At 73.4% G+C, this 56,758-nt stretch carries 49 protein-coding genes and 1 pseudogene (1 of these 50 cut by a window edge); 26 read left to right on the forward strand and 24 right to left on the reverse strand.

Translation table 11 applies throughout. The features are described 5' to 3' along the window. Positions 1–62 precede the first annotated feature (62 nt). Together WA788_RS30395 and WA788_RS30400 are read right to left on the reverse strand one after the other, a co-directional pair. Positions 63–1,646, reverse strand: coding sequence for an HtaA domain-containing protein (locus tag WA788_RS30395; protein WP_335982785.1), 1,584 nt, complete (start codon positions 1,644–1,646; stop codon positions 63–65). A gap of 110 nt (positions 1,647–1,756) precedes the next feature. Continuing rightward, on the reverse strand, positions 1,757–3,316 hold the full coding sequence (locus WA788_RS30400) for an HtaA domain-containing protein (protein WP_335982789.1): 1,560 nt from the start codon (positions 3,314–3,316) through the stop codon (positions 1,757–1,759). A 172-nt stretch (positions 3,317–3,488) separates the two neighbouring features. Between WA788_RS30400 and WA788_RS30405 the strand changes: the two genes are divergently transcribed. From WA788_RS30405 to WA788_RS30415, 3 genes are read left to right on the forward strand one after another with little or no spacing between them, the layout of a single operon-like run. Next, on the forward strand, positions 3,489–4,499 hold the full coding sequence (locus tag WA788_RS30405) for a heme/hemin ABC transporter substrate-binding protein (RefSeq protein ID WP_335982792.1): 1,011 nt from the start codon (positions 3,489–3,491) through the stop codon (positions 4,497–4,499). Further along, the gene (locus tag WA788_RS30410) at positions 4,496–5,617 is read left to right on the forward strand and encodes a FecCD family ABC transporter permease (protein ID WP_443034121.1); all 1,122 of its coding nucleotides are present in this window, start codon (positions 4,496–4,498) and stop codon (positions 5,615–5,617) included. The genes WA788_RS30405 and WA788_RS30410 overlap by 4 nt, the downstream gene beginning before the upstream one ends. Next, positions 5,614–6,513, forward strand: a complete 900-nt coding sequence (locus WA788_RS30415) for a heme ABC transporter ATP-binding protein (RefSeq protein ID WP_443034122.1) — start codon at positions 5,614–5,616, stop codon at positions 6,511–6,513. Before WA788_RS30410 ends, WA788_RS30415 begins: the two co-directional genes overlap by 4 nt. Here the strand turns inward: WA788_RS30415 and ddaH are convergent. Continuing rightward, positions 6,455–7,264, reverse strand: coding sequence for a dimethylargininase (gene ddaH, locus WA788_RS30420; RefSeq protein WP_335982916.1), 810 nt, complete (start codon positions 7,262–7,264; stop codon positions 6,455–6,457). The genes WA788_RS30415 and ddaH overlap by 59 nt on opposite strands. Before the next feature lie 293 nt (positions 7,265–7,557). Here ddaH and WA788_RS30425 point away from each other — a divergent pair, with 293 nt between their 5' ends. Together WA788_RS30425 and WA788_RS30430 are read left to right on the forward strand one after the other, a co-directional pair. Next, positions 7,558–9,150, forward strand: a complete 1,593-nt coding sequence (locus WA788_RS30425) for a phytoene desaturase family protein (protein WP_335982795.1) — start codon at positions 7,558–7,560, stop codon at positions 9,148–9,150. Further along, entirely contained in the window at positions 9,147–10,274 is a 1,128-nt protein-coding gene (locus tag WA788_RS30430; protein WP_335982798.1) for a magnesium and cobalt transport protein CorA, read from the forward strand. Before WA788_RS30425 ends, WA788_RS30430 begins: the two co-directional genes overlap by 4 nt. Here the strand turns inward: WA788_RS30430 and WA788_RS30435 are convergent. Then, positions 10,271–11,347 (reverse strand): small ribosomal subunit Rsm22 family protein, encoded by a 1,077-nt coding sequence (locus tag WA788_RS30435; protein WP_443034123.1) that lies wholly within the window; start codon positions 11,345–11,347, stop codon positions 10,271–10,273. The genes WA788_RS30430 and WA788_RS30435 overlap by 4 nt on opposite strands. Positions 11,348–11,646: 299 nt before the next feature. Here WA788_RS30435 and WA788_RS30440 point away from each other — a divergent pair, with 299 nt between their 5' ends. Next, positions 11,647–13,263: an exopolysaccharide biosynthesis polyprenyl glycosylphosphotransferase gene (locus tag WA788_RS30440; protein ID WP_443034124.1), complete on the forward strand. Its 1,617-nt coding sequence runs from the start codon at positions 11,647–11,649 to the stop codon at positions 13,261–13,263. Between the two features lie 8 nt (positions 13,264–13,271). On the opposite strand, the gene WA788_RS30445 is transcribed toward WA788_RS30440, so the two are convergent. Beyond that, positions 13,272–14,234, reverse strand: coding sequence for a GDP-L-fucose synthase family protein (locus WA788_RS30445; protein WP_335982804.1), 963 nt, complete (start codon positions 14,232–14,234; stop codon positions 13,272–13,274). A 135-nt stretch (positions 14,235–14,369) separates the two neighbouring features. On the opposite strand from WA788_RS30445, the gene gmd reads away from it, so the two are divergent. The 5 genes from gmd to WA788_RS30470 all read left to right on the forward strand — a co-directional run bounded on the left by gmd (position 14,370) and on the right by WA788_RS30470 (position 20,352). After that, complete coding sequence (gene gmd, locus WA788_RS30450) at positions 14,370–15,383, forward strand: GDP-mannose 4,6-dehydratase (RefSeq protein ID WP_335982920.1); 1,014 nt, start codon at positions 14,370–14,372, stop codon at positions 15,381–15,383. 129 nt (positions 15,384–15,512) lie between these two features. Then, positions 15,513–17,732, forward strand: a complete 2,220-nt coding sequence (locus WA788_RS30455; protein ID WP_335982806.1) for a LamG-like jellyroll fold domain-containing protein — start codon at positions 15,513–15,515, stop codon at positions 17,730–17,732. Continuing rightward, positions 17,729–18,529: a hypothetical protein gene (locus WA788_RS30460; RefSeq protein WP_335982809.1), complete on the forward strand. Its 801-nt coding sequence runs from the start codon at positions 17,729–17,731 to the stop codon at positions 18,527–18,529. The genes WA788_RS30455 and WA788_RS30460 overlap by 4 nt, the downstream gene beginning before the upstream one ends. Further along, positions 18,526–19,350, forward strand: coding sequence for a glycosyltransferase family 2 protein (locus WA788_RS30465; RefSeq protein ID WP_335982812.1), 825 nt, complete (start codon positions 18,526–18,528; stop codon positions 19,348–19,350). Before WA788_RS30460 ends, WA788_RS30465 begins: the two co-directional genes overlap by 4 nt. Before the next feature lie 120 nt (positions 19,351–19,470). Continuing rightward, entirely contained in the window at positions 19,471–20,352 is an 882-nt protein-coding gene (locus WA788_RS30470) for an NmrA family NAD(P)-binding protein (RefSeq protein ID WP_335982814.1), read from the forward strand. Between the two features lie 89 nt (positions 20,353–20,441). Here the strand turns inward: WA788_RS30470 and WA788_RS30475 are convergent, their stop codons facing one another. From WA788_RS30475 to WA788_RS30500, 6 genes are all read right to left on the reverse strand, one after another. Beyond that, positions 20,442–22,496 (reverse strand): LamG-like jellyroll fold domain-containing protein, encoded by a 2,055-nt coding sequence (locus tag WA788_RS30475; RefSeq protein ID WP_335982816.1) that lies wholly within the window; start codon positions 22,494–22,496, stop codon positions 20,442–20,444. 150 nt (positions 22,497–22,646) lie between these two features. Further along, complete coding sequence (locus WA788_RS30480; RefSeq protein ID WP_335982819.1) at positions 22,647–23,204, reverse strand: cysteine hydrolase family protein; 558 nt, start codon at positions 23,202–23,204, stop codon at positions 22,647–22,649. 165 nt (positions 23,205–23,369) lie between these two features. Next, entirely contained in the window at positions 23,370–24,722 is a 1,353-nt protein-coding gene (locus WA788_RS30485; RefSeq protein ID WP_335982922.1) for an MFS transporter, read from the reverse strand. Between the two features lie 109 nt (positions 24,723–24,831). Then, positions 24,832–25,278, reverse strand: coding sequence for a MarR family winged helix-turn-helix transcriptional regulator (locus WA788_RS30490; RefSeq protein WP_335982821.1), 447 nt, complete (start codon positions 25,276–25,278; stop codon positions 24,832–24,834). Positions 25,279–25,652: 374 nt separating this feature from the next. Continuing rightward, positions 25,653–26,063: a type II toxin-antitoxin system VapC family toxin gene (locus WA788_RS30495; protein ID WP_335982824.1), complete on the reverse strand. Its 411-nt coding sequence runs from the start codon at positions 26,061–26,063 to the stop codon at positions 25,653–25,655. Further along, a complete protein-coding gene (locus WA788_RS30500; protein ID WP_334476569.1) occupies positions 26,060–26,335 on the reverse strand; it encodes a hypothetical protein in 276 nt (91 codons plus the stop codon). Before WA788_RS30500 ends, WA788_RS30495 begins: the two co-directional genes overlap by 4 nt. A gap of 803 nt (positions 26,336–27,138) precedes the next feature. On the opposite strand from WA788_RS30500, the gene WA788_RS30505 reads away from it, so the two are divergent. The 5 genes from WA788_RS30505 to WA788_RS30525 all read left to right on the forward strand — a co-directional run bounded on the left by WA788_RS30505 (position 27,139) and on the right by WA788_RS30525 (position 33,865). Then, positions 27,139–27,747 carry a DinB family protein gene (locus tag WA788_RS30505; protein ID WP_335982829.1) on the forward strand — a complete coding sequence of 203 codons (609 nt, stop codon included), beginning with the start codon at positions 27,139–27,141 and terminating at the stop codon, positions 27,745–27,747. Positions 27,748–27,937: 190 nt separating this feature from the next. Continuing rightward, a complete protein-coding gene (locus WA788_RS30510) occupies positions 27,938–30,691 on the forward strand; it encodes a glycoside hydrolase family 97 catalytic domain-containing protein (protein WP_335982831.1) in 2,754 nt (917 codons plus the stop codon). A 298-nt stretch (positions 30,692–30,989) separates the two neighbouring features. Beyond that, complete coding sequence (locus WA788_RS30515; RefSeq protein ID WP_335982835.1) at positions 30,990–32,642, forward strand: cellulase family glycosylhydrolase; 1,653 nt, start codon at positions 30,990–30,992, stop codon at positions 32,640–32,642. A 195-nt stretch (positions 32,643–32,837) separates the two neighbouring features. Beyond that, positions 32,838–33,386 (forward strand): hypothetical protein, encoded by a 549-nt coding sequence (locus WA788_RS30520; RefSeq protein ID WP_335982838.1) that lies wholly within the window; start codon positions 32,838–32,840, stop codon positions 33,384–33,386. A gap of 116 nt (positions 33,387–33,502) precedes the next feature. Further along, the gene (locus WA788_RS30525; protein WP_335982840.1) at positions 33,503–33,865 is read left to right on the forward strand and encodes a hypothetical protein; all 363 of its coding nucleotides are present in this window, start codon (positions 33,503–33,505) and stop codon (positions 33,863–33,865) included. A 55-nt stretch (positions 33,866–33,920) separates the two neighbouring features. Here WA788_RS30525 and WA788_RS30530 read toward each other — a convergent pair whose 3' ends face one another. Continuing rightward, a complete protein-coding gene (locus WA788_RS30530) occupies positions 33,921–34,688 on the reverse strand; it encodes a DUF899 family protein (protein ID WP_335982843.1) in 768 nt (255 codons plus the stop codon). Positions 34,689–34,956: 268 nt separating this feature from the next. Here WA788_RS30530 and WA788_RS30535 point away from each other — a divergent pair, with 268 nt between their 5' ends. Continuing rightward, a complete protein-coding gene (locus tag WA788_RS30535; RefSeq protein WP_335982845.1) occupies positions 34,957–35,646 on the forward strand; it encodes a hypothetical protein in 690 nt (229 codons plus the stop codon). On the opposite strand, the gene WA788_RS30540 is transcribed toward WA788_RS30535, so the two are convergent. Continuing rightward, positions 35,595–36,770 (reverse strand): glycosyltransferase, encoded by a 1,176-nt coding sequence (locus WA788_RS30540; protein ID WP_335982847.1) that lies wholly within the window; start codon positions 36,768–36,770, stop codon positions 35,595–35,597. The two genes, WA788_RS30535 and WA788_RS30540, sit on opposite strands and share 52 nt — an antisense overlap. A 259-nt stretch (positions 36,771–37,029) precedes the next feature. Between WA788_RS30540 and WA788_RS30545 the strand changes: the two genes are divergently transcribed. Beyond that, positions 37,030–38,334 (forward strand): alpha/beta hydrolase, encoded by a 1,305-nt coding sequence (locus WA788_RS30545; RefSeq protein ID WP_335982851.1) that lies wholly within the window; start codon positions 37,030–37,032, stop codon positions 38,332–38,334. A gap of 32 nt (positions 38,335–38,366) precedes the next feature. Here the strand turns inward: WA788_RS30545 and WA788_RS30550 are convergent, their stop codons facing one another. Next, positions 38,367–39,851 (reverse strand): arabinofuranosidase catalytic domain-containing protein, encoded by a 1,485-nt coding sequence (locus tag WA788_RS30550; RefSeq protein ID WP_335982853.1) that lies wholly within the window; start codon positions 39,849–39,851, stop codon positions 38,367–38,369. A 381-nt stretch (positions 39,852–40,232) separates the two neighbouring features. Here WA788_RS30550 and WA788_RS30555 point away from each other — a divergent pair, with 381 nt between their 5' ends. After that, positions 40,233–40,715: a VOC family protein gene (locus tag WA788_RS30555; RefSeq protein WP_335982855.1), complete on the forward strand. Its 483-nt coding sequence runs from the start codon at positions 40,233–40,235 to the stop codon at positions 40,713–40,715. Positions 40,716–40,804: 89 nt separating this feature from the next. Then, positions 40,805–42,418 (forward strand): hypothetical protein, encoded by a 1,614-nt coding sequence (locus WA788_RS30560; RefSeq protein ID WP_335982857.1) that lies wholly within the window; start codon positions 40,805–40,807, stop codon positions 42,416–42,418. A gap of 203 nt (positions 42,419–42,621) precedes the next feature. Here the strand turns inward: WA788_RS30560 and WA788_RS30565 are convergent, their stop codons facing one another. Beyond that, on the reverse strand, positions 42,622–43,476 hold the full coding sequence (locus tag WA788_RS30565) for a helix-turn-helix domain-containing protein (RefSeq protein WP_335982859.1): 855 nt from the start codon (positions 43,474–43,476) through the stop codon (positions 42,622–42,624). Further along, a complete protein-coding gene (locus tag WA788_RS30570; protein ID WP_335982861.1) occupies positions 43,473–43,970 on the reverse strand; it encodes an ATP-binding protein in 498 nt (165 codons plus the stop codon). Before WA788_RS30570 ends, WA788_RS30565 begins: the two co-directional genes overlap by 4 nt. A gap of 167 nt (positions 43,971–44,137) precedes the next feature. Between WA788_RS30570 and WA788_RS30575 the strand changes: the two genes are divergently transcribed. From WA788_RS30575 to WA788_RS30590, 4 genes are all read left to right on the forward strand, one after another. Next, complete coding sequence (locus tag WA788_RS30575) at positions 44,138–45,004, forward strand: helix-turn-helix domain-containing protein (protein ID WP_335982863.1); 867 nt, start codon at positions 44,138–44,140, stop codon at positions 45,002–45,004. Positions 45,005–45,020: 16 nt separating this feature from the next. Then, complete coding sequence (locus tag WA788_RS30580; RefSeq protein WP_335982865.1) at positions 45,021–45,215, forward strand: DUF397 domain-containing protein; 195 nt, start codon at positions 45,021–45,023, stop codon at positions 45,213–45,215. A gap of 59 nt (positions 45,216–45,274) precedes the next feature. Continuing rightward, on the forward strand, positions 45,275–45,499 hold the full coding sequence (locus WA788_RS30585) for a DUF397 domain-containing protein (protein ID WP_335982868.1): 225 nt from the start codon (positions 45,275–45,277) through the stop codon (positions 45,497–45,499). A 384-nt stretch (positions 45,500–45,883) separates the two neighbouring features. Next, positions 45,884–46,318, forward strand: a complete 435-nt coding sequence (locus WA788_RS30590; protein ID WP_335982870.1) for an NUDIX domain-containing protein — start codon at positions 45,884–45,886, stop codon at positions 46,316–46,318. 340 nt (positions 46,319–46,658) lie between these two features. Here WA788_RS30590 and WA788_RS30595 read toward each other — a convergent pair whose 3' ends face one another. The 3 genes and pseudogenes from WA788_RS30595 to WA788_RS30605 form a co-directional block, all read right to left on the reverse strand. Further along, positions 46,659–47,885, reverse strand: coding sequence for a hypothetical protein (locus WA788_RS30595; RefSeq protein ID WP_335982923.1), 1,227 nt, complete (start codon positions 47,883–47,885; stop codon positions 46,659–46,661). Between the two features lie 302 nt (positions 47,886–48,187). After that, the gene (locus WA788_RS30600) at positions 48,188–49,858 is read right to left on the reverse strand and encodes a tyrosine-protein kinase domain-containing protein (RefSeq protein ID WP_335982873.1); all 1,671 of its coding nucleotides are present in this window, start codon (positions 49,856–49,858) and stop codon (positions 48,188–48,190) included. Between the two features lie 364 nt (positions 49,859–50,222). Next, a pseudogene (locus WA788_RS30605) lies at positions 50,223–51,434 on the reverse strand (glycosyltransferase family 4 protein); the annotation flags it as partial. Between the two features lie 225 nt (positions 51,435–51,659). On the opposite strand from WA788_RS30605, the gene WA788_RS30610 reads away from it, so the two are divergent. Beyond that, positions 51,660–52,172 (forward strand): adenylyltransferase/cytidyltransferase family protein, encoded by a 513-nt coding sequence (locus WA788_RS30610; RefSeq protein WP_335982925.1) that lies wholly within the window; start codon positions 51,660–51,662, stop codon positions 52,170–52,172. Here the strand turns inward: WA788_RS30610 and WA788_RS30615 are convergent. Then, positions 52,144–52,881, reverse strand: a complete 738-nt coding sequence (locus WA788_RS30615; protein WP_335982875.1) for a CDP-alcohol phosphatidyltransferase family protein — start codon at positions 52,879–52,881, stop codon at positions 52,144–52,146. The two genes, WA788_RS30610 and WA788_RS30615, sit on opposite strands and share 29 nt — an antisense overlap. 222 nt (positions 52,882–53,103) lie before the next feature. Next, positions 53,104–54,054, reverse strand: a complete 951-nt coding sequence (locus WA788_RS30620; RefSeq protein WP_335982877.1) for an aldo/keto reductase — start codon at positions 54,052–54,054, stop codon at positions 53,104–53,106. Between the two features lie 86 nt (positions 54,055–54,140). Here WA788_RS30620 and WA788_RS30625 point away from each other — a divergent pair, with 86 nt between their 5' ends. Beyond that, entirely contained in the window at positions 54,141–54,764 is a 624-nt protein-coding gene (locus tag WA788_RS30625) for a TetR/AcrR family transcriptional regulator (protein ID WP_335982879.1), read from the forward strand. A gap of 39 nt (positions 54,765–54,803) precedes the next feature. Here WA788_RS30625 and WA788_RS30630 read toward each other — a convergent pair whose 3' ends face one another. The 3 genes in view from WA788_RS30630 to WA788_RS30640 are tightly spaced (at most 16 nt apart) and all read right to left on the reverse strand, a layout consistent with a single transcriptional unit that may run on beyond the window. Then, complete coding sequence (locus tag WA788_RS30630) at positions 54,804–56,006, reverse strand: serine hydrolase domain-containing protein (protein WP_335982881.1); 1,203 nt, start codon at positions 56,004–56,006, stop codon at positions 54,804–54,806. Beyond that, positions 55,972–56,166 carry a hypothetical protein gene (locus WA788_RS30635; protein ID WP_335982883.1) on the reverse strand — a complete coding sequence of 65 codons (195 nt, stop codon included), beginning with the start codon at positions 56,164–56,166 and terminating at the stop codon, positions 55,972–55,974. Before WA788_RS30635 ends, WA788_RS30630 begins: the two co-directional genes overlap by 35 nt. Before the next feature lie 16 nt (positions 56,167–56,182). Then, on the reverse strand, positions 56,183–56,758 hold the 3' portion of the coding sequence (locus WA788_RS30640) for a multidrug effflux MFS transporter (protein ID WP_335982885.1). 774 nt of this gene lie beyond the right edge of the window; only the last 576 of its 1,350 coding nucleotides appear in the window; its start codon lies beyond the right edge, outside the window; the stop codon is at positions 56,183–56,185.

Genomic DNA, 56,758 nt, shown 5'->3' on the forward strand with positions numbered 1-56,758 from the left:
ACACACGCGGCACGGGACGCCGGAGGAGGGTGCCGCGGCGTGAGCCCGGTACCCCGGGGGCGTCAGCCGGTGGTGCGGCGCGGGCGGGGGGAGCGGGCTACGAGGGCCGTGGCGGCGGCGCCGGTGACGACGAGGGCGGCGGCCGCGCCGAGGAGGAGGGGGACGGGGGTGTCGGACCCGGTGGACGCGAGCGTGGCGCCGTCGGTGGTGCCGCCGGTGCCGCCGACCGTGGCGGCACCGTACGACGTGTCCGCCGCGGAGGTGCCGGTGGAGGCAGTCGAGGCGGTGGGGAGCGCGGCGCCCTCCTCGAGGGAGACCGCGACGGTCACCGGGTCGAGCGCGTCGCCGGCCTGGTAGAACCCGCTGAAGACGCCCGCCCCGTCGGCGGTGAGCGAGGCGGCGGCCGAACTGACGGTGACCACCTCCCCGTTGACCGTGGGCGACACCTTGCTGAGGGTGGCCACGTCGAGGTCGTCGTAACTGCTGGACTTCCCCGTGGACATGTCCTTGCTGGTGACGTCGGCCGTCAGGGTGCCGGTGCTGCCGCTGGTGGTCACCTTGAGGTTGCTGAAGGACAGGTCGAGCAGGTAGGTGCCGTCGGTGAGGTGCCCGAGGAAGTGGACGCCGCCGGCGAAGGACACGTTGAGCGCCTTGCCGTCGGCGTCCCAGGTGCCGGTTCCCTTCGGAAAGCGGTAGCCGGCAGCGGTGTTGGCGGCGCCCCCGCTCAACTCGGCCTTGCCGTCGGCGATCGGGCCGGTGACGTAGCTGCGGAAGGACTCCTTCACGCCCCAGTCGAGGTTGCCGTCCACCACGGTGGCGCCGGTGCCCTCGTCGGTGTCGGCGTCGGTGCCGGTGGGAGCCGCGGGCGCGGTGGTCGCCGGGTCCGTCGTGGCGGGAGCCGTCGTGGTCGGCCCGGTGGTCGGCCCGGTCGTGGCCGGCTCGGTGCTGGGTGCCGTCGTGGGTGCCGTCGTCGGCGGGGTGGTGGGCGGGGTGGTCGCCGGGGTCGTCGTGGCCGAGCCCGCCGTCACCGCGAGGTTCGCGGGGTCGAGCGCCGTACCCGCCTGGTACATCCCGTTGAACGCCTGCGCGCCGTCCGCGGTGAGCGCGGTCGCGATCGCGTCGTAGGTGATGCTGCCGTCGGAGCCGTGGCCCGCGGTGGCCGCCGACAGGTCGAGCGCGGCGAAGTCCACGTCCTCGGAGGTGGTGCCCGCCGAGGTGACGTCGGCGGTGAGGGTGCCGGTCGTGCCGGTGGTGGTCAGCTTGATGTCGGCGAGCTTGATGTCGAAGCCGTGCAGTGTGGAGGCGAACTCCACGCTGCCGTCGAACGCGACCGTCACGGAGTGCGTGCTGGTGTCGTACGTGCCGGTGCCGTGGGTGAAGCGGTAGGTGCCGTCGTCGTTGGCGGTCGCGCCGTCGGCGGTGGTGATGGTGCCCGCCGCGATGCCGGTGACGTAGCCGCGGAAGGACTGCTTCACGCCCCAGTCGAAGGTTCCGCCGGTCAGCGGCAGGGTCGGCGGTGGGGCGTCCGCGGCGGCGGCGAGCGCGGGCAGGCCGAGCGCGGCGGCGCCCCCGGCGGTGGCGGCGGCGATGGCGAGGGCGAGCAGGCGGGAGCGGTGCCGTCGGGGCATACGGGTGAGCGCGGACATGACGGAGTGCCTCCTTTGGGGCGCAACGGGTGCGATGCGCAAGGGGTTTACGGGCGAAGGGAGTTGGGGGGCCGGCGGCAGCGGGCGCGGGGTATCCGCTGCCGCCGGCTTCAGTCGGCCTCGGGCCCGGATGTCGGTCCGGGCCCGAGACCGGGCTCAGGGGCGGGTCCGTCGCCGGACCCGGGTACGGTGGCGGCCCGGTCGTCGCCGCGGCGCCCGCGGCCGCGGACCCGGGCGAACGCGGCCGCCGCGAGGACGGCCGCCGCGCCGAGGGACAGCGCGGTGACCGTCCCGGCACCGGCGCCGGTGCCGTCGGAGGCGTTTTCGGGGTGCGGAGCGGCGGCGGGCGCACTGCCGGCGGGCGGTGCGGGCGTCGTCGCGGGTGCGGCGGCGGCCGTGGTCGGGGCGGTGCCGATGTCCGGCAGCGCGGGCAGCTTCGCGCTCGCCGTCAGGGCGGCGGACACGCTGATCGGGTCCATCGATGTGCCCGCGGTGTACAGGCCGTTGAACTTCGCGGCGCCCTGCGCGGTGAGTTCGGTGGGCGCGTCGGCGACCGTGAGCAGGCCGTTCCTGGGTGTGGGCGCGGCGGGCGCGGTGAAGGTGGCGAAGGCGGTCCCGTCGGCGTAGAGGGTGCCCTTGGTGCCGGCGAGGTGGACGCGTACGCCGCTGAGCGCGAGGTCGAGCCCGTACGATCCGTCGGCCGCGCGCAGGCCGAGGAAGCGGACGGTTCCGGTGAACGAGGCGTCCAGGGTGCGGGTCTTCGCGTCGTAGCTGCCCTTGCCGCTGCCGAAGCGGTAGACGGCGCCGCCGTCCTGGGCCCCGCCGGAGACCTCTGTCCGGCCGTGCGCGATGTCGCCGCTGACGTACTCGCGGAAGGTGCGGCGTATGCCCCAGTCGACGGCGCCGCCGGTCAGCGGGCCGGACGTGGTGTTCGGACTCGGGGTTGACGGGGGCGACTTGGCGGGCGAGCCGGTGGTCGCGGCGGCGGGGCGGTGCAGGTCGACGGAGAAGGTGACCGGGTCGAGGGCGGTGCCCGCGGTGTAGTAGCCGGCGAAGGCGCGGGCGCCCTGCGCGGTGAGCGTCGCCGGGACGGTGCCGAGGTCGAGCTGCGTGCCGGTGGCGCCCTTGGTGCTGACTTCGCCCAACGCGAGTGCGGCGAGCGGTACTTGGGCGGCGGTGGTGAACTTCCCGGTGTCCTTGTCCTTGCTGCGCATGTCGGCGTAGAGGGTGCCGGTGCGGCCGGAGATCCGCACGGTGGGGCGGGAGATGGCCAGGTCGAGGACGTAGCTCCCGCTGCTCTGGCGGTGTCCGACGAAGTGCACGCCACCCTGGAAGCCGGCGGTGAGCGCGCCGGTGGCCGGGTCGTACGTGCCCTGCGCGGACGGGAAGCGGAACTGGCTGCTGCCGACGGTGTCGGCGCCCCCGGTCAGGCTCCAACTGCCTTGTGCGATGGGGCCGGTGACGTAGCTCTGGAACGACGCCTTGATGCCCCAGTCCAGCCGGCCGCCCAGCACCGTGCGGGTGGGCGCGTCCTGCGGAGCCGCGTGCGCGGCGGTCACCGGCGCGAGGAGCGCGGCGGCGAGCAGCGCGAGGCAGGTGGCGATGCGCGGCCGGAGCCGTACGCGGCGGCGCACACGGGCCCGGGCCCGGGCAGGGCGGAGCAACGGCATACGGACCTCTCAAGAACCGACCAACTTAGGTAAGGCTAACCTAAGCTAACCTCATGGGCGGCGGGAAGCCCGCCCCCGGAGGTCCGGGACGGTGACGGTGACGGTGACGACGACGAGGAGGCGGCGAGCAGTGCGAAGAGGGCCGGTACACAGCACGGACGGGACGGGGAACGTGGGGTCGCGCGCGACGGGACGGCGGTGGGCCGCCGCACTCGCCCTCGCACTGGCGGTCCTGCTGGCCGGGTGCGGCGGCAGCGCCTCGCCGGGCACGCCCGCCCCGGCCGGGTCCACCGCGTCCGCCGCCGACCTGGTACAGCCGCTGTCCGGCACCCCCGCGCCCCGACTTCCCGCCACCGTAAGGTCGTCCGACGGCCGTACCGTCACCGTGCGCAGCGACGACCGGATCATCCCGCTCACCGGCGGCCTGTCCGAGGTGGTCTTCACCCTCGGGCTGGGCAGCCGTGTGGTGGCCCGCGACATCTCGGCGACCTTCGCTCAGGCGGCCAAGCTCCCCCTGGTCACCCGCGCGCACGACGTGTCCGCGGAGGGCGTGCTCTCGCTGCGTCCGACGGTCGTCCTCGCCGAGTCCACCACCGGCCCGGCCGACGCGATCGCGCAGATCCGGGCGGCGGGCGTACCGCTGGTGGTCCTCCCGGCCGCGACCTCGCTGTCCGACGTCGGCCCGCGGATCGACGCGGTGGCCGCCGCGCTCGGCGTGGCGTCAGCGGGGAAGAAGCTGCGTACCCGCACCGCGCAGCGGATCGCCGCCGTCCGCCGGGAGGTTCCGGCCGAGGCGCGCAGGCCGCGGGTCGCCTTCCTCTACCTGCGCGGCACCGCGTCCGTCTACCTGATCGGCGGGCGCGGCTCCGGCGCCGACTCCCTGATCGCCGCGGCCGGGGGCACCGACGCGGGCGTGGCGTCCGGCCTGACGAAGGACTTCACCCCGATCACCGCCGAGGCCTTGGTGAAGGCCGCGCCCGACGTCATCCTGGTGATGACCGAGGGGCTCCGGTCGGTGGGCGGGGTCGCGGGCCTGGAGAAGGTGCCGGGCGTCGCCCAGACCCCGGCCGGACTGGACCGCCAGGTGGTCGCGATCGACGACGGCACCCTGCTGAACTTCGGACCGCGCACGGATGTGGTGCTGCGTGAACTGGCCCACGGGATAAGGGAGTCGGCGAAGTGACGGCATCCCAGGACACCACGGCCGCCCCCGCGGGCCCCGATTCCGGCGCGCCCGCCGCCAAGCCCGCTGCTTCCGGCGTCCGTTGGCCATGGGGGCGGCGCAACACCCTGCTCGGTACGGGACTTGCCGTCGGCCTGGTGCTGGTGGTGCTGCTGTCGGTCGGCGTGGGGGCCTATCACCTCGGCACCGGTGACGTCATGGCGTCGGTGGCGCACCGGGCCGGGCTCGGCGGCCACCGGCTGGACCGGGTGGGCGAGTCGGTGCTGTGGGACGTGCGGATGCCGCGGGTGGTACTCGCGGTGCTGGTCGGCGCGTCGCTCGGCTGCGCGGGCGCGCTGATGCAGGGCGTGTTCGGCAACCCGCTGGCCGAGCCGGGCGTGATCGGGATCTCCTCGGGCGCCGCGGTCGGCGCCGCCGGGTCGATCGCGCTCGGCCTCGGCTTCGCCGGGAACTGGACGGTCACGGTCTGCGCGTTCGCCGCGGGTCTGCTGACCGTCCTGGTGGTCTACGGGCTGTCCCGCTCCGGCGGCCGTACGGAGGTGGTGACGCTGGTGCTCACCGGCATCGCCGTCAACGCCTTCGCGGGCGCGGCGATCGGGCTGTGCGTGTTCTCCGCGGACAGCGCGCAGCTCACCGAGATCACGTTCTGGCAGCTGGGTTCGCTGGCGCAGGCGACCTGGCCGAAGGTGCTCGCGGTGCTGCCGTGCGCGGTGGCCGGGCTCGCCGTGGCGCCCTGGTACGCGCGCCGGCTGGACCTGCTGGCGCTCGGCGAGCGGCAGGCCCGGCACCTTGGGGTCGACGTGGAGCGGACGCGGCTGGCGCTGATCGCGGTGGTGGCGCTGCTGACCGCCGCCGCGGTGGCGGTCGCGGGCATCGTCTCCTTCGTCGGGCTGGTGGTGCCGCACCTGCTGCGGATGGCGGCGGGCCCCGGCCACCGCTTCCTGCTGCCGGGCAGCGCGCTGGGCGGGGCCCTGGTGCTGGTGGCCGCGGACCTGGCCGCGCGGACCCTGGCGGCGCCGGCCGAGCTTCCGCTCGGGGTGCTGACCGCGCTCGTCGGCAGCCCGTTCTTCTTCTGGCTGCTGCGCAGGACCCGTGGCCGGCAAGGGGGTTGGGCGTGAGCGGGCGTACGCTGCCCGGCCGCCGGGGGCTGCGCGGGCTGTTCACGGCGCGGCCGGCGCCTCCCGCGCCCGCCCGGCCCGGCGACGTGCTCGCCGCCGCCCGCGAGGTGCGGGTGTCGCTGGGCGGTCGGGAGGTGCTGGCGGGGGTGTCGCTGGACGTGCGGGCCGGGGAGGTGCTGGCGCTGGTCGGGCCCAACGGGGCCGGCAAGTCCACGCTGCTGGCCGCGCTCGCCGGTGACCTGCCCGCCGGGGACGGTGAGGTGCGGGTGGACGGCGCGCCCGTGGCGTCCTGGACGGCCGCCCAACTCGCCCTGCGCCGGGCGGTGCTGCCGCAGTCCGCGCCGCTCGCCTTCCCGTTCACCGTCGAGGAGGTGGTGCGGATGGGCCGGGCGCCCTGGGCGGGGCGCGACGACGGCTCCGCGGTCGCCGCCGCCATGGCCGCCACCGAGGTGCGGGCGCTGGCGGCGCGCCCCTGTCCCGCGCTGTCGGGCGGGGAGCGCGCCCGCGTCGGCCTCGCCCGCGTCCTGGCCCAGCAGGCGCCGCTGGTGCTGCTCGACGAGCCGACCGCGGCGCTGGACCTGCGCCACCAGGAGCTGGTGCTGCGGGTCTGCCGCGGTCAGGCCGCCGCCGGGCGGGCCGTCGTCGTGGTCCTGCACGACCTCGGGCTCGCCGCGGCGCACGCCGACCGCGTCGCCGTCCTGGCCGGCGGCCTGATCGCCGCCGACGGCTCCCCCGCCGATGTGCTCACCGCGCCGCTGCTCACCCGGGTCTACCGGCACCCGGTGGAGGTCCTCCCCCACCCGCGCACCGGCCGCCCTCTGATCCACCCGCACCGCACTACGGAACCGGAGGCGCCGGGGGCACCTGCGGGCGCAGCTCCATCGTGCAGCACTTGACGCTGCCGCCTGCCTTGTGGAACTCGGACAGGTCGACGGCGACCGGCGCGAAACCGCGGCGGCGCAGCGGCCCGCGCAGGCCCTTGGCGGCGCGCGGCAGCAGCACGTTGCGGCCGTCGCTGACGGCGTTGAGGCCGAAGGCGGCGGCGTCCTCGGCCGTGGCGAGCAGCGCGTCGGGGAAGAGCCGGGCGAGGACGGCGCGGCTGCCGGGGGTGAAGGCGCCCGGGTAGTACATGATCTCGTCGGCGGCGTCGTCGAGGACGGCGAGCGCGGTGTCGAGGTGGTAGTAGCGGGGGTCGGTGAGTTCGAGGCTGATGACGGGGCGGCGGAAGAACTCCTGCGCCTCGTCGTGCGCGAGGGGGCTGCTGCGGAAGCCCTGCCCGGCCAGCAGCCAGGAGGACGTCACCGCGAAGTCGCCCTCCCCTTCGTTGACGTGCTCCGGCTCGCGGATGTCGGGGTAGCCGTGCGCGCGGAACCAGGCGAGGTGCGCCGGGGCCTCCGCGGTGCGCTCGGGGTTGGCGAACCGCGCGCCCAGCACCCGGCCGTCCACGACGGTGGCACCGTTCGCGGCGAACACCATGTCGGGCAGGCCCGGCAGCGCGTCGAGCACCTCCACGGTGTGGCCGAGCCCGCGGTAGCGCTCCCGCAGGTCCTCCCACTGGAACATCGCGAGCGCGGGGTCCACCGGTTTCCGCGGGTCCATCCAGGGGTTGATGCTGTACGTCACTCGGTAGTGCGCCGGTGGGCACATCAGGTACCGGCGGGGCGTCGCGATGCGCAATGGGGGCTCCTCGGAGGGTGGTTGAGTGCCTGACTTGCACGGCGCCCCCGCACCGGACGGTCGGCCCGGAGCCGGGGACGCGGAATCGTACGGCCCCGTACGGCAGTTCGTCCGCACGGGGTCGTACGCCTGCATTGTGCGCCCGGTTCGCCCTACCGGTCCCTAGCCCGTTCGGGCCCCCGGCCCGCACCCCGCCGGGGAGGGCGCCGTACCCGAGGGGCGGGGTCCCGCCCGGGCGGCCCGGGGCGCCGTACAGTGCGGGGATGGACGTGGGAAACGGGGCGCGGCAGGACGTCGTGATCGTGGGCGGCGGGCACAACGGTCTGGTGGCCGCGGCGTATCTCGCCCGGGCCGGGCGGAGCGTGCTGGTGCTGGAGCGGCTGCCGGGGACCGGGGGCGCCGCGGTGTCGACGCGGGCCTTCCGCGGGGTGGACGCGCGGCTGTCACGCTACTCGTACCTGGTCAGCCTGCTGCCGCGGAAGATCGTGGACGACCTGGGCCTGCGCTTCGCGGTGCGGCGGCGCCGCATCTCGTCGTACACCCCGCACGGGGACACCGGGCTGCTGGTGGACGCGGTGGACGGCGGGCGCACCCGGGAGCAGTTCGCGCGGCTGACCGGCTCGGACCGGGAGTTCGAGGCGTGGCAGCGGTTCTACGCGATGACCGCGCACGTGGCCCGGCAGGTCTTCCCCACCCTCACCGAGCCGCTGCCGACCCGGGCGGAGCTGGAGCGCCGGGTGGGCGACAGCGCCGCCTGGGAGGCGCTGTTCGAGCGGCCGCTCGGGGAGGCGGTGGAGGCGGCGTTCGCCGACGACACGGTGCGCGGCGTGGTCCTCACCGACGCACTGATCGGCACCTTCACCCACGCGCACGACCCGTCGCTGCGGCAGAACCGCTGCTTCCTCTACCACGTGATCGGCGGCGGCACCGGCGACTGGGACGTGCCGGTCGGCGGGATGGGCGCGTTCACCGACGCCCTCGCGGACGCGGCGCGCGCGGCGGGCGCGCGGATCACCACCGGCGCCGAGGTCACCGCGATCACCACCGACGGCACGGTCGCGGAGGTGGCGTACGAGGACGCCGGGAGCGGCCGGACCCGTACGGTCGCCGCCCGCGACGTGCTCGTGAACGCCTCCCCGCACACGCTGGCCGGGCTGCTCGGCGCACCCCCGCCGCCCCGCCCGGAAGGCGCGCAGCTGAAGGTGAACATGCTGCTGCGCCGCCTGCCGCGGCTGCGGGACCGCGCGGTGGACCCGCGCGAGGCGTTCGCGGGCACCTTCCATGTCGCCGAGGGCTACGGGCAGTTGCAGGCGGCGTACGAGCAGGCGGCCACCGGGCGGGTGCCGGACGCGCCCCCGTCGGAGATCTACTGCCACTCGCTGACCGACGCCTCGATCCTCTCCCCCGAGCTGGCCGCGGCCGGTGCGCACACCCTGACGCTCTTCGGGCTGCACGCGCCCGCCCGGCTCTTCGCCGCCGACCCGGAGGGCGCCAAGCGCGAGTTGCTGGCGGCGACGCTGGGCCGGCTCGACGCGGTGCTCGCCGAGCCGCTGGCGGACTGCCTGGCCACCGACGCGGACGGGCGGCCGTGCCTGGAGGCGAAGTCGCCGCTGGACCTGGAACGGGAGGTGGGGCTGCCCGGCGGCCACATCTTCCACCGGGACCTGTCCTGGCCGTACGCGGCCCCGGCCGGCCCCGGCACCGACGGCGATGTGACCCAGAGCACAGACCGTTGGGGTGTCGGCACCGGATGTGCGAACGTCTTCCTCTGCGGCGCGGGCGCGGTCCGCGGCGGCGGGGTCAGCGGTGTCCCCGGGCACAACGCGGCGAGAGCGGTACTGGAGAAGGCACGATGACGGACACCCCCGCGGTGGCGCACCGCACGGACGGCTCCCGGCGCGGTTTCGGGCGGCAGTGGCGGCGCGGCGGCCGCTGGCACGCGCTGGACGGCGCGGAGCGCGAGCTGCCCGAGCAGCGGCGCTGCACCGCCGACGTGGTGGTGGACTGCGCGGTGTACGAGGAGGGCTGCCGGGCCGCGTCGCTGCCGCCGCAGGAGGCGCTGGACGAGGCCCGCAAGCGCGGCGGTTTCGCGTGGATCGGGCTGCACGAGCCGGACGCGGAGCACCTGGAGGAGATCGCGCAGGTCTTCGGGCTGCACCCGCTCGCGGTGGAGGACGCGGTGCACGCCCACCAGCGGCCGAAGCTGGAGCGGTACGGCGACACGCTCTTCCTGGTGCTCAAGACGGTCGTCTTCGTGGAGCACGAGAAGCTCACCGCGACCAGCGAGGTGGTCGACACCGGCGAGGTGATGATCTTCCTCGGCCCGGACTTCGTGGTCGTGGTGCGGCACGGCAGCGCGCCCGGGCTCGCCCGGGTCCGGCGCGCCCTGGAAAGCCGCCCGGAGATCCTGGCGCACGGCCCGACCGCGGTGCTGCACGCCATCACCGACCAGGTCGTGGACGACTACGTCGACGTCGCCGACGCGGTCGAACTCGACGTGGACACCCTGGAATCCGACGTGTTCTCGCCCGAGCACGGCGACGACGCCAGCCGCATCTACCAACTCAAGCGCGAACTCATCGAGTTCAAGCGCGCCGTCTTCCCGCTGGCCCGCCCGCTCGAACGCCTCACCGAGGGCGCCGACGGCCTGGTCAGCGCCGAGATGGGCCGCTACTTCCGGGACGTCTCCGACCACCTCTCCCACGTCCGCGAACAGCTCCTGGCCTTCGGCGAGTTGGTGGACGGCCTGCTCCAGGCCAACCTCAGCCAGCTCGCCGTGCAGCAGAACGTCGACATGCGCCGGATCAGCGCCGGCGCGGCGATCCTCGCCATCCCGACGATGATCGCCGGCTTCTACGGCATGAACTTCCACCACATGCCCGAACTCGCCTGGACCTACGGCTACCCGGTGATGCTCGGCGTCACCGCCGTCCTGTCCGCCCTGTGCTACCGCGCCTTCCACCGCGTCGGCTGGCTCTAGACCGCCCCTTCGCGGTCCGGCCCGCCGCTGTCGGGCACGCCGTCGGGCTGGTCGTCGGGGGGCCAGGGGGCGCCCCAGCGGGCGTCGCGGGCGGCGCGGTAGAGGGGGCCGTGGCGTTTGGTGACGGTGGTGCGGGTGAGGTCGCCCGCGGCGGCGCACAGGTCGAGGAGGACCTGGCCCTTGCGGGTCTGCGGGTGGCGCACCACGCGGTTGGCGGCAGGGGCGGGAGGGGTCCCGGCGCCGTCGGGGCGGACGGCGGCGACGTAGCTGAACTTCTCGTCCTCGTACGGCAGGGTGCCGCCCTTGACCTGGCGGTGCAGCGCGGACCGCGGCACGCGCGCGGCGAAGTGGCACCAGTCGGTGCCCGTGACCGGGCAGGGCCCGCTGTGCGGGCAGGGCGCCAGCACCCTGAACCCGGCGGCGACCAGCCGGCCGCGGGCGGCGATCACCCGCGCGTAGCCCTCGGGCGTGCCGGGTTCCGCGACCAGCACCACCCCGCCCGCGCGGGCGGCGCCGGCAGCCGCGTCGACCAGCGACGCGCGGTCGCCGGGGGTGAGTTCGCCGAGCACGTAGGAGACCGTGACCAGGTCCGCCGCCGGGAGCTCGGGCGCCCCCGACAGCGGCGCCCGGGTCCAGGTGGTGGCCCGCACCGAGGGCGCCGAGGCGTCGGCGGCCAGCGCCCGCCCGAGGTCGAGCGCGGCGGCCGACCAGTCCAGTACGGTGCCGCGCGGCCCGGACTCCCCCGGCCAGGTGTCGGCGACCGCCCACCGCGCGGCGCCCGTCCCCCCGCCGAGGTCGAGGTGCGCCCGCGGGGTCCAGGCCCCCGTACGGGCCCGCAGCTCGGCCAGCGCCGACCGCGCGGCCGCGTACGTCGCGGGCATCCGGTACGCCGCGTACGCCGCCGCGTCGCCCGCGTCCCGCAGCACCGGCGCGGCCGTGGGTGTCGCCCCGCGGTAGTTCTCGATCAGCCGGTCGACCTGCGCGGACGCCTCGGTCGGCGCGGTGGCGGCAAGCCGGCGCGTCAGCGCCGCGGCAAGGTCGTCGGGCAGGTGCACGGTGGGAACGAGAGACACGAAGCCCCACTCTAGGCGGTCCGCGGCCGGCCCCCGCACGTCCCCGCGCCGCCGGCGGCGGCACTCCGGGCTGCGCGCCGGGAGGGGGACGCCCTCTTGCGCGGGCGGCGGGGGTCGGAGACCGTCGAAGCGGCCAAGAGCACACGCAGACAGTCAACTCTGTCATCACATCCACTCGAATACGTGCAATCGACGGCGCAACGGACCCTTGGTGGCTTACCGTTCGCAGGTGTCACGGAGCGCCAGCACTTGGGGAAGTGCTGGGGCTCCTCGTCGGTCGCGATGTGCCAGGGGGGTCCATGCGGCGTACCGAAACAACCCCGGCTACACCCGTACTGCCCGCAATACCCGTGGAAGGCGAGCCACGGCGCCGGTTCCGCCCGCGCTCCGCGCGGCCCGCCCCGCCGGTCCTGCCCGCCTTATCCGGGGCGGCGGAGACACCGCCGTCCCCGTACCGCGCCCGCGCCCTGCCCGGCTGGCACGGCGTGCACCGCGCACACAGCGGCTACGCCGACAAGGCGCTCTGGTACCTGCCGCTGACGCTGACCGCCGACGCGCTGGCCGCCGCCCTCCCGCCGGCCGCGCTGCTGCACCGCGCCGGGCAGCCGCACGCCGCCGCGGCGGGCGCGGCGGCGGCCGCGGCCTGGCTCGCCGTCCGCGCCTGCCGCCGCCGCTACACCGCCGCCGAACTCGGCGAGCGCAGCGGTGTGACCGCCGTCGTCGCCGACTGGCTGGTGCTGCTCGGGGTGCTGGCGGTGCTGCTCCTGGCGGCGGACGAGCAGGTCGGCGCCGCGCAGGCGCTCGCCGGGGTCGCCGCCGCGCCGCTGGTCGCGGTGGCGACCCGGACCGCCGCGCACCGCCACCTGGTCGCCGCCCGGCGCTGCGCGCACGCGGTGCGCCGGGTGCTGGTGGTCGGCGAACCGGCCGCCGCCGACGACGTGGTGGGCCATCTCGCCGCCCGCACCGACCACGCCTACGTGGTGGTCGGGGTGGTGCCGGTCGGCGGCGCGCGCGTGGCGAGCGGGGCGCCGGTCACCACGCGGCTCGGGCCGGTGGCGCCCAGCGGCCCGGCCGAGGACGCGGGCATCGTGCTGGGCGCGGTCCGCGAGCACCGGGCCGAACTCGTCCTGGTGCTGCCGGGCCCGCGGCTGTCCGCCGATCGGCTGCGCCGCCTGTCGTGGGCGCTGCACGACGCGCTGGTGCCGCTGGCGGTGGCGCCCGGCCTGGTGGACGTCGGGGTGGGCCGTATGCAACTGGACGCGCCCGCGGGCCTGGCGCTGCTGCACATCGCGCCGCCGGCCCGCTCCGGTGCGCCGGTCGCGGTGAAGGCGGCGCTGGACCGGGCCGGGGCGGCGCTCGGACTGCTGCTGCTGGCCCCGCTGTTCGCGGTGCTGGCCGCCGCGGTCCGCTGCTCCTCGCGCGGGCCGGTCTTCCACCGGCAGACCAGGCACGGGCGGGCGGGCGCGCCGTTCACCATGTGGAAGTTCCGCACCATGGTGGCCGACGCGGAGTCCCGCCGGGCGGAGTTGGAGCAGGCCGGCGGCAACGAACACGACGGGCTGATGTTCAAGATGCGCCGCGACCCGCGGATCACCGCGGTCGGCCGGGTGCTGCGGCGCTGCTCGCTGGACGAGTTGCCGCAGCTGCTGAACGTGCTGCGCGGCGAGATGTCGCTGGTCGGCCCGCGCCCGCCGCTGCCGGACGAGGTGGCCCGCTACGACGAGGTGGCCCGCCGGCGGCTCGCGGTGCGCCCGGGCATCACCGGGCTGTGGCAGGTCAGCGGGCGCAGCGAGCTGTCGTGGGACGAGACGCTGGCGATCGACCTGCGGTACGTCGACAACTGGTCGCTCGCCGGGGACGTGGACGTGATGGCCCGCACGCTGCGGGCGGTCGTCGACGGGCGCGGTGCGTACTGATGGGCCGGTCAGGAGCCGGACACAGACCGGGCGGCCGCGGGCGCGGTGCGCCAGTGGTCGTAGACCGCGGCGATGCCGTCGCGCAGCGCGATCCGCGGCCGCCAGCCCAGCGCGTGCAGCCGGGTCACGTCCAGCAGTTTGCGCGGGGTGCCGTCGGGCTTGCCGGTGTCCCAGCCGATCGCGCCGCGGTAGCCGACCACGTCCCGTACGGTCTCGGCGAGTTCGCGGATGGTCAGGTCGGTGCCGCAGCCGACGTTGACCGGTTCGTCCGCGTCGTAGTGGCGCAGCAGCAGCGCGCAGGCCGACGCGAGGTCGTCGACGTGCAGGAACTCGCGGCGCGGGGTGCCGCTGCCCCACAGCACCACTTCGGGCAGGCCGCCCTGCGCGGCTTCGTGGAAGCGGCGGATGAGTGCGGGCAGCACGTGCGAGGTGGCGAGGTCGAAGTTGTCGCCGGGCCCGTAGAGGTTGGTGGGCATCGCGGAGACGAAGCCGGCGCCGTACTGCCGCCGGTAGGAGCGCACCTGGACGATGCCGGCGATCTTGGCGAGCGCGTACGCCTCGTTGGTGGGCTCCAACGGGCCGGTGAGCAGGGCCTCTTCGCGGATGGGCTGCTCGGCCAGCCGCGGGTAGATGCAGCTGGAGCCGAGGAAGAGCAGGCGGGCCACGCCCGCCTGGTGGGCGCCGGCGATCACGCTGAGCTGGATGGCGAGGTTGTCCTCCAGGAACTGCACCGGGTGGGTGGCGTTGGCCATGATCCCCCCGACCCGGGCGGCGGCCAGTACCACCGCGTCGGGCCGGGTGCCGTGCAGGTAGGCGGCCGTGGCGGCGGCGTCGCGCAGGTCGAGTTCGGCGCGGGTGCGGGTGAGCACCCGGTGGCCGTCGGCGGTCAGCCGGCGGGCGATCGCGGAGCCGACCAGCCCGCGGTGGCCGGCGACGAATATCCGGGCGCCGGGCGGCAGCAGTTCGCTCATGGCGGCGATTGTGCCAGCCGATCGGGACACCGCGGTGCCGATCCCTTCTTTCCGTCAATTCCCTGACTTCGGCCGACTCGCCCTGGCACCCTGTCCCGGGTGTCCGCCCGACTACTCCACCTCTTGGGGGAACTTGTGGGCAAGACCGCCCTCATCACCGGCGTCACCGGGCAGGACGGCTCGTACCTGGCCGAACTGCTGCTGTCGAAGGGCTACACGGTGCACGGCATCGTGCGGCGCTCCTCGTCGTTCAACACCGAGCGGATCGACCACATCTACCAGGGCCCGCAGGAGGCGCACCGGTCGCTGGTGCTGCACCACGCGGACCTGGCCGACGGGGTGGGGCTGGTGAACCTGCTGCGCGAGGTGCGGCCGGACGAGATCTACAACCTCGGCGCCCAGTCGCATGTGCGGGTCTCCTTCGACGCGCCGATGTACACCGGTGACGTCACCGGGCTCGGCGCGCTGCGGCTGCTGGAGGCGGTACGGGCCAGCGGCAGCGACGCCCGCGTCTACCAGGCTTCCTCCTCCGAGATGTTCGGCGCCACCCCGCCGCCGCAGCACGAGGGCACCCCCTTCCACCCGCGCAGCCCGTACGCCTGCGCGAAGGTCTTCGGCTACTGGGCGACGGTCAACTACCGTGAGGCGTACGGGATGTACGCGGTGAACGGCATCCTGTTCAACCACGAGTCGCCGCGCCGCGGTGAGACCTTCGTGACCCGGAAGATCACCCGCGCGGTGGCCCGGATCAAGGCGGGCCTCCAGGACCGGCTCTACCTCGGCAACCTGGACGCGGTCCGGGACTGGGGCTACGCGCCGGAGTACGTGGACGCGATGTGGCGGATGCTCCAGCGCGCCGAGCCCGAGGACTACGTGGTGGCCACCGGACGGCCCGCCACCGTACGGCAGTTCCTGGACACGGCCTTCGCGCACGCCGGCCTGGACCCGGCCGAGCACGTGCGCTACGACCCGAAGTACGAGCGGCCCAGCGAGGTGGACGCGCTGATCGGCGACGCCTCCAAGGCCCGCGAGCTGCTCGGCTGGCAACCACGGGTCGGGGCCGAGGAGTTGGCCCGGCTGATGGTGGACGCCGACATCCAGCAGGTGGCGGACCAGCTCGCGGGCGCGGCCGTCCGCATCGACCGCTAGCGCCCCCGCGCGTACGGCAGCACAGCACGTACCGGAAGCACGGCACCTACCTGAAGCAGCACGCACGGCACGCACCTGAGTACAACGCCCCCGCACCACCCGCCTATCCGTTCCAGAGGAGAGCAACCCATGCGCAGATGGCCGGTGTTGACCGCTGCCCTCGCCTTGGCAGCCGCGGCATTGGGGATGGTGGGGCCGCCGTCGGCGACCGCACTGCAAGCACCCGTCGGGATCACCGCGGGAAACCTGCCCACCTACCAGACGAACGGCATCGTCTGGGCGATGGCGCAGTCGGGCGGTGACGTGTTCGCGGGCGGCACCTTCTCCACCATCCGCCCGCCGGGCGCGGCCGCGGGCACCCAGGAGACGGCGGCGGCGAACTTCGCGTCCTTCAACGCGGCCACCGGCCAACCCGCTGGCTGCCAGCCGTCGTTCACGGTCGGCTCGGACAACGCCACCGTCCGCGCCCTGGCTGTCTCGCCCGACGGCAAGACGCTCTACGCGGGCGGCTTCTTCGGCTCGGTCAGCGGCACCGGCGTCAGCAGCCTGGCCGCGATCGACCTGGCCACCTGCACGGTGCGCACCACCTTCCGCCCGGCGGTCTCCGGCACCGTGCGCACCATCGTGGCCACCGACGACGCGGTCTACTTCGGTGGCGACGTGACCTCGGTCGGCGGCACCACCCGGCACCGCTACGCGGCGGTCAGCGCCTCGGACGGCGCGCTGCTGCCGTGGGCGCCGAACGTCGACAACCCGGGCCGGGCCCTCGCGCTGACCCCCGACGGCAAGGACGCCATCCTCGGCGGCGACTTCAACACGGTGGACGGCACCGACTCGCACTCCCTGGCCGTGGTCGACGCGGCCACCGGCGCGCTGGTGAAGGCGTACCCGACCGGTTTCTTCGACGCCGCCTCGGTGACCAAGACCATCTACGTCGACCCGGCGAGCAACAGCTTCTACACCGGCAACGAGGGCACCGGCGGCGGGGTGTTCGACGGCCGGGCGCGCTTCAGCCTCACCGACTTCAGCCAGGTCTGGCGGGACAACTGCCTGGGCGCCACCCAGACCGTCGCGGTCTACGGGAGCGTGCTGTACAGCGGCAGCCACGCCCACGACTGCTCCAGCATGGGCGAGTACCCCAACGGCGTGCGCAAGCACCTGCTCGCCGAGCCGGTCGGCGACCCGCACCTGGTCTCCTGGTTCCCCGACACCAACGACGGGATCGGCGAGCAGATCGGCCCGCGGGTGATGTCGTTCTCGAAGGTCGGTAGCACCGAGTACCTGTGGGTCGGCGGGGAGTTCACCACCGTCAACGGCACCGCGCAGCAGGGCCTGACCCGCTTCCCCAGCACCCCCGACACCACCGCGCCCGGCCTGCCGCAGACCTCGGTGACCAGCATCAAGCCCGGTGCGGTGAAGGTGAGTTGGCAGTCGAGCCTGGACAACGACGACAGCCTGCTGACGTACCGGGTGTACCGCAACGGCGCCACCACGCCGATCTACACCACCACCGCCAGTTCGCTGCCGTGGGTGCGCCCGCAGCTGTCCTTCACCGACACCGACGTGAGCCCGGGCGTGAAGTACACCTACCGGGTCACCGCGAGCGACGGCACCAACACCACCGCGCTGTCGCCCAACGCCTCGGCCACGGTGCCGGCGTCGGCGGAGGCGTACCCGACGCAGGTGCTCGCCGACGGCGCCACGCTGTACTGGCGGTACGACGCGGCGTCCGGCTCCTACACCGCGGACTCCTCGGCTTCCGACGAGAGCGGCGTCAGCGTCGGCGGCCCGGTGCACGGCGTGACGGGCGCGGTGCCCGGCTCCAAGGCGTACACGTTCAACGGCAGTTCGCAGTGGACGTACGGCGACCGCTCGCACCCGCAGCCGAAGACGTTCAGCGTCGAGGCGTGGTTCAAGACGACCACCACTACCGGCGGCAAGATCATCGGCTTCGGCAACGACCCGACGCAGACCAGCGTCTACTACGACAAGCACATCTATATGCTCAACAGCGGCCAGGTGGTCTACGGCGCGGTCAGCACCAAGGTCCAGACGCTCACCAGCTCCGCCAAGTACAACGACGGCGCCTGGCACCAGGTGGTCGCCACCGAGGGCAGCGGCGGCTCGAAGCTCTACGTCGACGGCGTGCTCAAGGCGTCCAGCACGACCATGACCGGCAGCCAGGCGTACACCGGCTACTGGCGGGTCGGCGGTGACAACCTCAACGGCTGGCCGAACCGGCCGACCAGCGACGACTTCGCCGGCTCGATCGACGAGGCCGCCGTCTACCCGACGGTGCTGACCGCCGCGCAGGTCGCGAAGCACTACACGCTGGGGACGGCCAAGTGAGCGTCCCCCCCGCGCGCGCCCGCCGCGCCACCGCCGCCGTCCTCGCGACGGCGGCGGCGGTGGCGCTGCTCGCTGCCTGCGGCAGCGGCGGGCACCACGCGACCGCGGCGCCCGCCACCGCCTCGGCGGGCAGCGGCGGCGCGCACGGCGCCGACGCTCCCAGCGAGGCGGCCGGCTCGGCCGCCTCCGGCCCGAAGGTGCCCGACAGCCAGCTCACCCCGCCCGGCGGCGGCGCCTTCAGCGCGCCGGAGAAGAAGTACCTGTCCGGGCGGGTGCCCAAGGGCGAGGACCCGGTGGCCGTCCTCGAAGGCGGCCAGGAGGTGTGCGACCGGCTGACCCGTACCTCCGCGATCGACCCGGCGGTGGCGGCGAGCGCCGTCGTCACCGGCGACATCAGCCTGTCCGGCGCCACCGCGGCCGTCCGCACCCTGTGCCCGGACCAGGCGTACGTCGTGACCGCGGCCGCGCACGGCTTCGGCGACGGCACCCACCCGGTGGCGGCGCGGGCGGTCGCGGGCACGTCGGTGGCGCCGGGGCGCTACCGGGCGCCGAGCGTGTCGCCCACCTGCACCTGGCGGGTGACCGGCGCCGACGGCACCACGCTCGCGTCGGGTGCCGCCGCGACCCCGGCGAAGGCGGTGCTGACGGTGGCGCCCGGCGCGCGCACGGTCAGCTCCAGCGGCTGCTACGCCTGGCTGCCGCCGATCACCGCACCGGCGTCGGCCTCGGCGTCCCCGAGCACGTCCCCGGGCGCGCCCTCCTCCCCGTCCGCCACCCCTTCCGGAAGGACCTCGTGAGCACACTCCCGCTGGTCGTGGTGATCCCGACCAGGAACGAGGCGGAGAACATCGCCCGTACGGTCTCCTCCGTCGTCGGCCACGTCCGGGCGGTGGTCGTGGTGGACTCGCACAGCACCGACGACACCTGCAAGATCGCGGCGGGGCTGGGCGCGGAGGTGGTCGAGTACACCTGGGACGGCGGCTACCCGAAGAAGAAGCAGTGGTGCCTGGACCGGGTCCGGCCCGAGATCCCGTGGGTGCTCTTCCTCGACGGCGACGAGACGCCCAGCCGCGAACTGCTCGCCGAACTGCGGGCCGCCTTCGCCGCCGGGCCGCCGTCGGTGGCCGCGTTCGACATCCCGCTCGGCTACTGGTTCGCCGGGCGGCGGCTGCGGCACGGCCACACCATCGTCAAGCGGGCCCTGCTCGACCGCACCCGCTGCCGCTTCCCCGAGCCCGCCGACCTCGACGCGCCCGGCATGGGCGAGCAGGAGGGCCACTACCAGCCGCTGGCGCCCTCCGCGGCCCGGCTGCGCGCCCCGATCGAGCACGAGGACCTCGACCCGGTGCGCACCTGGTTCGAGCGCCACAACCGCTACTCCGACTGGGAGGCGTGGCTGGAGGTCCACCCGGCGGTGAAGGAGGACATCCGCCGGGTGAAGTCCCGGCAGGGGCAGCTCTTCCACCGGGCGCCGCTGAAGCCGCTGGTCTCCTTCGCGTACGCCTACGTCTACCGGCGGGGCTTCCTCGACGGCCGGGCCGGCCTGGACTACGCGCTGGCGATGAGCTTCTACCGCTGGCAGATCGGCCTCAAGGCCCGCGAGTACCGGCGCGGTTGAGCCCGATCCACCCCGTGCGGGCGCCCCGGCCCGGCCGGCCCGCCCGCACGGGTGCGGGCCTCCCCCGGCGATGAAGTAAACTCTACGGTGGAGTTTACTTCACGAGCTGGAGGACGCATCATGATCGTCGTCACCGCACCGACCGGACACATCGGCAGCCGGGTCCTGACCGACCTGCTGGACCACGGCGAGCAGGTCCGGGTGGTGGTGCGCGACCCGGACCGGCTGCCGGCGGCCGTGCGCGAGCGGGTGGAGGTGGTGGTCGGCTCGCATCGGGACCGCGAGGTCGCCGAGCGCGCGGTCGAGGGCGCGGAGTCGGTGTTCTGGCTGGTCCCGGCGGACTCGCGCGCGGCCAGCGTCTACGACGCCTATGTCACCTTCAGCATCCCCTTCGCCGACGCGGTCGTCCGGCACGGCGTGCGGCACGTCGTCACCGTCTCCGCGCTCGGCCGCGGCACGCAGCTGTACGCGGGCCACGTCTCGGGGTCGCTGGCGATGGAGGACCTGATCCGCAGCACCGGCGTGCACTTCCGGGCGCTGGCCATCCCGAGCTTCATGGACAACCTGACCCGGCAGGTGGCGCAGATCCGGCAGCGCGGGGTCATCACCGAGACGGTCCCCGGGGACGTCAAGCTGCCGTTCACCGCCACCCGCGACATCGCCGACCTCGCCGCCCGCCTGCTGCGCGACCGCGGCTGGACCGGCCAGGACACCCTGGACCTGCTCGGCCCGGAGGACCTGACCTTCGAGGAGGTCGCCGCGCTCGCCGCCGAGGTGCTCGGCATCCCGGTCCGCTACGAGCAGGCCGACCGCGAGCAGACCCGGCAGCAGCTGACCGGGTACGGGTTCTCCGAGGCGATGGCCGGCAGCCTGCTCGACATGGCCGCCGCCAAGGCGCGCGGCCTGGACAACGCGGCCGTGCGCACCCCGGAGAACACCGCGCCGACGAGCTACCGCCAGTGGATGCGGGAGGTGCTCAGGCCCGCGGTCGAGGCGGGCTGAACACCCGTACGGCGGCGGGCGGACGCGCACCGTTCCGCCGCCGTCGGGTCGTCGGACCGCCGGAGCCGCCCGGGCCGTCCGGGTGGGCCTCAGGCGTTCATGAAGCTGCTCGGCGCGAGCGCGCGGTCCACGATGCGCACGTCGCCGATCGAGCCGTGGAAGACCTGGCTGACCGCGCCGGCCCACTCGTAACCGCCCAGCAGGAAGGGCAGGTCGAGCGCGGTCAGGCCGGTGTTGGTGCTGTTGGGGTTGCGGCCCTCCTCGCAGCCGTTGACGTACAGCTTGGTGATCCGGCCGTCGTTGACGACCGCGACGTGCCACCACTCCTCCTGCTGGAGCAGGTGGCTCCAGTTGGTGGCCGCGCCGTCCTGGTTGACCGGGTAGACGTTCCACTGGAGTTCGATCGAGCTGGACAGGCTCAGCGTCAGGACCGGCTCGTCGGCGGTCGCCGAGGCGCCGGTCTTGCCCGCCTTGCCCGCGCTGCCGCTGCGGCTGAGCATCGACGACCAGCCGTTGCGGCTGCCGTCCCAGTCGGAGGGCACCTTGAAGAAGACCTCGAAGGTGTAACCGCGGGTGAACGTCTCGGCGTTGATCGGCGCGCCGTCCACGGTGCGGAAGTACGCGCCGGTGACCGGGTTGCCCTGTCCGGCGAAGACCAGGCTGCCGTGGCCGGGCTGGTCGGGGTGGTGGTCGCCGGTCCAGGTCAGCGCGTCGGCGGCGCTGCCCGAAACGCTGTGCAGGGCAAGGTCGTTGCCCTGGCCGGTCTGGTCCTTGACCACGGTGCCCGCAGCCACGTTCGACCCCGACTTGCCGCCCTCGTCGAAGCGCCAGTACGCCAGCGTGCCCGGTACCAGCATCCGCCGCGCGGGGCGGGCGGCGCGCGCCGGCACCGGTGCGAAGCCCGCGAACCGCTGGTCGAAGTCGATCGCCATCGAGAACCGGTCGACGGAGGAGGTCAGTTCGATCTCCTTCGCGGCGAGGTCGTTGAGCTCGTCGTCGGCCGCGAGCTCGCGAATCCAGGGCGAGAACGTCGCGACGTCGATCACCCCGCGGGTCAGGTCGAAGCGGTAGGAGCGGATCATGCCCGCGCCGCCGTAGTACCGGTCCTGGTAGTTGGTGATGTGCAGGTGCACGTCGTTGCCGGCGCTGTTCTTCATCACGGTGCTGCCGGGCGGCCAGTAGTGGCCGTTGAGGGTCAGGAAGATCTGGTCGTTGTCCTTGATCAGGCCGTCCCACATCTGCTGGCCGTAGTCCGACAGGCCCGCGGTGCCGTCGTCGTAGGAGCCGACGATCTCGTGGGTGGTCACGATCACCGGGAGCGTCGGGTTGGCCTTGATCACCGCGTTGGCCCACGCGAAGCCCTGCTCCGACAGCCGCCAGTCCAGCGAGAGCAGCATCCAGGAGCGGCCGCCGGCCTTGAAAATGTGGCTGGTGTTGTAGCCGTCCGGGCTGGAGGAGTGGTAGCCCGCGGTGCGCTTGGCCCGCGCCGGGGTGAAGGTCTGGAGGTAGGGGGTGGAGCCGCGCTGGTCGTCGCCGGAGACGTCGTGGTTGCCCGCGAGGACGCCGTACGCCGCGCCCGCCCGGTCCAGCATGTCGAAGACCTTGGTGGCCGCGGTGTACTCCTCGGCCAGGCCGTTGTTGGTGACGTCGCCGAGGTGCGCGAGGAAGACGATGTTCTCGTCGTCGCCGCCGGCGCGCCCGGCCGGGTCCAGCACGTAGCGGAACGACGCCTCGACCGGCACCGGGTGGATGCGGTCCTGGTCGAACATGTACTGGGTGTCGGGCATCACCACGACGGTGAACCGGGGGTCGTCCGGGTCCGGGCTCCACTTGCCGCGCGGCGCGGGCGTCATGGCCGTCTGGCCGTACGGGTCGTCGTCCTTGCCGCTGCCGCCGCTGCCCTTGGCGCCCTTGCCGTCCTTGCTGTCGGCTGCGGCGTACGCGGGGGCCGTGCCGAGCAGGCCCGCCGCGGCCGCGCCCGCGCTCAGCACGCCGGCGCCGCGCAGGAAGGTGCGGCGGCTGGCGGCGGCGATGCCCTCGCCGTCCAGGTCCGCGGTGCGCGGGCAGGCGCACTGCCCGTCCTCGCCGCCGCTGGTCTCGTGCGCCTGGTGGGACCCGGGCGCGCTGTCGGGTGAGCCGTGCATGTCCACTCCAAAGGTGGGGATTCGAACGGCGTCACGCTAGGGATCTTCCGCCTACGGCGGCACGGCACTTCGGGGTCCGTCCGCCGAACTCTCCCCCAACTCCGGGCCGCGGGTCACCCGGTGTGGTAGCCGGGTGACCCGCGGTCGTGCTCAGTGCGCGGACTCCAGGGCGGCCGCCCACTCCTTGGTGGTGGCCACGTCCACCCGGCGGTTGAGCAGCCTGGTCAGGAGCATCTCGTGCACCTCGGGGTCGGAGTCGGCGCAGGCGTCGGAGAGGACCGTGACCTGGTAGTCCAGGTCGGCCGCCTCGAGCGCGGTGGACAGCACGATGCCGCTGGTGGCGATCCCGGCCAGGGCGAGGCGGTCGATGCCCTGCGCGGCGAGGATCTGCCGGAGGTTGTTGCCCGCGAAGGCGCTGACGCGGTTCTTGTGGACCACGATCTCGTCGCCGACCGGAGCCAGTTCGGGGTGGAAGGCGGCGCCGGGGTCGTCGGCGGTGAACAGGTGCTTCGGCAGGGCGCCGAAGATCTTGTTGCGCGGGTGCGCGTCCGCGTGCCCGGCGCGCAGCCGCAGCGCGACGTGGATGACCGGGACGTCGGCGGCACGGGCGGTTGCCAGGGCGGCCGCGGCGGCCGGGACGTAGTCCGGGGACACGTGCGTGACGGTGGTCTGCTGGAGGTCCATGGCGAGCAGGGCGGTACGGGACACGGTTCGGCCTTTCGTGAGGGTGGTTCGTCGTGCGGAGGTGCGGAGGTGCGGAAATGGGTGGGGCTGGGTGGCCGCGGGCGCGGGGCGGGTGGGCCGACGGGCGGGCGCGGCAAGGGAGTTGGTCGTTGGCCGGGCGGGTGACCGGGTGGCTGGCCGGTAGGTGTTTTACGCGGCGGATCGTTTCCCCGGCCCGTCCCCGGTCGGCAGGCGCCGCAGCGTGCGGTCGAAGGCGGTGGCCAGCAGGTACAGCGCCCCGGCGCCGAGCATGAACCACGCCAGGTGGTGCATCCCGCCGGTGCTCGCGCGGTCGCCGAAGGACACGGCGGTGGCGGAGGAGGCGATCATCGACCCGAGGTAGCCGAAGGTCCGCAGCAGCCCCGCCGAGGACCCGGTGCGCTCCGGATCGGACTGGAAGTACACGGAGTTCTGCAACGCGAGGCTGTTCGCGCCCTGCGGCACGCCGAAGACGACGGCCAGCAGCACCAGCATCCACAGCGGGCTGCCCGCCGTGAGGCCCAGCATCAGCGCGCACGCCGCGATCTGGCCCACCGCGCCGAGCAGCAGCTTCCCGACCACCCCGCGCCGCCGCCCGACCGTCACGGACACGCAGATCCCCACCAGGAACATCGGTATCTGCACCAGCCCGGCGTGGAAGGGCGTCAGCCCGTACCCCTCCTCGGTCCACTGCGTGAAGCCGTAGAGGAAGGCGTACGACACGACGTACGCGACCAGCGACCGGCCGTAGGTGGCGAGCAGCGGGGTGTTGCCGCCCAGCACCCGCAGGTCGATGAAGGGGGTGGGGGCGCGCAACTCCCGTACGGCGAAGGCGGTTCCGGCGGCGAGGGTGATCAGCAGCAGGTACCAGTTGGCGAGGTGCAGGTTCATCAGGAAGAGCAGCAGGGAGAAGAGCATCGCCGCGAACAGGCCCATGCCGGGCAGGTCGATGCGTGCGGCCAACTCCCGCCGGGCTGCCGGCCGTTCGCCCTGCTGTTTCGGCAGCCGCAGGGCGCCGAGCGCGACCGCGAGCACGGACAGCGGGATGTTGAGCGCGAAGGTGACGCGCCAGCCGCCCAGTCCGATCAGCACGCCGCCCAGCAGCGGTCCGACCACGGCGATCGTCTGGTTGGCGACGGCGAGGGTGGTCAGCACGCCCGCCGGGCTGTCCTGGCCGGTCCGCGCGGCCTCGCTGCGCAGCAGCGCCATCGCGGCGGGGTAGCCCGCGCACGTGCCGAAGCCGAGCACGACCCGCGCGGCGATCAGCACCCCCAGGTCGGGTGCCAGGGTGCCGACGACTCCGGCGACGCCGACCAGGCCCGTACTCAGCAGGAACAGCCGGCGCGGGCCGAAGATGTCGATCAGCCGCCCGACGATCGGCTGGCCCAGCGCGGTGGCCAGGTACAGCGCCGAGACCAGCCACGCGGTCTGCGAGGGCGGCGCCCCGAACGCCTTGCCGATCGGCACGAGGGCGACCGCGATGATCGTGGAGTTGATCGGGTTGAGTACCGATCCCAGCATCATCGGGGGGATGAGGCGGCGGTCGAACGTCTTGCCGGCAGGGGCGCCGGGCGCGGCCTCGGCGGTCTGCTCCTGGCCCTCTTCCTGCTTCTGCCCCTGCCCCTGCTCCTGCTCAGTCACGGACGAGTCGCTCCAGTACGGCCATGGCGGCGATCACGGTCTGCCGCTCTTCCTCGGTGCACTTGTGCTCCAGCTCGCCCGCCAGCCATTCGCCGCGCGCCTGCCGGCCCGCTTCGGCCTGGCGCCGCCCCTCCGCGGTGAGCCCGATCAGCAGCCGCCGGCCGTCGTCCGGGTCCCGGCGGCGCTCGACCATCCCCAGCTCGGCCAGCCCGGCGATCGTCGCGGCCATCGACTGGTGCCGCATCCCCTCGATCGCGGCGAGGTCGCTCACGGTGAGGTGGTCGTTGTCCATCAGCTGCCCGAGCACCGACATCCGGGCGAACACGAAGCCGTCGTCCGCCGCGGCAGCCCGCACTTTGCGGCGCAGCCGCCTGATCACGGCCCGCACGTCGTTCGACGCCCGAACCGCCGAGGCCGACGGGGTGCTCTCTGTGCTCATGCACCCCACCGTAAATTAGACAGGCCAAGCTGTCCAGTTTCCCTGCGCAGCTAGCCTGCGCACCTCCCCTCGGGCCGCACACCAACGCCCCCGGGAGAACCCGTACAAGTCCTCCCGGGGGCGCGGGGTGGAGCGGGGCAACTGGTCGACATTTCCGTCACCCACCGGATGACCGTCGGCATCGAATTTCCGGTACGAGTTCCAAGGGCCGCAGTCTGAGTTGTGAACGAGTACCGGCGTGGCGGCGGCCAGCACATAGTACGTGTGCTACGCGACCCCTCCCCACCTGCGTTTTCGCAGGTCATCGGCGGTTTCGTGCTCCGCTGGCGTCCGTAGTTGTGCCCTGGCGTCCGTGCTTGTTGCCGTCAGCGGGGCTACGGCAGGAGTGTCAGCGCGGGAACGTGGGCGGGCTTGACTACGCTGAAGTGCCGCCGGTCGAGGGTGGCTACCCGGTCCACGCCGAAGCGCTCGGCCACCGCGATGACGGAGGCGTCGACCCCGCCGAGCGGGAAGTCGGCGTACTGGAGGACCAGCTCACCCATGCGCGTCAGATCGGCGGGAGTGAGGTGGACCAGCTCGAATGTTCCCCGTGCGACCTCGGCGAGGAAGGCCGCTTCGACCTGGGGCCAGCGCTCCAGCAGCCAGCAGACCTCGGTCATGACCGGGCTGGGCAGCAGACGGCGACCGGTCAGCGACGTCAGCAGGGAGGCGCACTCCGGGTGACGCCGGTCGGCCGCGTTGAACGCCGCCGCCAGGGGTCCGGTGTCCAGGACCGTCGCGATCACGCCGAGTCGCCGAAGCGCTCGCGCATCCGCTCGCGGATGTAGTCGTCGTGCCGTTCAGCCAGATCCTCTGGACCATTCACGCTGCCGATCAGGGCCAGCAGCCCAGCCGGGACCGACTCCTCGGCCTCGTTCGCGTCGACTGCCGGCAGTGACTGGGCGACCTGGGACAGTTCCTCGTCCTGGGTCACGAGCAGGCGCAGGCGTCGCACCTGGGTCGGGGTGAGCCGGTCCACCAGGTGGTGCATGTCCTCGTAGTCGTATGCAGCGGTCACGCCAGCAGTGTAAGACGGCCCCACGCCCTCGGACAGCCGGATCGACAGGGGTTCACCCCCGCAGTCGCGCGAGGGCTGCCAGGAACTTGCTCGGTGCCCCCGCGTGTGCCTGCCTGGTACTTCCCCGGCGGCCCATTCGCCGGAGAGGGCGGTCCTGGGCGTCGTGGCAGTGCCGACGCCCCGCCAGCGCGGGAGCGAGGAGGCCTGGCGGGGAGGGGGCCGCCGCGAGGGTGCGCCGCTGGGGTCCCACTCCCCGCAGTGAGCAGTGCCGTCCACCGCCCTTGGTGAGGCCGCACGACGCACGTGAAGGGTCGGCCCCCTGGCCGACCCGCCTGCGATCCGGCCGTAGGACGGTCGCCGGCGACAACTTGCTCCGCCGGAAGCACGACCCCGGTCAGCACGAAGAATCTGGTCAGTTGGTGCCTCGTCCCGGTCCAGTAGCGCCCGATCATGTGGGCGAACGGCGGCTCAGTCGGCAACGCTCGGCCAGCTCCAGCGGGCCGGGCCCGCCTAGAACCTCGAACCTCGTGAAGAAAATCTGAACGCACAACGTCCGCACCGGCACACCCCAACCCCGACGCTTCAACCCGCTCACCACCGACGAGGCCCGGCAGTTCCCCACCGCCTAATACCGTTCTCACGCGGCAGCTGTGACGGGGAGTGCGGGCTGGTATCACTCCCCGTCCCAGAGGAGGCCCCGCACCGGCGTCCAACCGTCGGCGGGCCGGCATGACCGCGTCGTCCACACCTGGCACCGCACGGGACGTTGAGGCCGCGAGCAGCCCATGGCAGGCTCCTCCCGCATGATCGATGAATTCGCCAAGGACCACCTGCACGGGAGACTGCGGCGGGACCGCGAGGCGCTGGTCTGGAAGCTCGACGGCCTGTCCGAGTACGACAGCCGCCGGCCGTTGACAGTGACCGGGAGCAACCTCCTCGGCCTGGTCAAACACGTGGCCAGTGTCGAGGCCAGGTACTTCGGCGAGGTCTTCGGCCGCCCTTCCCCGGAACCGCTGCCCCGGTGGCAGGACCACGACGGCAGCGATCTGTGGGCGACCGAGGACGAGACCCGCGATCAGATCATCGAGTTCTACCGGCGCACGTGGGAACACTCGGACGCGAGGATCAACGAGCTTCCCCTCGATGCCCCCGGCCACGTGCCGTGGTGGCCGGAGCCCCATTCCCGAACGAACCTCTTCGCCGTCATGGTCCACGTCCTCGGCGAGACCAACCGGCACGCCGGGCACGCCGACATCCTGCGCGAAGGCGTCGACGGCCGAACCGGGATGCGCCCCGAACACGAGACGCGGATCGATGAGGACGCCCGCGCCGCGTACCGCGCGAAGATCGAGCAGGCCGCCAGAGGGCGAGTTGGTGGGGTGGGTGGTGGCGAACTCCGTCAGAAGGGTTGACGCGCGTGTGCAAGTCCGGTGACATGTGATGGAAATCCTTGGAAAAAGTTCGGTGTTGTTCATCTGACGACCATCGGGCCCCGCCACGGAGCGCGAACTGCGAACGATCGGTCAGGGATCGGTTCCGGCGGGGGCCGGCGGTCCAAGGCAAGGGACACGCATGCGACTTCGACGTAATCGACTCCGGAACGTGGTGACCGGGGTCGCCCTTTCGGCGCTCGTCGGCAGCGGACTGGTCGTGGCGGCCGCCGCACCCTCGACCGCCGCACCTCGCTCCGCCTCCACCCCGCAGTCCACCTCCGCCCCGCACTCCCCCGGCACGTGGACGGTGGACGACCCCGCCCGCTCGACCCTCACCGCGCAGTTGGACCTCGACTCCGCGGGCGAGTTGCACCTCGCCGTCGACCGCGGCGGCACGCCGGTGCTGCTGCCGGGCCGGCTCGGAATCCGCACCGACCAGCACGACCTGACGGCGGGTCTGGAACTGGTCAGGCGCCAGGACCGCACGGTCCACGAGTCGTACCAGATGACCACCGGCAAGCAACTGCGGCGCTCGGCCACGATGCACGAGGCCACGTTCACCTTCCGCGGCACCGACGGCGCCCAACTCGGCGTCGCTGTCCGGGTGTCCGACGACGGCGTCGCCTACCGGTACCTGCTCGACGGCAGCGACACCGGCACCGGCACCAGCACCGGCCCCGTGACGGTCACCGCCGAGACCTCGTCCTTCGCACTGCCGACAGACGCCAAAGCCTGGGTCCAGCCGTACGCGACCAGCTACGAGACGGAGCGGACCGAGACCACGGCCGGCGCGGCCAACGAAGCCCAGCCCAAGACGTGCACCGGCACCACCTGCTCCTTCGGCTACCCGACGCTCTTCGAGGAGGGCAGCACCTACGTGCTGCTCACCGAGGCCGACGTGGACGGCCGCTACTCCGGCAGCCACCTCGACCACGTGGACGGCAGCGGCACGTACTCCGTCGCGCTGGCGGACGACGCGCCCGTCACCTCGCAGGGGCCGCTGTCCACGCCCTGGCGCACCGCGATCGTGGGCAGCCTGGACACGCTGGTCGGCTCGACCCTGGTGGACGACCTCGCGCCGCCCTCGAAGGTGAAGGACACCTCCTGGATTCGGCCGGGCGTGGACGACTGGTCCTGGCTGAGCGACGGTGACAGCCCCGGCGACTTCGACCGCCAGAAGGACTTCGTGGACTACGCAGCCGCCCACCGCCTGCGCTACACGCTCGTGGACGCCGGCTGGCAGGCGAGCTGGGTGCCCGAGCTGGTCCGCTACGCGCGGGCCAAGGGCGTGGACGTGATCCTGTGGTTCGACTGGAACGACCTCAAGACCCAGGCCCAGCGCGACGCCTGGCTGCCGAAGGTCAAGGCGTGGGGCGTGGCGGGCGTCAAGGTCGACTACATGTACTCCGACTCCCAGTCCACCTTCCAGTGGTACGACGCCATCCTGCGCGACACGGCCCGGCTCAGGCTGGTGATCGACTTCCACGGCGCCACGATCCCGCGCGGCCTCCAGCGCACCTGGCCGCAGGTGATGAGCGTGGAGGCGGTCCGCGGTGAGGAGAACGGGCAGAACCCCACCCGCGACATCTTCCTCGCCTTCACCCGCAACATCGTCGGCTCGATGGACTACACCCCGACCTGGTTCTCCCGCCCCAACCGGCAGGACTCGCTCGCCCACGAGCTGGCGCTGCCCGTGGTCTACGAGTCCGGGTGGACCTCGCTGGGCGACAACCCCGAGGGGTTCGCCGCGCAGCCGGTGGCCGAGCGCTTCCTCGAACAACTCCCCACCACCTGGGACGAGACGCACCTGGTCTCCGGCGGCCCCGGCCAGCAGCCGGCCGGTGACCGGCAGGCCGTCATCGCCCGCCGCAACGGCGACCGCTGGTTCGTCGGCGGCATCCTGGCCGGCGCGAGCGACACGATGAAGGCGCCGCTCGGCTTCCTCGGCAAGGGCAGCTGGCTGGTGGAGACGGTCGGCGACAGCGACGGCCAACTGGTGCGCACCGTGAGGACGGTGACCGCGCAGGACACGCTGACGGTGCCGGCCGCCGCCAACGGCGGTTTCGTCGCCCTGGCCTGCCCCGCCGCCAAGGGCCGCACCGACTGCGAGAACCCGGTGATCACCGCGCCGGCCACGACGCTGGCGCCGACCCCCTCGGCCGTGACCGCGGGCGCCGGCACCACGGTCGGGATCGACGCGACGTTCGAACTGCCCCAGGGAACGGCCCTGCGGCAGGTGCGGCTGGCCGTGGACCGCGACCGGCTCCCCGCCGGCTGGAGCGCCAACGGACCGGCGGTGGCGGCCGGTTCGCTGCCGGCGGGCAAGCCGCTCGCCGGCCACTGGACCGTGACGGTCGGCAAGGACCAGCCGGGCGGCGAGGTCGATGTGCCCGTGGTGGCCACCTACGCCGACCCGGCCGGCGGCAACGCCCCGCCCATCCACGTCGAGGAGGTCGTGCAGGTCTCCGTACCTCTGCACGGCACGGTCTACGCCAGCGACCAGCCGTTCCTCTCCGAGACCAACGGCTACGGGCCGGTCGAGCGCGACCAGTCCAACGGCGAGGCGGGCGGGCAGGACGGGAACCCGCTGACCATCGACGGCACCGTGTACGCCAAGGGCCTGGGCATGAACGCCCCGGCCCAGGTGCAGATCGACCTCCAGGGCCGCTGCACCCGCTTCGAGGCCCATGTCGGGGTCGACGACGAGACCGGCGGGCAGGGCAGCGTCACCTTCACCGTGCTCGGCGACGACGGGCGGCAGCTCGCCGCCACCGACGTGATCCGCGGCGGACAGAGCGCGGTGGACCTGTCCGTCGACACCACCGGGGTGCACACCCTGAGCCTGGCCGTCGGTGACGGCGGCGACGGCAAGAACTACGACCACGCGGACTGGGGGCTGGCCCAGCTCACCTGCGCCGACTGACGTCCGCCGCCGCACACCGCACGCGGCACCCGGACCGCTGCCCCGTCACCCGTTCGAGGTGGCGGGGCAGCGGGCGTACGCGCGCGGGCCGACCACACCCCGCGCATCCAGTGACGTGAAGTAGCCCCTCTCCCAACGGCGTTGACTGCTTCACTTGTTGAACCCCGGCCGCCCTCTTGACTGCGCGCACGGAACGTCGCTTTTATGCGAAGTGCACGTGGGAGCGCTCCCATACGCGTCCCCCGCGCACATCTCCGACCGGCAGCGTTCCGTTCCCCCCACCGAGAGGAATCGCCCCATGGTCACCACTCCGGGCTTCGCCGGCCCCCCGAGAGCGTCCCGCGCATGGCGGGTGCCCCTGACCGCCCTCGTGGCCGCGGCCCTGATGGCCCTGATGTCCCTGTTCGCGCTGGCCGGGCAGTCGCCGGCCCGCGCCGCCGCCCCACCGGCCGCCACCGCCGCCACCGCCGCTCCGGCCGCCGGGACCGGTTACTGGCACACCAGCGGACGGCAGATCCTGGACGCGGCCGGCCAGCCGGTGCGCATCGCGGGCGTCAACTGGTTCGGCTTCGAGACCGACAACCACGTGCCGCACGGCCTCTGGGCGCGTGACTACAAATCGATGATGGACCAGATGAAGTCGCTGGGCTACAACACCATCCGGCTGCCCTACAGCGACGACATCTTCAAGCCCGGCACGATGCCCGACAGCATCAACTTCTACAACATGAACGAGGACCTGGAAGGACTGACGTCCCTTCAGGTGATGGACAAGATCGTGGACTACGCGGGCTCGATCGGCCTGCGGATCATCCTCGACCGGCACCGGCCGGACGCCAGCGGGCAGAGCGCGCTGTGGTACACCAGCTCCGTCCCGGAGTCGACATGGATCACCGACCTCAAGGCGCTGGCCACGCGTTACGCCGGCAACCCGGCCGTGGTCGGCATCGACCTGCACAACGAGCCGCACGACCCGGCCTGCTGGGGCTGCGGCGACACCACGATCGACTGGCGGCTGGCCGCCGAGCGGGCGGGCGACGCGGTGCTCGGCGTCAACCCGGATCTGCTGATCTTCGTGGAGGGCATCCAGACCTACAACGGCACCTCCGGCTGGTGGGGCGGCAACCTGATGGGCGTCGGGCAGTACCCGGTGCAACTCTCCGTCGCCAACCGCGTGGTGTACTCCGCGCACGACTACGCCACCAGCGTCGCCCAGCAGAGCTGGTTCAACGACCCGTCGTTCCCGGCGAACATGCCCGGCATCTGGGACAAGTACTGGGGCTACATCTTCAAGCAGAACCTCGCGCCCGTCTGGGTGGGCGAGTTCGGCACCACCTTGCAGTCCACGACCGACCAGACCTGGCTCAAGGCCCTCGTGGACTACATGCGCCCCACCGCGACCTACGGCGGGGACAGCTTCAACTGGACGTTCTGGTCGTGGAACCCGGACTCCGGTGACACCGGCGGCATCCTCAAGGACGACTGGCAGACCGTCGACACCGTCAAGGACGGCTACCTCGCCAGTATCAAGGCCCCCGGCTTCGACGGCACCACGTCCACGGGCGGTACGTCGTCCGGCACGTCGAGCGGCACGTCATCGGGTACGTCCAGCGGCGGCAGTACGGGCGGAACGGGCGGCAGTACGGGCGGCAGCAGCTGCACGGCGGTCCTGCACGTGGACAACCAGTGGGACACCGGCTTCACCGCCACCGTCACGGTCACCGCGGGCAGCACCGCCGTCAACGGCTGGACCGTCACGTGGTCCTGGCCGGGCAGCGAGAAGGAGACCAGCGCCTGGAGCGCCGACGTCAGCCAGACCGGCAGCGCGGTGACGGCGAAGAGCCTCTCCTACAACGCCGCCGTCGCGGGCTCGGGCTCCACCACGTTCGGCGTCCAGGGCACCTCGGCCGGTGCGTTCACCGTACCGGCGCTGACCTGCACGGCTTCCTGACGGTCCACCACGGCACGGCGGGCCGGCCGGTCCACGAGCAGGCCGGCCCGCTGCGTCCAAGGGGGGACTTCGCGGGACCGCGCTCTCCGTCGCGCTGTCACCGGCCGCGCAGGCCGGCGAACCGTCGGACGTCTCGATCAAACTGCCCACCGTGTCCTACTCGCACTTGCGGGCCGGCAGTGGTCCAAGAGCACCATGCCCACCATCCCGGTCGCGCAGGACGCCTCGCTCAGCGCGGACGCCTCGCTGGTGGGGCTGGCGGACGGCGCCGACGGGTTCCGGCTGCTCAACGGCGCGGACATGTCGGACGCCGCCGGATGGAGCGCGCCCCCGGCGGGCGCCTCCGCGACCGCGGTGGCGTTCAGCCCGGACGGCTCGCTCGTGGCGCGGGGCATGGCCGCGTCCGGCGACGACGCCGATCTGCTGGTGCAGGACGCCGACCCGACGCACGGCGACACCCCCCGCAGCTTCGTCTTCCAGGACGACTCCGACGGCGGCGACCGTATCGCCTCGCGCGGCCTCGCCTGGTCGTCGGACGCGTCGAAGCTCTTCGCCGTCACCGGCGACTCGGCCGGTGACGCGTACTGGCTGCACATCATCAGCAACCCGGGTTCCCGCTACCACGCGGCCTTCCAGGGGCCGTTGACCCTCCGGCCCGGGACTCCGTACGCCGGGCAGCCAGTGGAGCTGAGCGGCACGCGATCGCGCTGGACGGGCCGGCGTCCGGGCCTGCCGCGCGCCTGACGGCGGTCCGTACGGACGCCTCCGGCAGCCACCCGCTCGATCCGGTCACGGCGGCCGCCGACGGTTCGTTCACCTTCGAGGACACCCCGCCGGACGCGGGGACCGCGACGTACACCGTGTCGTACGCGGGCGACGCCGAGCACGACCCGGCCGACGACGCCACTACGACGGTCACCGTCGACAAGGCGCCAACCTCCTTGACGCTGGCCGCGCCGACCTCGGCTACCGGCGGCAGCGTGCACATCGCCGGGACGCTCACCACGACCGGCACCGCGCTGCCCGCCGGCACAGTGGTGCGCGTGCAGCGCCGTACGAAGGGCGGCGCGCCCTCGCTGCCGACGCTCCGGGTCGGCGCGGACGGTACGTTCGCCTTCGACGACGTGCCCGGCCCCGGCGACACCCTCTACACGGTGGACTTCAAGGGCGACGACGACCACGCCACGTCCACGGACTGGGTGGTGGTCCCGGCAACGGGTTGACGATGCCGTACGGTTGACGGCCGGTCGGCGGGGGTCCCGCCGGCCGGCCGGGGTGTCAGTGGTGGGTGCCCTGGCGGCCGAGGGTGGTCTCGGGGGTGGCGCCGGGGCGCGTCCACTGGGGGACGGGACGGCCGGTAGGGCCCCAGGTGGCGTTGCCGTCCGCGTCCGAACGCCAGTACCAGCAGGGGCCCTTGCCCTCGGGCCACCCCTCGGGGACGTCCTGCCACGCCTCGCCGCGGCCGTAGGGGGTCATGTCGAGCAGGGCGAAGGACCCGCTGGCCGCCTCGGTGCCGCGGCCGGTGGTGGAGTAGGTGAGGAACGTACGGTCGCCGTCGCGCAGATAGCTGGTGAGGTGGCCCATCTCGCCGCCGACCGGCTCCTCCAGGCCGCGCACGGAGTACCAGGGCTGGGTGTAGCCCATGAAGTCGGTGAAGGCGGCGACCTCCTCCCAGCGGCCCGGGGTCAGGATCGCGAACGACACCCCGCGGCTGTTGAGGTACACGGCGTCCTTCATGTGCCAGGCGGTGACGGTGCAGCCCTCGCACTGGCCCTGGTGGGGCGCGCCGTCCCACCACATGTGCTTGTAGACGAGGAGTTCGTCGCGGCCCTGGAAGAGGTCGAGGAAGGGGACCGGGCCGTTCGGGCCGACGACCTCCACGGTGCCGTCGAACTCGGCCATCGGCAGGCGGCGGCGCGCGGCGGCGATCGCGTCGCCCTCCCGGGTGTGGGCCTTCTCCCGGACCAGCAGTTCGTCGCGGGCGGCCTGCCAGGTGGCCATGTCCACGATCGGCGGGCGGGCGGGGTCGGCGGGCGGGGTCGTCATACGGTCCTCCGTGGGTGTCCGGTGCTGTCACCACGTCAGACTCCCGCCGCGCACGGAACTCATCGCCATCCGCGGGAACGCGGGAGACAAGGCCGCGCCAACTGCCGTACCTCCACCGTGCGTCACGCCTTTCCACAGGTCAGGACGGTGGAACGGTCACCCGCCAGATATGGCCGCCGTGCTGGCCTGTCCCCCCGGCCGCGCCCGAGGCGAGCCTGTGACGGCACCCCGGCCCTCCTTCGGCCGTCCGACGACTTACGGAGCCCCCATGAAGTCACCGACGTACGCGCACCTGGCCGTCCTCGGCGTGACGCTCACCGGCCCGACCCGGCGGTCAGCGGTCCGAAGGGTCCGACGGGTCCGAACGGTCCGAACGGTCAGAACAGCTCTGGCGGCCGCCGCCCTTGCCGTACTGCCCCTGCTCGCCCTGGCACCCGCCGCCCGAGCGGCCACCGCCGCCACCGAACTTCCCCCGTTCACCAGCGGCTTCGGCCTGACCCTCGTCGGCGCCCCCGTCGCGCACTCCCCCACCGACTTCACGCTCACCGTGACCACCCCGCAGGTGTCCGGCCCGCACCGGATACGGATCTTCCTGCCCGCGGACTACGCCGCCGCCCCCGCCCGGCGCTGGCCGGTGACGTACTTCCTGCACGGCGGCGCGGGCAGCGTGGACGACCCGGCCGCACCGGCCGACCTCGCGAGGCTGGCGGGCACCGACGTCGCCCTGTACACCGGCAGCAGCCTGCCGGTGGACGCGTTCACGCGGGTCGCGGCCCGGCACGTCAAGGCCCGGCTGGACCGCCTCGGCATTCCCGCCCGCCTCGACGACTACGGCAACGGGGCGTCGCTGGCGCCCGGTTGCGACGGCGGGCACGACTACGGCTGCTGGGCTCCGGCGCTCGCCGACTACATCCCGCGCCTGCGGGCGGAGTTCGGCGCGGCCGACACCCGGGAGTAGACCGCGAGGAGGTCCTCGACCACCGCGCCGATCGAGAAGCGGTCCTCGACCAGCCGCCAAGCCGCCTCGGACGTACGGGCGTTGGTGTCGGGGTCGAGCAGTTCGAGGATCGCCGCGGCCACCAGGGGGCCGTTGTCGGCGTCGGGCCGGCTGGGGGTGATGACGCCGGCGCCGGCCGCCTCGATGTCCGGGGAGAGGCCGCCGGTCGCGGCGGCGACGACGGGGACGCCGACGGACATCGCCTCCAGCAGCGAGACGGCGAACGGCTCGACCACGGACGGCAGGACGTACACATCGGCGGTGCGCAGCCGGGCCAGTACCTCGTCGTGGCCGAGCGGGCCGGGGGTCTGAAGGGCGTGGGCGACGCCGAGTTCAGTGGCGAGCGCGCGCAACGGCCCGGTGAGCGCGCCGGTGTCGGGCCCGGCCAGCACGAAGCGGGCACCGGGGTGGACGGCGAGCACCGCGGGCATCGCGGCGACGAAGTCCTCGGGGCGCTTGCGTTTCTGGACGCGCGCGGCGTAGAGGATCGTCGGCGGGCGGTCACCGGTGCGCGGCGGCCGGCGCTCCTGGCGGGCGACGCCGTTGACCAGGCGGTGGAAGGTGGTCAGGGGGGTGTCGGGTACGACCGCCTGGACGCCGTCGCGTTCGGCCGCGGTCAGGTGCAGGATGGCGTCGGCCCGGCGCAGCACCCGTTTGAGGCCGAGCAGGTCGACGGCTTTGGCGACGGCCTTCTGCGTCGGGTCGATCATGCCGTGGGTCTGCACCACCAGCGGAACCCCGGCGGCGAGCGCCACCAGCGCGAACGGCAGGGTGATCAGGTCGCGCATCAGGTGGACGTGCACCACGTCCGCGCCGGCGGCCATCCGGCGCGCCCGGGCCAGCAGCCCGGGCGAGGTGATGCCGCTGACCTCGAACGCGGGCAGCACGTGCCGGGCCTGGTGGACAAAGGACGGCACGCCTTCCAGTTCGGTCGGCAGCGGCCCGGTGAAGCCGTCGCCGAGGGTGGCGATCCGGGCGTCCACGCCCTTGGCCCGCAGGCCCCGCGACAGGTTGAGGGCGACCCGGGTCGGGCCGCCGAAGTCGTTGGTGGGCGTGTGCAGGGTGACCACATGCAGGACTCTCACGTGCGAAAACCGCCTCCCCCTGAGCTGCGTCGCGGCGCCCTTCCGCCGCCGGGCGCCGCCCCGGCCCCGTGTCCCCCGGCACGGCCGCCCCAGCCTAGCGGCGGGCGCCGCCGCGGGTGCCCGCATCGGCGCAACCCGGCTTTCCGGGGACGGTTCCGGACTTTGCCGCATCGTCACACCCTTCGCACGGAACGCACCGCGCCCCGTGTCCCTCTAGCCCTGTGGACGGTACGGAAACGGAAGGGAAAGGGGGCGCGGCGTGAACCTCACCAGCTGGTCGACGGCGTATGTCCTGGCCGGGGTGGCCGCGGCGTGCGTGGTGCTCACGGTGTGGACGTGGCCGCGGCTGGCCCGTACCGGCTGGGGGTGGGTGGCCGCGCGGCTGGCGGTGATCGGGGTGACCCAGCTCGTGACGGTCACCGCGCTGCTCGCGGCCGTCAACGCCGACTACCAGTTCTACGGTTCCTGGAGCGACCTGTTCGGCACCGGGAAGACCGCGCCGGTCGCGATCGGCCCGAACGCGTCGGGCACCGCCCTGACCACGAGGACCGCGTTGATCGAGCCGGGGGCGACCTCGCTGCTCAAGGGGGTCAGCGGCATCCCGAGCGCGCCGGCGTCACGCAACGGCCGGGTGGAGTCGGTGCGGGTGATAGGGCGGCGCACCGGGGTGATCGACCCGGCGTTCGTCTACCTGCCGCCGGAGTACTTCCAGAAGGCGTACGCCCGCCAGCGCTTCCCGGTGGTCCTGGCGATGAGCGGCTATCCGGGCAGCATCTACAACCTCGCGCAGGGGCTGCGGGTGTGGCAGATCTCCCAGCAGCTGATGAGGCAGGGCCGGATGCAGCCGACGGTCATCGTGGAGATCCGCCCGACGATCGCGCCGCCGCGCGACACCGAGTGCGTCAACGTGCCCGGCGGGCCGCAGACCGAGACGTTCCTGGCGAAGGACCTGCCCGACGCCCTCAAGGCCACCTACCGGGTGGGCCACAGCGCCACCGCGTGGGGCGCGCTGGGCTACTCCTCCGGCGGCACCTGCGCGCTGCAACTGGCGATGCGCGACCCGGGGGTCTTCACCTCGGCGGCGGCGCTGTCCCCGGACTTCACCATCCATCAGGACATCACCACCGGCAACCTGTTCGGCAGCGGCGTCTCCCGGCAGAAGCGGATCGACTCCCACGACCTGTACTGGCGGTTGCGGCACCTGCCGATCCCGCAGGTGTCGGTGCTGGTCGCCGCGAGCCGGCACGGGGACGAGAACATCTACCCGAAGGCGCGGGAGTTCCTGCGGCTGGCGAAGGCGCCGATGCGGACCGCGTCGATCTTCCCCGCCCACGGCGTGCACAACTTCAGCACGTGGACCAGTGAGATGCCCGCGGCGCTGGCGTGGCAGAGCCAGCAGCTGATCTTCCCGCAGGACGTGGCGCCGCGGCACGCGGCCGGGAAGGCGCATCCCGGTGCGAAGGGCGGGCGCGGCGCGGGGGCCGGCAGCCGGGTGGCGCACGACAAGCCGGTGCTGCGGGCGGAGCGGCGCAGGGCGGTGGGCGCGGCCGCGACGGCACGGTGAGCCGCCGGCGGCCGCGCCCGGCCCGGACCGGGTCAGTTCAGGTGGAACTTCTGCGCGTTGGCGCCGTTGCAGTCCCAGATCTGGAGCCGGGTGCCGTTGGCGGTGGCGCCGCTGGGCGAGTCCAGGCAGCGGCCGGACTGCGGGTTGAGCAGCGACCCGTCGGACTGCTGCACCCAGACCTGGCCGCCGACGCCGTTGCAGTCCCACAGCTGCACCTTGGTGCCGTCGGCGGTGCCGTTCCCGGCGATGTCCAGGCAACGGCCCAGCGTCTCCAGGGAGTTGTCGGGATTGTGCACCCAGTGCTGGTCGACCGCGTAGGACTGGCAGTCCCACAGCTGGACGGCCGCGTGGTCGACACCGACGTCGTCGCCGGCCACGTCGACGCACTTGCTGCCGGGGCCGGTGATGGTGGTGCCCTGGTTGCCGGCGGGGTCGCCGGTGTAGCCGGCCGCCACGATGTCGGCCTGGACGGCGTTGTCGGCGGCGTCGGTGGCGAAGCCGGAGGTCATCACGCCCTCGAAGAAGGAGCCGACGGCGCGGTTGCTGTTGTCGCCGCCGGTGCCCAGGACGATGGAGCCCTCCTGCTGCATCGGGGTGTAGCCGCCGCTGGGCAGCGCGCCGTGCCACCAGGTGGACAGGGCCCCTGACTGGGAGTTGCCGCCTTTGAGGGCGAACGTGGTCTGGCCGTCGTTCTTCAGCAGCGCGGTGACGAACGGACTGCTGTTGCCGAGGTTGGCCGGGTTGTTGCCGCTGCCCTGGTAGAGGCCGTTCTCCAGGTCCGCCGCGACCCACGGGCCGCTGCCGGTGCAGGGCGCGTCATGGCAGCGGTCGCCGATGTAGACCGCGTCCATGTGGCCGTTGCCGGTGTCGTCGACGGTGTGCTCGGCGTTGCCGTAGTCGAAGCAGCAGCCGCCGTTGACGTGGGTGCCGCTGGCCACCATGTACATCGACTCGGCCTGGCCGTTCACGGCGACGCCTGCGGCGTCGGTGTGGCGGTAGCCGGTGCCGGGGGTGACCAGGACGCCGTAGGCGCGGTGGCCGCCGACGGTCACCGGCAGGGCGCTCGCCGGGGCGCCGTGGTCGGCCAGGCCCTGGGTGCCCGCGCCCTCCACGGTGAGGTCGTTGTGGCGCGGCGACTGGTCGTAGATCTTCGTGATCGCGCAGGAGGTGGCCGCGCAGAACGCGTCCTGCGCGGCGGCGTCGGCGTATCCGCCGGTGGTCAGCACCCCGATGTCGCGGGTGGCGCCGTCGGAGGCGCGGGTGACCTGGTAGAGGCTGCCGCCGTAGCCGGAGTACAGCGCGCGCACCGTGCTGTGCGCGGCCACGCAGGGGGTGCCCGCGGCGGCGTAGATGTCGCACGGGCGGGAGCCGGCGGCCTGCGCGGGCACGGGGGAGGCGGCCAGGGCGCCCAGGACGAGGGCGAGGCCGGCGCAACACGCGAGGAGGGCGCGGCGCAGCCGGTACGGCAGGGACGGCCGCGCGGACGTCCGCGCGGCGGGGGGACGCGTTCTGCTCATGCGGTGGACTCCCTTGAGCGGTGGGGGGTTGGCGGGTTCGGGGGCATGACAGGAGGCGCCGGGACGCGGATGGCGCCGGCCGCGCCCGGGGCGTGCCGCCAGGATGTGGAGTCGCCGATTTTTTCGTCAACACCCCGGAAAAACCGCGCCCCGCATTTCGCACCCCTGTCGCACCCCCGTCACACCGGTTCATCCACGGCCGCCCGGGGCCTCGCGCCCGGCCGGATCGTTTCGTACCGGTATGAACAAATTCGGGGTCTTCCCCCGGAAGGGTTGATCGGGGGCGGGCACGATGACTTTTGCGGGCGGGGGGTGTCTTAAACGGTGAAGGGGCGCGGCGGAGGTCGCCGCGCCGGGTCCCGTACGGCAACGGAGGACGCGATGACGAGCGGACGGCTCACGACGTGCTTGTGGTTCGACGGCAGGGCGGAGGAGGCCGCGGACTTCTACCTGTCGGTGTTCGAGGACTCCTCGCGCGGCAGCACGCTGCGGCACACCGACGCCAGCCCCGGCGAGGAGGGCACGGTGCTCACGGTGGAGTTCACGCTCAACGGGCAGCGGTTCCTGGGGCTCAACGGCGGGCCGCAGTTCCCCTTCACCGAGGCGGTCTCCTTCCAGATCGACTGCGCCGACCAGGCCGAGGTGGACTACTACTGGTCGCGGCTGACCTCGGGCGGTGGGGAGGAGGGGCAGTGCGGCTGGCTCAAGGACCGGTTCGGCGTGTCCTGGCAGGTCGTGCCGAACATCATGCCGACCCTGCTCACCGCCTCCGACCGGGCGAAGGCCGACCGGGCGATGGCGGCGATGATGAAGATGCGCAAGCTGGACATCGCGACGCTCCAGGCGGCGTTCGACGGGGCCTGATCCGGGGCGGCGGCGGGCCGGAGTGGGCCGACCGGGCCCCTCGCCCGCGGCCTGCCGCCTAGACTCGCGGCAGGGAGGGGGAGGGGGCCATGGCGGGCGACGTGTCGCAGGTTCCGCAGGGCGTACGGTCCGGCGCGGCATCGTTCCGCGCGGCATCGTTAGGGGCGGAGCCATCACGGGGGGCGCCGCGGGCGGCTTCCGCACCGGCCGCGTCGTCCCGGGTCGCCTCTTCCCGGGCCGCGTCGTCTCGGGCCGCGTCGTCCCGAGCCGCGTCGTCTCGGGCCGTACTGTCGCGGGCGTTGGCCGTACCGCTGGTGGTCGCGCTGGTCGCCCTCCTGCCCGGATACGTCCTGATCCAGCCGGGTCCGGGCCAGCGGGACGCGGGCTTCTGGCTGCAACTGGCCCTGACCTGCTACGCGGGTGCGCGGCTGTGCGCGATGGCGCTGGGCCGGCGGCGGCGCCTGCTCCAGGGCGCGTTCTGGCTCTTCTGCTACGTGGCGATGGGCGTGGCCCCGCTCGCCCAGGAAGTGATCGGGCAGGTGCCGACCCCGGTGGTCGGGCCCCGTTCCGACACGGTGCTGGCGATCTCGCTCACCCTGCTGGGCTGCGTCGCCTACGACGTGGGCGCGTTCGCGGCACGGCTCCAGCCGCCGCGCGACTCCCCCCGGCCGCCCCGCCCCCCGGCACAGGTGGCCCGGCGCCGGCTGTGGCTGCTGGTGCTGCTGGCGTACGCCGGCAGCGCCCTGTGCATCGCCAAGCTCGGCGGCCCCGCGGTGTTCTTCACCAGCCGCCAGGACATCAGCGAGACCGTGCAGGCCAGCGGGCTGACCGGGTCGAGCGGTGAGAGCCATGTCGGCTCGGCGTTCATCCGCGGCTTCGGCACGGTGCCGGCGCTGCTGGCACTGCTGGTCCTGATCCGCTGGATGGCCACCTCCCAGCGGGCCCGGCGCAACCTGCCCGCGCTGGTCGCCCTGTGCGGCCTGGCCGTCATCAACGTCATCGTCAACAACCCTATCTCCAACCCGCGTTACTGGTTCCTGACGGTGGTCTTCGCGATCCTGTTCACCGTCTTCCCGCGCAGCCCGGCGGTGTACCGTACGGCGCTGGTCGGCGGGGTGGTCGCGGCGCTGCTGCTCTTCCCGTTCCTCGACCGCTTCCGCTACGACGCGGGCGGCTACCACCCGGTGCAGTCCACGTCCGTGCTCGACCCGCTGACCATCAAGGACTACGACCAGGTCGGCATGTTCGCCAACACCCTCAGCTACGTGGAGTCCGGCGCCGGGCACACGCACGGACGCCACCTCGCCGCCGACGTCTTCTTCTTCGTGCCGCGCTCGGTCTGGCACGGCAAGCCGCTGGACTCCGGGGTGGTGGTCGGCCGCTGGATGGGCATGACCAACACCAACCTCTCCTCCCCGTTGTGGGCCGAACTCTGGTTGGACTTCGGCCCGTTGGGCATGACCGCGGGATTCCTCCTGATCGGGTACGCGTCCTCCCGCGCCGACCTGCGCTACGCCCGCCGCACCCTGGAGTCCCCCCGCCCGGGCACCCTCGCGGCCGTGGTCACCCCCCTCGCCGCGGGCTACTCCTTCATCCTCCTGCGCGGCCCCCTCCTCCAGGCCGCCGGCCGCATCGGCATCCTCCTGCTGTGCGTGGCGCTGGTCGCGACGACCAGCAGGGACCCACGGCGGGCGCTGCGCTAGGTCGTGTCTGACAAATAGCGTCGTCCCGCCCGAAGGGCGGGGGCTGACGGGGTCTGGTGCGTGCGATCGCAAGGCGGAGGGAGGAGGGCGCAGCGGGCTGCGCCGACGACCGACAACGCAGCGAGCGTGCGTGCCAGACCCCGTCAGCCAGGCGGGATTTGTCAGACACGGCCTAGCGGCCAGCGGAAGGGGGCAGCTGCCGCTCAGGGCTGCACGTCCTCCGGCGACCCGGTGTGCTCGTCCAGCAGGGCGCGCAGGAAGACCAACGACTCCGCCGGGGCCAGCGAGGTGTCGCGCAGCACGTCGTACGCGAGGCGCAGCGGCTCGACCTCCTCCGGGTCCTCGGTGAGATGACCGCTCCAACTGCCCTGCGTGTAGGCCACGGTGCGCCCGTCACGGAAGTACACCAGCTCCAGCGAGCTGCGGATGTGGTGCGGCCCGGCCCCGAACGGCACCACGTGCAGGGCGACGTCCGGCTGCTGGGCCGCCTCGATCAGCCGCTCCAACTGCGCGGTCCACGTCTGCGCGTCCCGCGCCTTGCGCCGCAGCACCGCCTCGTCGATCAGCACGCGGTAGTGCACCGGGTCCTGACGGGCCAGCCGCTCCTGCCGGTCGAGCCGCGCCGCGACCTGTGCCGCCACCTGCGCCGTGCCGAGGCGCGCCAACTGCAACTGCTCCTGCGCGTACGCCCGGGTCTGGAGCAGGTCCGGCACCGCGCCGACCGCGTACTCCTGGATACTCACCGCGTCGACCTCCAACGGCGCGAGCCCCAGCAGCAGCCGGTCCTTCGTCTCCCGTTTCGCCAGGTGCCACAGCTTCACCAGCAGGTCGCCGGTCCCGTACACCCGGTCCAGCGCGGCCGCCGTCTCCACCGTCCCCAGCCGCTCGCCGTGCTCCAGCCGGTGCAGGTACGACTGCTCGAAACAGCACTTCTCCGCCAGCTGCACCAACGTCATGCCCGACTGCCGCCGACGGAAGGCCAGTTCGCCGGCGTACAGCGCCCGCGCCGACAGCCCCTCCCCGTCGACCGCGTCCTTGCCCGCGCCGCCGCCATTCATACCGTTGCTCCTTTTCGTTGGTGTGGTGCGTGACGGTGAGGGCGGCGGTGGGTCTGCCCCGGTGACGAGCCGACCCGCGCGATACGCCGGCGGTACTCGGCGGGGAGCGGCAGCGCGGCCCAGACGACCTTCCCTTCGGGCCTGGTCAACGCGGTGCCCCACTGCCCTTCCGAGAGCCCGGCCACGAGTCGGAGCCCGCGCCCGCACTCGGCGTCGTACGAGATCGGCCGCAGCACCGGGCGTGCGGGGCTCTGGTCCCACAGGCCGAGGTGCAGCCGCGTGTTCGTGACCCACATGCTCAGCGCGCACCGGCCCCCGGCGTGCCGTACGGCGTTCCCGGCGAGCTCCACGACCACGGTCACCGCGTCGTACGCCAGCGTCTCGGGCGCCGCCCACTCCGCGAGAACCCCTCTCACGTGCTCCCGCGCCCGCCCCACCGCCAAGGGCCCACACACCAGGTCCAGCCTGTCGAAGCGGCGTCCGGTCGGCCCCATGATCACCCTCCCTGCACATATGTGCGTAACCGGTGCAACACCGTGAGTGGCGGCCCCGTTGCCGATAGCATGGACCCGAGGGGACGCAAGTTGCAAGCTATGCAACTTGATTGGGCATCTGGTCGCTTGATTGGCATATTCACTCACGCACAACTCTTGGAGCGGACATGGCGGTAGTGCAGCGCCCGACGGTGCGCAGGCGCGTGCTGGCGGCGAACCTCCGGCGGCTGCGGCTGGACACGGGGCTGGAACAGGAGGACGCGGCACGGGAGTTGGCCTGCGACCTGTCGAAGATCTTCCGGATCGAGAAGGGGGAGTCCGGCATCCGCCAGGTCGACCTGCGCCTCCTGCTCGACCTGTACGGCATCACCGACCCCAAGGAACGGGAAGGCTGGCTCCTTCTCGCCCGGGAGAGCCGCAAGCGCCGCTGGTGGCGTTCGCTGGAGGACCAACTCCCGGATGACTTCCTCGACTTGGTCGGCCTCGAGGAGGACGTGACCCACCTGAGGGCTTTCGAGCCGGGAATCGTGCACGGCCTGCTTCAAACGGAGGCGTACGCGGAAGCAGTGATCGGGGGCGGCGAACCCGGGCCCCTGAGCGAGGAGTGGCAGGCCCGGGTGAGGGTCCGCATGGAACGGCAGACGGCCCTCACCCGTAGCGAAGCGCCGCTGAAGGCATGGATCATCCTAGGCGAGGGTGCCCTCCGGCAGCAGAACGGCGGACCGGCGGTCCTGCATGACCAGCTCAGCCACCTCGTGGCCTTGACCGAGCTTCCGAACCTGACGTTGCAGGTACTACCCTTTGCCGCAGGGGCTTACCCGGGTGGGCCGTACCCCTTTGCCATCTACCGCTTCCCCGAGCCGTCGAAGATGGAAGTGGTAGTTCTGGAGAACCACACGGCGCCGTCCTACTTGGAAACCCCATCGGACACTGGCTACTACGGAGACGTCTTTGACCGGTTGCGCGCCGCAGCGCTGAGCCCCATTGATTCACAGTCCTTCATAGGGGAAGTTGCGAAGCAGCTTCGCCAGTAGAAAGAGATCTACTCAGATGCGTGAGAACTGGTTCAAGAGCAGCTACAGCGGCCAGAACGGCGGCTGCGTCGAGACGCGCCTCCACCGCGAGACGGTCAGTTGCCGCGACTCCAAGGACATCACCGGACCAGCCCTCACCTTCGAGCCCTCCCAGTGGCAGCACTTCGTGAACGCCGTCAAGGCCGACCACTTCCCCACCCTCGGCGCCTGACCAGCCCCCGGCCACCGTACGTTCCGCGCCGCCCACGAGCCGATCAAGGAGCGCCGCATATGAACAAGCAGGTCGATCTCACCAACGCCACCTGGGCCAAGAGTGAGATGTCCGATGCCGGCAACAACTGCCTGGAAGTCGCCTTCGTGGACGGGGTGGTCGCCCTCCGCGACTCCGTGGACGTCGGCGACCCCGACGCCAAGGTGCTGATCATCTCCGAGAAGGACTACGAACTCTTCACCGCGAGTGTGCGCGCCGGCCAGCGCAACCTCCTCCTCCCGTAGCGCCCCCTGCGGCCCCTCGCTCCCCCGACGAGTGAGGGGCCGCACCCATGAGAAGCCAGGGGCCGCACTTCGTGAACGCCGTCAAGGCCGACCACTTCCCCACCCTCGGCGCCTGAGCAACCGAACTACCGCTGGCCGAGGACGCCAGGTCGCAGCCGACGACCTCCACGGAGTCGACCCGAAGCCTCTCCAGCCGCCCACCCTGCTGTTCCCGGACCACCCGTGCTCCCACCGCCGGTACAGGAGCGGGGACTTCCCTGTCGCTGAGCACGCCCACGCCCACACGTTCAAGCTCCCCGTCTGGCATCGTGAGCAGGATCTCGAACTGGCCGAGCAGTACGTCCGCGTGGCCATCAAGGTCAGCGACCGTCACAAGGAGCTGCAATGACCGTCGCCTCCCCCGAGTTCGTGGCCGGCCTGGCGGCCGACGCCGAAGCCGCTGGAATCACCCGCTTCGTCGCCGGCGCCGTGATCAACCACGACGGCCGCACCCTGCTCGTCCGTCGCAACCCCGACGACTACATGGGCGGGATGTGGGAGGTCCCCTCCGGCACGGTAGAGGCCGGGGAGACGATCCTGGACGCCCTCTTCCGGGAGACCGCAGAGGAGGTCGGCCTGATCATCAATCAAGTCACGGGATACATCGGCCACTTCGATTACCAGAACAGCCGCGGCGGCACCACCCGCCAGTTCAACTTCACCGTCACCGTGGTGAAGACCGAACCCGTGGTCCTCACCGAGCACGACGCCCATCAGTGGGCCCACCCCGGCGAGCTGCCCGAGGTGAGCGACGCGGTATACGGCCTGCTGACCAGCTGACACCGAACACCGAAGGCCAGTGCGCCCCCGGCCGGGCCTGCGGTCAGGGGCGCCGCGGTCGGGCACCCTCCGGGTTGCCCGGCCCCGCTGGTCTCAGCCAGCATTCGGCGGATAGCGGAAGTGCGCCGGGGTCCGCCAGGCGGCGCGGGCTTCGGCGAGGGGGTGGGGGGAGTCGAGGGCGACGTGGACGGTGTCCTCGGAGTTTCCCGCGTGGAGTCGACGGAGCGGCCCGCGCCGAGGTCGCGGGGAACCGCTCGTGGCCGCCGGAGGCCGCCGCGACGACCTCCGCGCTCTTCCGCAGAGTGGCCGACGCCGAGCGGTTCGCGGGCAGGGGCCGCGTTCAACTCGCCGGCGACGGCGTCGCGTTCACCGCGCGGCGCTCCGCCGCGATCCGCAGCCACAGCGCCACCGCCTTGAGGGCGGAGCCGAGCGCCAGGCCCCAGGCGGCGCCGAGGACACCGTCGAGGCGGTAGCCGGCCAGCATGAAGAGGACCGACGCCAGGGAGAAGACCACCTGGATCGGCAGGGTCGCCCGGGGGCGCAGCACGCGCAGGGTCAGCAGCGCGGAGGTGCCCAGCGCGATGCACGCGTACTGGCTGCCGGAGGCGGGCAGCAGCGCGGACGACGCCGCCCAGGTGTCCCCGAGCAGCGCCCGCCCGGCGTGCGCGGGCAGCAGCATCAGCACGACCGTCCAGGCGGTGGCGACGGTGGCCAGGACGACGGCGAGCACCGCCGTCACCCGCACCTTGTCGTCGGTGCCGCGCACCCGGTTCAGCAGCGGCGGCCCGAACGCGGTGGCCGAGTTGAACAGCACGTTCATCGGCCCGAACAGGGTCGTCGCACCGCGCAGCGCTCCCACCGCGAGCGGCGCCGCGAACAGCCCGAGGCCCACCACGGCGAGCTGGCTGGTGGCGTTGCCGACGCCGAACTCGACCACGAACCGCTGCCCGAGGTGGCCGCGCCGCAGGTACGCGCGGAGGTCGACGGGCGGCCGCGCCTCGCCGGGCGCGCCCCGCAGCCGGTGCCGCAGCAGCGCCGCGCCGACCAGCAGCGCGGGCACCCCGGACAGCCCCCAGACGGCCACCAGCCGTACCGCGCCCGCGCCCTGCGGCTGGACGGCCAGCGCGGGCACGGCGACCAGCAGCCGCACCACGTCGGCGGCCAGGGCGAGATGGGGCAGCCGCAGCGCCGAGAAGCAGTACCGCATGCCGTCCTGGGTGAGCACCACCGGCAGCACCAGGCCGAGTACGGCCAGCCCGCGCGCGGTGGTGCCGGGCAGGAGCAGCAGCGCGCCGGCCATGCCCCAGCCCAGGACGGCGGACGCGACCGCGGTGAACACCACGGCGGAGCGGCAGGCGGCCCGCACCCGGCGCGAGCCGCGCTCCAGCACCAGTGCCTGGCCGACGTAGGAGACGTTCACGCCGAGCAGCACCGTGAAGACCATGTAGACCATGGAGAAGACGGCGAAGCCTGCCGCCGTGGACAGCCGCGCGGCGACCACCAGCACGATGATGTTGGTGAACGCGGCGACGCCCTGGTCCGCGACGGAACTCGCCACGGCCGCCACCGAGCGCCCCCCGCCGGAGCCGTCGGGGCCGGAGCCGTCGGGGCCGGAGCCGTCGGCGTCGGAGCCCTCGGTGTGCTCGCCGTAGGGGTCGTCGCCGTACGGATCGGTTCCGTCGGCCGACTCGGCGTCCTCGTAAGGAAGTTCGCCGTGCGGGTCACCGCCGTACAGGTCGTCGTACGCGCTGTCGTAGGCGTTGCCGTACGTCGTGTCGTACGTCGTGTCGTACGGGCCGCCGTACGATGCGGCGGCCCGCTGCGGGGGTTCGGCCCCGGACGCCGCGGCGTACCGCGGGGCGGGGCCGGTCAAGGGACCGGGTGGTGCTCCGGGGCGGTGGGGGCGTCCTGGGCCGCGCGGTGCGTCCGGCCGGGCGCGGCCGCGGTGACGGTACGGCGCCCGCCGCCGAGCAGGCGCGGCAGGAACCGGGAGCCGCCGGGCGCGGCCGGGGCGCGGTGCAGTACGGCGCCGAGCACGGCCCCGCCGGCTCCGTCGACCAACTCCCGTACCCGGACCAGGTCTTCGCGGCGCACCTCGGCCGGGTCGCAGACCACGACCACGCCGTCCACCCGGTCGGCCAGCGCGAGCGCGTCGGCGTAGGACAGCAGCGGCGGGGCGAGGACCACCACGACGGTGCCGGGGTCGTCGGCCTCCGCGAAGAGCCGGCCGGCCTGGCCGGAGGTGAGCGCGCGGGCCACGTTGGGCACGCGGCGGCCGGGCACGAGGTCGAAGGAGCCGTATCCCCCGGTGTCCACCGGGAGTTGCAGTCCGGCGGGCCAACCGCCTTCGGCCAGGCTGGCGTTGCGGGCCCAGCTGGGGCGGTGGCCCTCGGCCGAGCGGAGCCGCGCGGACAGCGACGGGGTGCGCAGGTCGGCCTCGACGAGCAGCACCTCCTTGCCCATCTCGGCGAAGGACGCGGAGAGGTTGACCGCGACGGCGGCCGCGGTGTCGCTGCTGCCGCGCGGTTCGACGACGAGCAGGCGGCGGCGTTCGGCGAACCGCCTGTCATGGCTGAGCCGGAAGGCGATCGCCCGGTACTCCTCGGCGAGGCGGCCCGCCATGTGGCCTTCCGCCAGCAGGGGTTGGGGCGCCTGGAGGTCGTGGCGGCCGCGGCCGTGCGGCAGGGTGCCGAGCACCGGCGCGCCCATCGCGCGGGTGACCTCGCCGGCCGAGCGGGGCCGCGGGTCGAAGACCAGCCGCAGCCACGCGGCGAGCAGGCCGAGCGCGAGCCCGACCGCGGCACCCAGGCCCAGCATCAGGCCCAGGCCCGGGCCGGTCGGCGCGTCGGGCACCGTGCCCGGCTTGATGACCGTGCCCGGGGTGGTGTCCAGCGCCCGCAACCCGCTGATGTCGCCGTTGAGTTCGGTGATCCGGCTGAGCAGGTTGGTCTGGACGGAGACCAGGGTGCCGACGACCTGGCTGTCCTTGGTGGCGTCGATCTGGTCGAGCAGTTCGTTGCGCTGCTTGACCAGCGGGTCCAGCTGGTCCTGGTAGCCCTTGACCATCTTCGCGATGGTGGCCTTCGTCGCCGACTCGCGGCTGCCGAGGTAGGCCGCGGTGAAGGCGTTGACCCACGCGGCGGCGTCCTTGCCGTTCGCGGCGGTGCAGGTGAAGCGCAGTACCAGGGTGTTGGGCGGGTTGGTCACCTGAAGGCAGTGCTGGAGCTTGGTGACCGGCTGCTTCACCGCCTTCGCGGCGGCCTCGGCGACGCTCGTGCTCATCGCGGACTGGCGCTCGGTGCCGATGTCGATGCCCTTGTCCGGGGTCGCGCCGGCGGCGAAGGGGTCCGCGGTCGCCGCCCGCACCATCACCGAACTGCTCGCGGCGTACGTGTCCGTGCCGCCCAGCGCGAGGTAGGCACCGCCGACGACGCCGACCACCAGACCGGCCGCGATCAGCCGCTTGTAGCGGACGATCTGGCGCACCTGGTCCCGTACGAGGTCCACTTCCTCGCCGTCGTCCAGCAGTTCACCGCTCATCGTCGGCCCCGCCTTCCCGAGCGGGCGCCCCGGCGGGCACTTCCGCCGGCTCCCGGCCCGCTAAGTCGGCGTCCTCGTCGTCTGTTCGGGCCTCGCCCGGGTCCGCTGCCGGGGCGTCCGCACACTCTGCCGCCCGCTCCTCCGCCGACTGCTGCGTCTGCGGTTCGGCGGCGGGGCGGGGCGGGGCCGCCGGGCGCGGTGGGGCGGGGGGTTTCGGGGGCGCGTCCGGGCGCGGCGGTACGGCGACGGCGGGCGCGGGATCGGCGCCGGGCTCGGGCTCGGGCGCAGCCGCAGTTACGTCTTCCGCGGGTACTGCCTCCACAGGCGCGGCCCCCTCCACGTCGGCGCCCTCCGGCGCCTCCCCCTGCGGCGCCCGCTCCGTGTCCCCCAGTACCTCCGAGAGCAGCGCGTCGATCCGCTTCAGCCCCGCCTCGCGGGACAGGTGCGCGTCCACGTAGACCGGCCCGGCGGCGGCCAGGAGCGCGGCGCGGGGCTCGTCGAGGGTGAGCGCCAGGACCGCGCCGAGCAGGTCCTGCGGCGACTCCGGGGCCACCACCACCCCGGCGCCGGAGCGCCGCACCTCCGCCGCCGTACCGCTGTCCGCGGCCACCGCGGCGATCACCGGGCGTCCGGCCGCGAAGTACGAGGTGAGCTTGGACGGCAGGCTCATGTCCCGTACCGAGGCCCGCTGGGTGACCAGGAGGAAGTCGGCGGCGGCCAGTACGTCGGGGAACTCCTCGTCCGCGGCCGGCGGGAGGAAGTCCAGGTTGGGCAGGCCGCCCGCGAGCGCCCGAAGCTGGTCGCGCTGGTTGCCGTCGCCCATCAGGACGACGCGGGTCTCGGGTGCCGAACGGGCCGTCTCCACAAGGACGTCGAGCCCCTGCTTCAGGCCCATGTTCCCGGAGTGCAGCAGCACCGTCTGCCCGGGGCGCCAGCCCAGCCGGGCCCGCATCTCCTCGCGGGGGCGCGACGGGCGCCGTACGTGCGACCAGTTCGGCACCACCCGTATCCGCTCGGCCGGCACCCCCATCGCGGCCACCTTCGCCACGAACGACTCGTGGATCACCCCGACCAGCGCGGCCCGCCGCAACGCGTGCTTCTCGACGAGACCGGCGGCGCGCCCGGCCGGCCCGCCGCCGCGTATCCCGCTCTGCGCGGCCGCCGCGCCCATCAGGTCCTGCACGATCGGCACGAACGGCACGTCGTACCGCTCGGCCAGCCGCGCGCCGAGGACGGCCCCGGCCAGGCTCGGCATCTGCGCGAACACCGCGTCGGGCCGGCCCATCCCGGCGGGTTCGTCACGGCCGCCGCGCAGCACGCTCAGCTCGAACGCGGCCCGGCGCAGGGCGGTTTGGCGGGCGGGCACCGCGTGGCCGCGCCGGTGCACCCGGACGCCCGCCCGGTCCTCCTCGATCCGCCGCACCCCGGTGTAGGCCGGGTCGAGCTTCCAGGCGGGGTAGTGCGGCATGCCGGTGAGCACGTGCACCTCCGCGCCGCCGGCCGCCCAGTGCTCGGCGATCTGGGTGGCGTACGGCCCGATGCCGGCGTGCTCGGGCGCGTAGTTGGTGGAGACCAGCAGGAGCCGACGGCGCAGATCCGACGTAGCCACGAAGTGTTCCTTCCCCCCGGGACGAACCCCCAGATCCAGACAAGTGCACACCTTAGCCGTTCGCGGCGCCACCGGACCTGCGGTTGCCGTGCGTCGGCGGCCGCAGTTCCGCGAATCCCCCGTTGCGCGCGATACGTCCGGCTATCGTCTGAGACTCCGCGACGCTGGGGAGCGTCGTACGGCTGGGGGTTGATGATGCTGCACCGGGTCGGTTACGCGCCGGGGGTCTACGACCTCTTCCACGTCGGACACCTGAACATCCTACGGCACGCCCGCAGCCAGTGCGACTACCTGGTGGCGGGTGTCGTCTCCGACGAGATGGCCCAACTCGCCAAGGGGCGCGGCCCGGTGGTGCCGCTGGTGGAGCGGCTGGAGATCGTGCGGAGCGTGCGGTTCGTGGACGCCGCGTTCGTGGAGACGGTGCCGGACAAGCTGGAGACGTGGCGCCAGGTGCGGTTCGACGTGCTGTTCAAGGGGGACGACTGGCGCGGGACGGAGAAGGGGCGGCGGCTGGAGGAGAGGCTTGCCGCGGTGGGGGTGGAGGTCGTGTACTTCCCGTACACCGTGCACACGTCGAGTACGCAGTTACGGCGGGCGCTGGACGTGCTGGCCGGACCGGCGGGCGCGGCAGGTGCGGCGGGTGCGGCGGGTGCGGCAGGTGCGGCCGCCGCCCCGCTCAACCCGCCTGACGCGGGAGCGCGTTGAGCTCGCGGAACCACTTCGTCAGGAAGGCCGCGAGGAAGAGCACATGCACCGCGAACAGCGCGGTGTAGCCGTAGCGGAAGGCGCGTTCGCTGCCGAGCAGCAGGAACACCGCGCACATCACGCCGTAGTCGGCCGGCAGCAGGGCGACCGCCCGCAGCCGGGAGGGCGGCTGCACCGGGGCGTCGGCCGAACTCCCCTTGGGCTTCAGCTTGTCGGTGAGCAGACCGCCGAAGAAGACGAGTACGGCGGTGAGTTGGAAGCCGAGCGGCACCAGCAGCCAGCCCGCGCCGGGCAGCCGGAAGTGCCGGTAGAAGGTGATCAGGACCGCCGCGTGCAGCGCGGTGATCTTCGCGCAGTCCACCACGTGGTCCAGCCACTCCCCGGCCGGGCCGCCCCGGCCCAGCAGCCGTGCGAGCTGGCCGTCGGCCGAGTCGAAGGCGAAGCCGACCGCCAGCGCGGCGTAGACGGCCACCGCCAGCCGCCACGACGGTGCCGCCACGGCGAGCGCGGCGATCCCGGCGCCGCTGCACGCGGCGCTCACCAGCGTCACCTGGTTCGGGCCGAGCCCCGCCCGGTACGCCCCCGCGGCCAGCACCCGCCCCACCGGCCGGTTCACGTACCGCGAGTACAGCGAGACGCCCTTCGCGGTCTTCTGCGCCCCCCGCAACCGCCGAAGCGCCTCCCCGAACCCCAGCGCCCGCCCGCCCATCCGCCTCCCCCTCGCCGCCGACCCCCACCCGTATCCTGCCGGACCGGCCCCACCCGGCGCGCGCGATCAGCCGTACCCCGCCTCAGACGCCGCCCTGCTCCTCCTCGCCCCGCAGCACCATGTCACCGCCGACCGGCAGCAGCGGCTGGGCGGTGCGGGACAGGGTGCCGCGGGGAATCGCGGCGGGGACCAGGGCGGGCATGCCCGGCAGTCTGCCAGGGGTCAGCTGAGCGGGAGCTCCAGGGGGCGGGATTCGACGGCGTCGAGGGTGGCGAGGGTGGCCGCGTCGAAGTGGAGGGCGCCGGCGGCGATGTTGGCCTCGAGGTGGGCGGGGTCGGCGGTGCCGGGGATCAGGGCGGTGTTGGGGGCGTGGTGGAGGAGCCAGGCCAAGCCGACCTGGGCCGGGGTGGCGCCGAGCGCGGTGGCGGCGGCCTGGACGGCGGGCTCGTCGGTGACCTTGGGCAGCCCGGGGAAGGCGCCGCCGAGCGGGAAGTACGGGACCCAGGCGATGTTCTCGGCGACGCAGAGCCGGAGGATCTCCTCGTCGCGGCGGGCGACCAGGCTGTACGCGTTCTGGACGCAGACGATGCCGGCCGGCAGGGCGCGGCGCACCGTGTCGATCGAGACGGAGCTGAGGCCGATCGCGCCGATCTTGCCCTGGTCGCGCAGGTCGGTCATGACGGCGAGCTGGTCGTCGAGGTCCACGACCTGGTCGCCCTCGGCGCGCAGCCCGGGCCCGGTGTCGGTACGGCGCAGGTTCACCACGGGGATGCGGTCGAGCCCGAGGCTCTTGAGGTTGTCCTCGACGCTCGCGCGCAGCTCGTCGGGGCGCTGCGCCAGCCGCAGCCGGATGGGTCCGTCGGCCGGGGTGGCGCCGACCTTGCTGACGATGACCATGCCGGTGCCGTCGGCGGAGGCGTCGGAGGCGTCGGACGCGCCGAGCCGGTCGCGGTAGGCGTCGCGGATCACGCTGTTGACGAAGCCGTCGCCGTAGAACTCGGCGGTGTCCACGTGGTTGACGCCCAGCTCGGCGACGCGGTGCAGGAGGGCGACGGCGGCGGCGCGGTCGTCGTGGAGGCGTTCGAGCTGCATCGCGCCGAAGCCGATACGGGAGACGGTGTGGCTGCCGAGGCCGGTGGTGCCGCCGGCGGGGGCGGCGGGGCTTGCTGCCATGGGAAATATGCTCCTCGTGAGACGATGGAGTAAGCGGAGGAACCTCCGTATCGCCACTGTACACCTTTAACGGAGGACCCTCCGCTTTGACTGACGCCGACCCCGCACCCGAAGCGGCGCCCACGGCCCCCAAGCCCCCGCCCCGCAAGCGCGCCGCCCGCGCCGACGCCCAGCGCAACCGCGACAAACTCGTGGCCGCTGCCCGCGCCGCCTTCACCACGGCCGGCGAGGCTGCCCCGCTCGAAGCCATCGCCCGCGAGGCCGGAGTCGGCATCGGCACCCTCTACCGCAACTTCCCGACCCGCGAAGCCCTGGTGGAGGCGGTCTACTCGGCCGAACTCGACGACGTCACCGCCAGCGCGCCCCGCCTGCTGGCGGAGCTGCCCCCCGCCGACGCGCTCCGGGCGTGGATGCGGCGCTACGCCGCCTTCGTCGCGACCAAGCGCGGCATGGGCCAGGTGCTGCGCGCCGGGTGGTCCTCGGGCCGGATCTCCCCGCCCGACACGCGCCGGCGGATCGGCGCGGCAGTCGGCATCCTGCTGGCAGGAGGCGCGCAGGACGGGACGATCCGCGGCGACGTGGCGGCGGAGGACCTGACCGTGATGCTCGTCGGGATCTTCCTGACCGCGGCCACCGGCGGCGGCCAGGAGCAGACGGACCGGCTGATCGAGCTGGTGATGGACGCGCTGCGGCCGCGGCCGGACGCGTGACGGCGCCGCTCCCCCCGCGGCCGCGGCCGGGAGAAAGGGTCAGCGCACCGCGCGTGCCAGCCGGGTCGCCGCCTCGGCCCGCGGCCTGCTGCCCTCGCGCCAGCCGCGCGCCGGGTGCACCGAGTTGGTGAGCAGCACCAGGAACGTGTCGGTCGCCGGGTCCAGCACCAGCCCGGTCCCGGTGAACCCGGTGTGCCCGAGCGCACCGCGCCCGGCCAGCTCGCCCATGAACCACGGCTGGTCGCGCTCGAAGCCCAGCGCAGGCCCCGAACTGCCCGCGCCCGCAGCACCCGCCCCGCCCGCACCCCCGGCCCCGAGCAGCAACCGCACCCCCGCCGCCGACAGCAGCACCTGCGACGTCCCCGCGACAGCGTCCAGCACCGCCCGGCAGAACACCGCCAGGTCCCACCCGGTGGAGAAGAGCCCGGCGTGCCCGGCCACCCCGCCCATCGCGTACGCGTTCTCGTCGTGCACCGAGCCGTGCACCATGCCCCGGTCCAGCTTCCCCCACGGCCGCCGTTGGTCCTCGGTCGCCGCGATCCGCGGCAGCCAGGAGGCGGGCGGGTTGTAGCGGGTCTCGGCCATGCCCAGCGGCCCGGTGACCTGCTCGGCGATCAGCCGGTCGACGGTGCGGCCGGTGACGCGCTCCAGCACGGTCTGGAGCAGCAGCAGGTTCAGGTCGGAGTACGTCCGGGTGGTGCCCGGGGGCGTCAGCGGCGGCTCCGCGGCGAGGCGGGCGGCGCGGGCGGCGGCGTCCGGCTCGTCGTACAGCGGGAGCTCCGGCCGCAGCCCCGAGGTGTGGGTGAGCAGGTGCCGCAGGGTGACGCCGTGCGCCGCGGCGGCCGTCAGTTCGGGCGCGTACGACGCGACGGGCGCGTCCAGCCGCAGGGCGCCGCGTTCGATCTGCTGGACGGCGACGAGGGCGGTGAAGAGCTTGGTGACCGACGCGAGGTCGAAGACGGTGTCGGCCCTGGCCGGCACCCACTGCTCGCGCGGCAGCTCCACCCCGCGGTCGGCGTGCTCGTCGTAGGCGGCGTAGCGCACCGCCCAGCCGACCGCCTCGTGCAGCGCCACCACACGGCCGCGCCCGGCCACGACGACGGCGCCCGCGCACCACGGGTGCGGGCGGTCGTGGTCGTGGCCGGGCTCCAGCCAGGCGCTCAGGCCGGGAACGATCCGGTGCAGCTCGTCGGTGTCGAGGCCGGCCTCACGGCAGGAACCTCTCGACAGCGGCGGGGCCATGTTCCTCCAGTGCCTTGCGGGCCTTCTCGATCAGCTCCGGCGTGCAGTCGCGGCCGGAGGCCATCACCAGGTCCTCCGGGTCGATGGAGTGCTCCGCCCCGGTGTGCAGCGTACTGTCGGCGGTTTTGAACGCCCAGGTCTTCTCCGGATCGTCGGACATCGCAACCTCCCGAGGTCTACGGTCCCTCCACCGTACGCCGCCCGCGCAGGCAGAGCCCGGCGAAGCAGGCCACGGCGACCAGCACGCAGCCGAGCTGGGTGACCGCCATCGGCACCGCGGTGCCGTCGCCCGCCACGCCCGACAGCGGGGACAGCACGGCACCGACCAGGAAGGACGAGGTGCCGATCAGCGCGGAGGCGGCGCCGGCGTGCTTGCGGGTGCGCAGCAGCGCCTGGGTGTTCGAGGTGGGCAGCACCAGGCCCATCGACGCCATCAGCACGAACAGCGCGGCGGCGATCTCCGGGAGGGTGGCGTGGCCGAGGGCGCCGGTGGTCAGCAGCACCAGCGCGGTGGCGGCGAGGGTGATCATGGCGAGGCCGAAGCCGAGCACCTTGTCCATGTCCACCCGGCCGACGAGCACCTTGCCGTTGAGCTGGCCGACGCCGACGATGCCGACGGAGTTCAGGCCGAACAGCCAGCCGAAGGTCTGCGGGGAGGCGCCGTAGATGTCCTGGACGACGAACGACGACGCGGACACGTACGTGAACAGCGCCGCGAAGGCGAAGCTGCCGGCCAGCACGTAGCCGGTGAA

The organism is Streptomyces sp. CA2R106 (assembly GCF_037034245.1).
In the GTDB taxonomy this organism is placed as follows: domain Bacteria; phylum Actinomycetota; class Actinomycetes; order Streptomycetales; family Streptomycetaceae; genus Actinacidiphila.

Excerpts from the sequence above, each read along its gene's own strand:
- WA788_RS30395 (WP_335982785.1), bottom strand. The coding sequence starts at position 1,646 with ATGTCCGCGCTCACCCGTATGCCCCGACGGCACCGCTCCCGCCTGCTC.
- WA788_RS30615 (WP_335982875.1), bottom strand. The coding sequence starts at position 52,881 with ATGGGCGGGCGGGCGCTGGGGTTCGGGGAGGCGCTTCGGCGGTTGCGG.
- WA788_RS30630 (WP_335982881.1), bottom strand. The coding sequence starts at position 56,006 with ATGGCCCCGCCGCTGTCGAGAGGTTCCTGCCGTGAGGCCGGCCTCGAC.
- WA788_RS30505 (WP_335982829.1), top strand. The coding sequence starts at position 27,139 with ATGATCGATGAATTCGCCAAGGACCACCTGCACGGGAGACTGCGGCGG.
- WA788_RS30485 (WP_335982922.1), bottom strand. The coding sequence starts at position 24,722 with ATGATGCTGGGATCGGTACTCAACCCGATCAACTCCACGATCATCGCG.
- WA788_RS30560 (WP_335982857.1), top strand. The coding sequence starts at position 40,805 with ATGGCGGGCGACGTGTCGCAGGTTCCGCAGGGCGTACGGTCCGGCGCG.
- WA788_RS30535 (WP_335982845.1), top strand. The coding sequence starts at position 34,957 with ATGAAGTCACCGACGTACGCGCACCTGGCCGTCCTCGGCGTGACGCTC.
- WA788_RS30455 (WP_335982806.1), top strand. The coding sequence starts at position 15,513 with ATGCGCAGATGGCCGGTGTTGACCGCTGCCCTCGCCTTGGCAGCCGCG.
- WA788_RS30425 (WP_335982795.1), top strand. The coding sequence starts at position 7,558 with ATGGACGTGGGAAACGGGGCGCGGCAGGACGTCGTGATCGTGGGCGGC.
- WA788_RS30445 (WP_335982804.1), bottom strand. The coding sequence starts at position 14,234 with ATGAGCGAACTGCTGCCGCCCGGCGCCCGGATATTCGTCGCCGGCCAC.
- WA788_RS30470 (WP_335982814.1), top strand. The coding sequence starts at position 19,471 with ATGATCGTCGTCACCGCACCGACCGGACACATCGGCAGCCGGGTCCTG.
- WA788_RS30620 (WP_335982877.1), bottom strand. The coding sequence starts at position 54,054 with ATGGCAGCAAGCCCCGCCGCCCCCGCCGGCGGCACCACCGGCCTCGGC.
- WA788_RS30400 (WP_335982789.1), bottom strand. The coding sequence starts at position 3,316 with ATGCCGTTGCTCCGCCCTGCCCGGGCCCGGGCCCGTGTGCGCCGCCGC.
- WA788_RS30610 (WP_335982925.1), top strand. The coding sequence starts at position 51,660 with ATGATGCTGCACCGGGTCGGTTACGCGCCGGGGGTCTACGACCTCTTC.
- WA788_RS30515 (WP_335982835.1), top strand. The coding sequence starts at position 30,990 with ATGGTCACCACTCCGGGCTTCGCCGGCCCCCCGAGAGCGTCCCGCGCA.
- WA788_RS30475 (WP_335982816.1), bottom strand. The coding sequence starts at position 22,496 with ATGCACGGCTCACCCGACAGCGCGCCCGGGTCCCACCAGGCGCACGAG.
- WA788_RS30585 (WP_335982868.1), top strand. The coding sequence starts at position 45,275 with ATGAACAAGCAGGTCGATCTCACCAACGCCACCTGGGCCAAGAGTGAG.
- WA788_RS30440 (WP_443034124.1), top strand. The coding sequence starts at position 11,647 with ATGCGGCGTACCGAAACAACCCCGGCTACACCCGTACTGCCCGCAATA.
- WA788_RS30530 (WP_335982843.1), bottom strand. The coding sequence starts at position 34,688 with ATGACGACCCCGCCCGCCGACCCCGCCCGCCCGCCGATCGTGGACATG.
- ddaH (WP_335982916.1), bottom strand. The coding sequence starts at position 7,264 with ATGTGCCCACCGGCGCACTACCGAGTGACGTACAGCATCAACCCCTGG.
- WA788_RS30550 (WP_335982853.1), bottom strand. The coding sequence starts at position 39,851 with ATGAGCAGAACGCGTCCCCCCGCCGCGCGGACGTCCGCGCGGCCGTCC.
- WA788_RS30575 (WP_335982863.1), top strand. The coding sequence starts at position 44,138 with ATGGCGGTAGTGCAGCGCCCGACGGTGCGCAGGCGCGTGCTGGCGGCG.
- WA788_RS30590 (WP_335982870.1), top strand. The coding sequence starts at position 45,884 with ATGACCGTCGCCTCCCCCGAGTTCGTGGCCGGCCTGGCGGCCGACGCC.
- WA788_RS30520 (WP_335982838.1), top strand. The coding sequence starts at position 32,838 with ATGCCCACCATCCCGGTCGCGCAGGACGCCTCGCTCAGCGCGGACGCC.
- WA788_RS30490 (WP_335982821.1), bottom strand. The coding sequence starts at position 25,278 with ATGAGCACAGAGAGCACCCCGTCGGCCTCGGCGGTTCGGGCGTCGAAC.
- WA788_RS30430 (WP_335982798.1), top strand. The coding sequence starts at position 9,147 with ATGACGGACACCCCCGCGGTGGCGCACCGCACGGACGGCTCCCGGCGC.
- WA788_RS30635 (WP_335982883.1), bottom strand. The coding sequence starts at position 56,166 with ATGTCCGACGATCCGGAGAAGACCTGGGCGTTCAAAACCGCCGACAGT.
- WA788_RS30565 (WP_335982859.1), bottom strand. The coding sequence starts at position 43,476 with ATGAATGGCGGCGGCGCGGGCAAGGACGCGGTCGACGGGGAGGGGCTG.
- WA788_RS30570 (WP_335982861.1), bottom strand. The coding sequence starts at position 43,970 with ATGGGGCCGACCGGACGCCGCTTCGACAGGCTGGACCTGGTGTGTGGG.
- WA788_RS30600 (WP_335982873.1), bottom strand. The coding sequence starts at position 49,858 with ATGAGCGGTGAACTGCTGGACGACGGCGAGGAAGTGGACCTCGTACGG.
- WA788_RS30580 (WP_335982865.1), top strand. The coding sequence starts at position 45,021 with ATGCGTGAGAACTGGTTCAAGAGCAGCTACAGCGGCCAGAACGGCGGC.
- WA788_RS30555 (WP_335982855.1), top strand. The coding sequence starts at position 40,233 with ATGACGAGCGGACGGCTCACGACGTGCTTGTGGTTCGACGGCAGGGCG.